The 54,311-nt window shown below is 61.7% G+C and carries 62 protein-coding genes and 4 tRNA genes (2 of these 66 running past the window's edge); 53 read left to right on the top strand and 13 right to left on the bottom strand.

The window, feature by feature from the left end; all coding sequences use genetic code 11:
- A protein-coding gene (gene yidD / locus AC0CMF_RS06520; RefSeq protein ID WP_374630952.1) for a membrane protein insertion efficiency factor YidD crosses the window boundary here: on the top strand, positions 1-134 show its 3' portion. Its footprint begins 265 nt before the window's first position; 134 of the gene's 399 nt are visible here — the last part of the coding sequence; its start codon lies off the left edge, out of view; it ends in the stop codon at positions 132-134.
- A gap of 23 nt (positions 135-157) precedes the next feature.
- Here the strand turns inward: yidD and AC0CMF_RS06515 are convergent, their stop codons facing one another.
- The gene (locus AC0CMF_RS06515; RefSeq protein ID WP_122519798.1) at positions 158-493 is read right to left on the bottom strand and encodes a hypothetical protein; all 336 of its coding nucleotides are present in this window, start codon (positions 491-493) and stop codon (positions 158-160) included.
- A 239-nt stretch (positions 494-732) separates the two neighbouring features.
- Between AC0CMF_RS06515 and thrS the strand changes: the two genes are divergently transcribed.
- On the top strand, positions 733-2,715 hold the full coding sequence (thrS, locus tag AC0CMF_RS06510; RefSeq protein ID WP_374630953.1) for a threonine--tRNA ligase: 1,983 nt from the start codon (positions 733-735) through the stop codon (positions 2,713-2,715).
- A gap of 87 nt (positions 2,716-2,802) precedes the next feature.
- On the opposite strand, the gene AC0CMF_RS06505 is transcribed toward thrS, so the two are convergent.
- On the bottom strand, positions 2,803-3,906 hold the full coding sequence (locus tag AC0CMF_RS06505) for a hypothetical protein (RefSeq protein WP_122519800.1): 1,104 nt from the start codon (positions 3,904-3,906) through the stop codon (positions 2,803-2,805).
- A 296-nt stretch (positions 3,907-4,202) separates the two neighbouring features.
- Between AC0CMF_RS06505 and AC0CMF_RS06500 the strand changes: the two genes are divergently transcribed.
- The 4 genes from AC0CMF_RS06500 (at position 4,203) to AC0CMF_RS06485 (ending at position 7,896) form a co-directional block, all read left to right on the top strand.
- Positions 4,203-4,796 (top strand): nitroreductase family protein, encoded by a 594-nt coding sequence (locus AC0CMF_RS06500; RefSeq protein WP_374630955.1) that lies wholly within the window; start codon positions 4,203-4,205, stop codon positions 4,794-4,796.
- 4 nt (positions 4,797-4,800) lie between these two features.
- Entirely contained in the window at positions 4,801-5,403 is a 603-nt protein-coding gene (locus tag AC0CMF_RS06495) for a flavin reductase family protein (protein WP_050471336.1), read from the top strand.
- Positions 5,404-5,607: 204 nt separating this feature from the next.
- The gene (locus AC0CMF_RS06490; protein ID WP_374630957.1) at positions 5,608-6,624 is read left to right on the top strand and encodes a transglycosylase SLT domain-containing protein; all 1,017 of its coding nucleotides are present in this window, start codon (positions 5,608-5,610) and stop codon (positions 6,622-6,624) included.
- A gap of 120 nt (positions 6,625-6,744) precedes the next feature.
- On the top strand, positions 6,745-7,896 hold the full coding sequence (locus tag AC0CMF_RS06485; RefSeq protein WP_374630959.1) for a DUF2336 domain-containing protein: 1,152 nt from the start codon (positions 6,745-6,747) through the stop codon (positions 7,894-7,896).
- Positions 7,897-7,917: 21 nt separating this feature from the next.
- On the opposite strand, the gene AC0CMF_RS06480 is transcribed toward AC0CMF_RS06485, so the two are convergent.
- The 3 genes from AC0CMF_RS06480 to AC0CMF_RS06470 all read right to left on the bottom strand — a co-directional run bounded on the left by AC0CMF_RS06480 (position 7,918) and on the right by AC0CMF_RS06470 (position 9,889).
- The gene (locus AC0CMF_RS06480; RefSeq protein WP_374630961.1) at positions 7,918-8,442 is read right to left on the bottom strand and encodes an Hpt domain-containing protein; all 525 of its coding nucleotides are present in this window, start codon (positions 8,440-8,442) and stop codon (positions 7,918-7,920) included.
- A 58-nt stretch (positions 8,443-8,500) separates the two neighbouring features.
- Entirely contained in the window at positions 8,501-9,283 is a 783-nt protein-coding gene (locus AC0CMF_RS06475) for an NAD kinase (RefSeq protein ID WP_050471342.1), read from the bottom strand.
- Positions 9,284-9,409: 126 nt separating this feature from the next.
- Positions 9,410-9,889, bottom strand: coding sequence for an Lrp/AsnC family transcriptional regulator (locus AC0CMF_RS06470; RefSeq protein ID WP_374630963.1), 480 nt, complete (start codon positions 9,887-9,889; stop codon positions 9,410-9,412).
- A gap of 139 nt (positions 9,890-10,028) precedes the next feature.
- On the opposite strand from AC0CMF_RS06470, the gene AC0CMF_RS06465 reads away from it, so the two are divergent.
- A complete protein-coding gene (locus tag AC0CMF_RS06465; RefSeq protein WP_019962500.1) occupies positions 10,029-11,048 on the top strand; it encodes a 1-aminocyclopropane-1-carboxylate deaminase in 1,020 nt (339 codons plus the stop codon).
- 439 nt (positions 11,049-11,487) lie between these two features.
- On the opposite strand, the gene AC0CMF_RS06460 is transcribed toward AC0CMF_RS06465, so the two are convergent.
- Positions 11,488-12,633 carry a PIN domain-containing protein gene (locus tag AC0CMF_RS06460; protein WP_374630965.1) on the bottom strand — a complete coding sequence of 382 codons (1,146 nt, stop codon included), beginning with the start codon at positions 12,631-12,633 and terminating at the stop codon, positions 11,488-11,490.
- 493 nt (positions 12,634-13,126) lie between these two features.
- On the opposite strand from AC0CMF_RS06460, the gene AC0CMF_RS06455 reads away from it, so the two are divergent.
- Positions 13,127-14,443, top strand: a complete 1,317-nt coding sequence (locus AC0CMF_RS06455; protein ID WP_472481262.1) for a tyrosine-type recombinase/integrase — start codon at positions 13,127-13,129, stop codon at positions 14,441-14,443.
- Between the two features lie 31 nt (positions 14,444-14,474).
- Here AC0CMF_RS06455 and AC0CMF_RS06450 read toward each other — a convergent pair whose 3' ends face one another.
- From AC0CMF_RS06450 to AC0CMF_RS06435, 4 genes are read right to left on the bottom strand one after another with little or no spacing between them, the layout of a single operon-like run.
- Entirely contained in the window at positions 14,475-14,756 is a 282-nt protein-coding gene (locus AC0CMF_RS06450) for a type II toxin-antitoxin system HicB family antitoxin (protein WP_082676073.1), read from the bottom strand.
- A 50-nt stretch (positions 14,757-14,806) separates the two neighbouring features.
- Positions 14,807-14,968 carry a hypothetical protein gene (locus AC0CMF_RS06445; RefSeq protein WP_157757185.1) on the bottom strand — a complete coding sequence of 54 codons (162 nt, stop codon included), beginning with the start codon at positions 14,966-14,968 and terminating at the stop codon, positions 14,807-14,809.
- A gap of 11 nt (positions 14,969-14,979) precedes the next feature.
- A complete protein-coding gene (locus AC0CMF_RS06440; protein ID WP_472481260.1) occupies positions 14,980-15,414 on the bottom strand; it encodes a hypothetical protein in 435 nt (144 codons plus the stop codon).
- A gap of 15 nt (positions 15,415-15,429) precedes the next feature.
- Positions 15,430-15,777 carry a hypothetical protein gene (locus AC0CMF_RS06435; RefSeq protein ID WP_472481258.1) on the bottom strand — a complete coding sequence of 116 codons (348 nt, stop codon included), beginning with the start codon at positions 15,775-15,777 and terminating at the stop codon, positions 15,430-15,432.
- 104 nt (positions 15,778-15,881) lie between these two features.
- Between AC0CMF_RS06435 and AC0CMF_RS06430 the strand changes: the two genes are divergently transcribed.
- The 7 genes from AC0CMF_RS06430 (at position 15,882) to AC0CMF_RS06400 (ending at position 22,071) form a co-directional block, all read left to right on the top strand.
- Complete coding sequence (locus tag AC0CMF_RS06430; RefSeq protein ID WP_472481256.1) at positions 15,882-16,139, top strand: helix-turn-helix domain-containing protein; 258 nt, start codon at positions 15,882-15,884, stop codon at positions 16,137-16,139.
- Positions 16,140-16,186: 47 nt separating this feature from the next.
- Positions 16,187-17,332: a hypothetical protein gene (locus AC0CMF_RS06425; protein ID WP_472481254.1), complete on the top strand. Its 1,146-nt coding sequence runs from the start codon at positions 16,187-16,189 to the stop codon at positions 17,330-17,332.
- A 126-nt stretch (positions 17,333-17,458) separates the two neighbouring features.
- The gene (locus tag AC0CMF_RS06420; RefSeq protein WP_472481252.1) at positions 17,459-17,701 is read left to right on the top strand and encodes a helix-turn-helix domain-containing protein; all 243 of its coding nucleotides are present in this window, start codon (positions 17,459-17,461) and stop codon (positions 17,699-17,701) included.
- On the top strand, positions 17,698-18,774 hold the full coding sequence (locus AC0CMF_RS06415) for a hypothetical protein (protein ID WP_472481250.1): 1,077 nt from the start codon (positions 17,698-17,700) through the stop codon (positions 18,772-18,774). Before AC0CMF_RS06420 ends, AC0CMF_RS06415 begins: the two co-directional genes overlap by 4 nt.
- A complete protein-coding gene (locus tag AC0CMF_RS06410; protein ID WP_472481248.1) occupies positions 18,771-19,082 on the top strand; it encodes a hypothetical protein in 312 nt (103 codons plus the stop codon). The genes AC0CMF_RS06415 and AC0CMF_RS06410 overlap by 4 nt, the downstream gene beginning before the upstream one ends.
- Complete coding sequence (locus tag AC0CMF_RS06405) at positions 19,072-21,321, top strand: DUF6371 domain-containing protein (protein WP_472481245.1); 2,250 nt, start codon at positions 19,072-19,074, stop codon at positions 21,319-21,321. The genes AC0CMF_RS06410 and AC0CMF_RS06405 overlap by 11 nt, the downstream gene beginning before the upstream one ends.
- A gap of 126 nt (positions 21,322-21,447) precedes the next feature.
- A complete protein-coding gene (locus AC0CMF_RS06400; protein ID WP_472481323.1) occupies positions 21,448-22,071 on the top strand; it encodes a recombinase family protein in 624 nt (207 codons plus the stop codon).
- Between the two features lie 548 nt (positions 22,072-22,619).
- Here AC0CMF_RS06400 and AC0CMF_RS06395 read toward each other — a convergent pair.
- Positions 22,620-22,695, bottom strand: a tRNA-Thr gene (locus AC0CMF_RS06395).
- Positions 22,696-22,826: 131 nt separating this feature from the next.
- Positions 22,827-24,032 carry a GTP-binding protein gene (locus tag AC0CMF_RS06390; RefSeq protein WP_374630967.1) on the bottom strand — a complete coding sequence of 402 codons (1,206 nt, stop codon included), beginning with the start codon at positions 24,030-24,032 and terminating at the stop codon, positions 22,827-22,829.
- A gap of 242 nt (positions 24,033-24,274) precedes the next feature.
- Between AC0CMF_RS06390 and hmuQ the strand changes: the two genes are divergently transcribed.
- Both hmuQ and AC0CMF_RS06380 read left to right on the top strand, forming a co-directional pair.
- Positions 24,275-24,589: a heme-degrading protein HmuQ gene (gene hmuQ / locus AC0CMF_RS06385; RefSeq protein WP_374630969.1), complete on the top strand. Its 315-nt coding sequence runs from the start codon at positions 24,275-24,277 to the stop codon at positions 24,587-24,589.
- A gap of 71 nt (positions 24,590-24,660) precedes the next feature.
- Entirely contained in the window at positions 24,661-25,155 is a 495-nt protein-coding gene (locus AC0CMF_RS06380) for a hypothetical protein (protein ID WP_058900189.1), read from the top strand.
- A gap of 47 nt (positions 25,156-25,202) precedes the next feature.
- On the opposite strand, the gene AC0CMF_RS06375 is transcribed toward AC0CMF_RS06380, so the two are convergent.
- Positions 25,203-26,027: a TrmH family RNA methyltransferase gene (locus AC0CMF_RS06375; protein ID WP_472481242.1), complete on the bottom strand. Its 825-nt coding sequence runs from the start codon at positions 26,025-26,027 to the stop codon at positions 25,203-25,205.
- A 404-nt stretch (positions 26,028-26,431) separates the two neighbouring features.
- Between AC0CMF_RS06375 and AC0CMF_RS06370 the strand changes: the two genes are divergently transcribed.
- The 36 genes from AC0CMF_RS06370 to rpsE all read left to right on the top strand — a co-directional run.
- A tRNA-Tyr gene (locus tag AC0CMF_RS06370) sits at positions 26,432-26,516 on the top strand.
- 22 nt (positions 26,517-26,538) lie between these two features.
- Positions 26,539-26,612 (top strand) — tRNA-Gly (locus tag AC0CMF_RS06365).
- 173 nt (positions 26,613-26,785) lie between these two features.
- Complete coding sequence (tuf, locus tag AC0CMF_RS06360; RefSeq protein WP_058900184.1) at positions 26,786-27,976, top strand: elongation factor Tu; 1,191 nt, start codon at positions 26,786-26,788, stop codon at positions 27,974-27,976.
- A gap of 117 nt (positions 27,977-28,093) precedes the next feature.
- Positions 28,094-28,169: transfer RNA gene (locus tag AC0CMF_RS06355), tRNA-Trp, on the top strand.
- A gap of 104 nt (positions 28,170-28,273) precedes the next feature.
- Complete coding sequence (secE, locus tag AC0CMF_RS06350; protein ID WP_019966700.1) at positions 28,274-28,471, top strand: preprotein translocase subunit SecE; 198 nt, start codon at positions 28,274-28,276, stop codon at positions 28,469-28,471.
- 41 nt (positions 28,472-28,512) lie between these two features.
- On the top strand, positions 28,513-29,043 hold the full coding sequence (gene nusG / locus AC0CMF_RS06345) for a transcription termination/antitermination protein NusG (protein WP_019966699.1): 531 nt from the start codon (positions 28,513-28,515) through the stop codon (positions 29,041-29,043).
- 159 nt (positions 29,044-29,202) lie between these two features.
- A complete protein-coding gene (gene rplK / locus AC0CMF_RS06340) occupies positions 29,203-29,631 on the top strand; it encodes a 50S ribosomal protein L11 (protein ID WP_019966698.1) in 429 nt (142 codons plus the stop codon).
- 4 nt (positions 29,632-29,635) lie between these two features.
- Positions 29,636-30,331 carry a 50S ribosomal protein L1 gene (rplA, locus tag AC0CMF_RS06335; RefSeq protein WP_019966697.1) on the top strand — a complete coding sequence of 232 codons (696 nt, stop codon included), beginning with the start codon at positions 29,636-29,638 and terminating at the stop codon, positions 30,329-30,331.
- A gap of 403 nt (positions 30,332-30,734) precedes the next feature.
- A complete protein-coding gene (gene rplJ, locus AC0CMF_RS06330) occupies positions 30,735-31,253 on the top strand; it encodes a 50S ribosomal protein L10 (RefSeq protein WP_050475500.1) in 519 nt (172 codons plus the stop codon).
- Between the two features lie 65 nt (positions 31,254-31,318).
- Positions 31,319-31,690, top strand: a complete 372-nt coding sequence (gene rplL, locus AC0CMF_RS06325; RefSeq protein WP_019966695.1) for a 50S ribosomal protein L7/L12 — start codon at positions 31,319-31,321, stop codon at positions 31,688-31,690.
- A gap of 190 nt (positions 31,691-31,880) precedes the next feature.
- Entirely contained in the window at positions 31,881-36,017 is a 4,137-nt protein-coding gene (gene rpoB, locus AC0CMF_RS06320) for a DNA-directed RNA polymerase subunit beta (protein ID WP_058900187.1), read from the top strand.
- Between the two features lie 97 nt (positions 36,018-36,114).
- The gene (rpoC, locus tag AC0CMF_RS06315) at positions 36,115-40,314 is read left to right on the top strand and encodes a DNA-directed RNA polymerase subunit beta' (RefSeq protein WP_374629331.1); all 4,200 of its coding nucleotides are present in this window, start codon (positions 36,115-36,117) and stop codon (positions 40,312-40,314) included.
- A 71-nt stretch (positions 40,315-40,385) separates the two neighbouring features.
- Positions 40,386-40,685: a hypothetical protein gene (locus AC0CMF_RS06310; protein WP_050475501.1), complete on the top strand. Its 300-nt coding sequence runs from the start codon at positions 40,386-40,388 to the stop codon at positions 40,683-40,685.
- 778 nt (positions 40,686-41,463) lie between these two features.
- Complete coding sequence (gene rpsL, locus AC0CMF_RS06305; protein WP_019966691.1) at positions 41,464-41,835, top strand: 30S ribosomal protein S12; 372 nt, start codon at positions 41,464-41,466, stop codon at positions 41,833-41,835.
- 12 nt (positions 41,836-41,847) lie between these two features.
- Entirely contained in the window at positions 41,848-42,318 is a 471-nt protein-coding gene (rpsG, locus tag AC0CMF_RS06300; RefSeq protein WP_374629330.1) for a 30S ribosomal protein S7, read from the top strand.
- A 21-nt stretch (positions 42,319-42,339) separates the two neighbouring features.
- On the top strand, positions 42,340-44,415 hold the full coding sequence (gene fusA, locus AC0CMF_RS06295) for an elongation factor G (protein WP_050475497.1): 2,076 nt from the start codon (positions 42,340-42,342) through the stop codon (positions 44,413-44,415).
- 44 nt (positions 44,416-44,459) lie between these two features.
- Positions 44,460-45,650, top strand: coding sequence for an elongation factor Tu (gene tuf / locus AC0CMF_RS06290; protein WP_058900184.1), 1,191 nt, complete (start codon positions 44,460-44,462; stop codon positions 45,648-45,650).
- Positions 45,651-45,715: 65 nt separating this feature from the next.
- The gene (gene rpsJ / locus AC0CMF_RS06285) at positions 45,716-46,024 is read left to right on the top strand and encodes a 30S ribosomal protein S10 (protein WP_013652482.1); all 309 of its coding nucleotides are present in this window, start codon (positions 45,716-45,718) and stop codon (positions 46,022-46,024) included.
- Positions 46,025-46,047: 23 nt separating this feature from the next.
- The gene (rplC, locus tag AC0CMF_RS06280) at positions 46,048-46,755 is read left to right on the top strand and encodes a 50S ribosomal protein L3 (protein ID WP_050474669.1); all 708 of its coding nucleotides are present in this window, start codon (positions 46,048-46,050) and stop codon (positions 46,753-46,755) included.
- Positions 46,755-47,375 (top strand): 50S ribosomal protein L4, encoded by a 621-nt coding sequence (gene rplD, locus AC0CMF_RS06275; RefSeq protein ID WP_019965870.1) that lies wholly within the window; start codon positions 46,755-46,757, stop codon positions 47,373-47,375. The genes rplC and rplD overlap by 1 nt, the downstream gene beginning before the upstream one ends.
- Entirely contained in the window at positions 47,372-47,665 is a 294-nt protein-coding gene (locus AC0CMF_RS06270) for a 50S ribosomal protein L23 (protein WP_019965869.1), read from the top strand. The genes rplD and AC0CMF_RS06270 overlap by 4 nt, the downstream gene beginning before the upstream one ends.
- Positions 47,666-47,681: 16 nt before the next feature.
- Positions 47,682-48,515 (top strand): 50S ribosomal protein L2, encoded by an 834-nt coding sequence (rplB, locus tag AC0CMF_RS06265; protein WP_019965868.1) that lies wholly within the window; start codon positions 47,682-47,684, stop codon positions 48,513-48,515.
- Positions 48,516-48,527: 12 nt separating this feature from the next.
- Positions 48,528-48,806: a 30S ribosomal protein S19 gene (gene rpsS / locus AC0CMF_RS06260; RefSeq protein WP_019965867.1), complete on the top strand. Its 279-nt coding sequence runs from the start codon at positions 48,528-48,530 to the stop codon at positions 48,804-48,806.
- Between the two features lie 2 nt (positions 48,807-48,808).
- Positions 48,809-49,189: a 50S ribosomal protein L22 gene (gene rplV / locus AC0CMF_RS06255; protein WP_019965866.1), complete on the top strand. Its 381-nt coding sequence runs from the start codon at positions 48,809-48,811 to the stop codon at positions 49,187-49,189.
- On the top strand, positions 49,189-49,917 hold the full coding sequence (gene rpsC / locus AC0CMF_RS06250) for a 30S ribosomal protein S3 (RefSeq protein ID WP_019965865.1): 729 nt from the start codon (positions 49,189-49,191) through the stop codon (positions 49,915-49,917). The genes rplV and rpsC overlap by 1 nt, the downstream gene beginning before the upstream one ends.
- Positions 49,918-49,957: 40 nt before the next feature.
- Positions 49,958-50,371, top strand: coding sequence for a 50S ribosomal protein L16 (rplP, locus tag AC0CMF_RS06245; RefSeq protein ID WP_019965864.1), 414 nt, complete (start codon positions 49,958-49,960; stop codon positions 50,369-50,371).
- A 22-nt stretch (positions 50,372-50,393) separates the two neighbouring features.
- A complete protein-coding gene (gene rpmC / locus AC0CMF_RS06240) occupies positions 50,394-50,594 on the top strand; it encodes a 50S ribosomal protein L29 (protein ID WP_019965863.1) in 201 nt (66 codons plus the stop codon).
- 10 nt (positions 50,595-50,604) lie between these two features.
- Positions 50,605-50,832, top strand: coding sequence for a 30S ribosomal protein S17 (gene rpsQ / locus AC0CMF_RS06235; protein ID WP_019965862.1), 228 nt, complete (start codon positions 50,605-50,607; stop codon positions 50,830-50,832).
- Positions 50,833-50,901: 69 nt separating this feature from the next.
- The gene (gene rplN, locus AC0CMF_RS06230; RefSeq protein ID WP_013652493.1) at positions 50,902-51,270 is read left to right on the top strand and encodes a 50S ribosomal protein L14; all 369 of its coding nucleotides are present in this window, start codon (positions 50,902-50,904) and stop codon (positions 51,268-51,270) included.
- On the top strand, positions 51,270-51,587 hold the full coding sequence (gene rplX, locus AC0CMF_RS06225; protein WP_019965861.1) for a 50S ribosomal protein L24: 318 nt from the start codon (positions 51,270-51,272) through the stop codon (positions 51,585-51,587). The genes rplN and rplX overlap by 1 nt, the downstream gene beginning before the upstream one ends.
- Positions 51,580-52,134 (top strand): 50S ribosomal protein L5, encoded by a 555-nt coding sequence (gene rplE, locus AC0CMF_RS06220; protein ID WP_050474670.1) that lies wholly within the window; start codon positions 51,580-51,582, stop codon positions 52,132-52,134. The genes rplX and rplE overlap by 8 nt, the downstream gene beginning before the upstream one ends.
- Before the next feature lie 33 nt (positions 52,135-52,167).
- A complete protein-coding gene (rpsN, locus tag AC0CMF_RS06215) occupies positions 52,168-52,473 on the top strand; it encodes a 30S ribosomal protein S14 (RefSeq protein WP_019965859.1) in 306 nt (101 codons plus the stop codon).
- A 12-nt stretch (positions 52,474-52,485) separates the two neighbouring features.
- Positions 52,486-52,884, top strand: a complete 399-nt coding sequence (gene rpsH, locus AC0CMF_RS06210; RefSeq protein WP_019965858.1) for a 30S ribosomal protein S8 — start codon at positions 52,486-52,488, stop codon at positions 52,882-52,884.
- A gap of 41 nt (positions 52,885-52,925) precedes the next feature.
- Positions 52,926-53,459: a 50S ribosomal protein L6 gene (rplF, locus tag AC0CMF_RS06205; protein ID WP_026355988.1), complete on the top strand. Its 534-nt coding sequence runs from the start codon at positions 52,926-52,928 to the stop codon at positions 53,457-53,459.
- 12 nt (positions 53,460-53,471) lie between these two features.
- Positions 53,472-53,834, top strand: coding sequence for a 50S ribosomal protein L18 (rplR, locus tag AC0CMF_RS06200; RefSeq protein WP_019965856.1), 363 nt, complete (start codon positions 53,472-53,474; stop codon positions 53,832-53,834).
- 38 nt (positions 53,835-53,872) lie between these two features.
- Positions 53,873-54,311, top strand: the 5' portion of a protein-coding gene (gene rpsE, locus AC0CMF_RS06195) for a 30S ribosomal protein S5 (RefSeq protein ID WP_019965855.1). 131 nt of this gene lie beyond the right edge of the window; 439 of the gene's 570 nt are visible here — the first part of the coding sequence; its start codon is at positions 53,873-53,875; its stop codon lies off the right edge, out of view.

Below are 54,311 nucleotides of genomic sequence, written 5' to 3'. Positions count from 1 at the left end.
TGGGATCCTCCGGCTATGATCCCGTGCCGGAAGCGCTGAACCCTTCCGCCCGCTGGTATCTGCCCTGGCGCTATGGCCGCTGGTCCGGCAAACATATTCCGCAGGACCAGCGGCTGGACAGTCAGGACCGGTGAGGGGCCTGGCTATCTGTTTCCCATCACAGACAGGTGGTGGGGAAGTACTGGTTCCGGTTCGTGGATGATTTCTTGAACACGTGGCACACCCTGACGCCATTGCTGACGGTCACATGCTGGTTGCTCGGGGTGCCCGCAGGGGCCATGCCGCCATTGTGCTGTCCCTTGAGGTAGACGCAGGTGCCGTTGGCATAGGCCGCGCGCAGCGTGGCGTCCGCCGAGTTCGCGACTCGCGCCGGCCATCCGCTCATGCCGCCTTCTGCCTCGTAGTTCCTGGAGTAGGTGCAGGCTGCGAAAGATGCATCGGTGAGGGCGAAAAGGCCGATACCGGCGAGCGCTGCGAGAGCTAGGATTTTCATGATTGCCTCCAATACTCGTTACTTGGGTGCTGCTCTTCGCCAGGATGAAGGATTGCGAAGGGCACTTCTGTCGACGTCATGGGATGGCCTCCGTGAGGCTCTGCCTGTGATCATGGTAAAGACGGATGGGAGGTTGCGCCGCAGAGGTTGTTCCTCACGCACAAATCCCTTATTCAGGCCCAGTCGAAAAACACAAAAGCTTACCTGCCTCGTCTGCAGGAGTGAGCAGGAGATGACTGATGATCAATCTGACTTTCCCCGACAATTCCGTGCGCTCCTATGAGGCTGGCACCACCGGTGCCGCCGTTGCCGAGGGCATTTCCAAGTCGCTGGCGAAGAAAGCCGTGGCGATGACCCTTGATGGCGAGCTGCGCGATCTTTCGGATGCCATCACCGCCGATGCGCGCATCGAGATCGTGACCCGCGAGGACCCGCGCGCCCTGGAACTGATCCGCCACGATGCGGCCCATGTGATGGCCGAGGCGGTGCAGGAAATCTGGCCGGGGACGCAGGTCACCATCGGCCCGGTGATCGAGAACGGCTTCTACTACGACTTCAAGCGCGTCCATCCGGACACCCGCGAGGACTGGCCCTTCACGCCCGAAGACCTGCCGGTCATCGAGAAGAAGATGCGCGAGATCATCGCGCGCGGGGCCGCCTTCACCAAGGAAATCTGGTCCCGCGAGGAAGCCAAGCGCTACTTTGCCGCCAAGGGCGAGACCTACAAGGTCGAGCTGGTGGATGCGATTCCCGAAGGTCAGGACCTGAAGATCTACAAGCAGGGCCAGTGGCTGGACCTCTGCCGTGGCCCGCACATGGCCTCCACCCGCCAGATCGGCGACGCCTTCAAGCTGATGAAGGTAGCCGGTGCCTACTGGCGCGGCGACAGCAACAACGAGATGCTGACCCGCATCTACGCCACCGCGTGGGCGAACGAGGCTGATCTGAAGGCCTATCTGCACATGCTGGAAGAGGCGGAGAAGCGCGACCACCGCAAGCTCGGCCGCGAGATGGACCTGTTCCACTTCCAGGAAGAAGGCCCGGGCGTCGTGTTCTGGCATGCCAAGGGCTGGAGCCTGTTCCAGAGCCTTGTCTCCTACATGCGCCGCCGCCTTTCGGGCGACTACGATGAGGTGAACGCGCCGCAGGTGCTCGACACCTCGCTGTGGGAGACCTCCGGCCACTGGGGCTGGTACAAGGAGAACATGTTCTCCGTGCAGTGTGCCGATCCGGAAGCCGAGGACGAGCGCATCTTCGCGCTGAAGCCGATGAACTGCCCCGGTCACGTGCAGATCTTCAAGCACGGGCTGAAGAGCTACCGCGATCTGCCGCTGCGCATGGCGGAATTCGGCGTGGTGCACCGCTACGAGCCTTCGGGCGCCATGCACGGGCTGATGCGCGTGCGCGGCTTCACGCAGGACGATGCCCACATCTTCTGCACCGAAGAACAGATGGCGGCCGAATGCCTCAAGATCAACGACCTGATCCTGTCGGTCTACGAGGACTTCGGCTTCAATGAGATCGTCGTCAAGCTCTCCACCCGCCCGGAAAAGCGCGTCGGTTCGGACGAGCTGTGGGATCACGCCGAAGAGGTGATGACCCGCGTTCTCAAGCAGATCGAGGAGCAGTCCGGCGGACGCATCAAGACCGGCATCCTGCCGGGCGAGGGCGCCTTCTACGGTCCGAAGTTCGAATACACGCTGAAGGATGCCATCGGCCGTGAGTGGCAGTGCGGCACCACGCAGGTGGACTTCAACCTGCCGGAACGCTTTGGTGCCTTCTACGTGGACAAGGACGGCGAGAAGAAGACGCCGGTGATGATCCACCGCGCCATCTGCGGCTCGATGGAACGCTTCCTCGGCATCCTCATCGAGAACTTCGCCGGTCACTTCCCGCTGTGGCTTGCGCCCAAGCAGGTGGTTGTCGCCACCATCACCTCGGAAGCGGATGACTACGCCCGCGAGGTGCATGCGGCGCTGGGCAAGGCAGGCATCCGGGCCGATCTCGACCTGCGCAACGAGAAGATCAACTACAAGGTCCGCGAGCACTCGCTGGCCAAGGTTCCGGTCATTCTCGTTTGCGGCAAGCGTGAGTCGGAAGAGCGCACGGTCAACGTCCGCCGCCTCGGTTCGCAGAACCAGACGCCGATGAGCCTTGATGAGGCGATTGCCGCCTTCATCGAGGAAGCAGTGGAGCCGGACCTGAAACGCGCCCGCGGCTGAGTGCTGCAGCATACGAACTGACATGAAAAAAAAGACCGCCGTGGCGCAAGCCGCGGCGGTCTTTTCATGTCTGCCGGGGTGTGCCTGTCAATTCTGCGGCAGCTGGCTGACGTTGGAGGTTTCCGTGCGGGCCAGCACCTCGACTTCCTCGTTCTCACCGGAGACGACCATGAAATTGCGGCTGTAGTTGACGCCATTGTTCCGGGCGACCACCTCATACTCGCCTGCCGCGAGGACGAAGGAGGGGAAGGCGCCGTTGCCTTCCACCACCGTGTCACCGCCGGGGGTGAGAATGGTCCAGGCCGTGTTGGCAATCGCCTCGCCGCCCGGATCGTTGACGAGCTTGAGCGTCACACTGGCCGCATTCTGGAAAAGTGTCGCCGACGTCAGCTTGCCCGCTTCCACGGAGATATCCGCCCGCACGATGGCGTTCACATCGCCATAGCGGCTGACCACATGATAGGTGCCCGCATTGAGGCGCACGATGGCCTCCGGCTTCACGCCGGAAACGATGACCTCGCGTTCGCCGATGGCGTTGAAATTCATGCCCAGAATGTCGAACCGCAGGTCATCTGGCGGCAGCGGATCATCCGGGCCAAGGGCTGCGTTCAGCTTTACGCCCCCCGCATTGAGCACCACGGTCTTGGAATAGACGCCGCGGCCGACGACAAGCCGGTTGGTGGAGCCTGCAAAGCCATAGGACGTGTGGATGAGATAGGCGCCCGGATCGAGCCGGAACTCCGCATCCCCGCCCATGGCCGTTGCCACCAGTTCCAGTTCGCCGCTGGCATTCGGGGTTTCGCCATAGACACGCCAGATAAGGCCATCGGAGATCTGCGCTGTTCCTTCCGTCAGCCGGGCAACCAGATAGACCGCGCCTTTTTCGAGGCCGGACTGGGTGCCATCCGTCAGCGTGTTCGACGGGGCATAGGGCACGAGCGCATCGTTGAAGCGGCTGGCGGGATCCTCAGGCGACAGGAGCGGGGGCGCCGCTGTGGCTCCCTGCACCTCGGACGGATCCGGCGAAGTGCCTTCCGCGGGGCCGAAACCATGCGGCTTGCCCAGAGGCGTGGGAGGGGAGAGCGGAGCCGAGAAAGCCGTGCCGGCATCCAGAGAGGGGGGCTGCTGGTCCGCAGGGGTGGCCGTGGCTTCCTGGGCCGCCGCCGCCGTCTGCATCACAAAAAGAGCCATAAGGGCTGCTGTCAGAGCACGCCTTGAAGCACGTGCCAGTCCTGCGCTGCGGTTGTTTCCCGTCATCATTTTTCCTGCGCCGGCCTTCTGCCACTCGCCGCGGATCTTCTGTCAGACCCGCCAAGGCCACTGGATATTCAACGGCAGCACCAGCCATGGGCTGCCGCATCCGTTTCCATTTCGTTAATGGCCCGGAAAATCGGGCGAATTCAAGTCGCATGCAAGCCCGGTTGACAAGTGAGGTTAAAAGCTTACCACTTTCGCCAGGATTTCACCCCACCGTTTCAGAGGCTCCGATGAGCGAATTTGCCAAGCCGCATCCGCATGTTACCGACTTTTTGCTGACCCGCCGGTCGCATCTGGCCATCACCCTGTCCGAGCCGGGCCCGGATGCGGAAACCTTGGAAAAGATCCTCACCATTGGTGCGCGCGTGCCGGATCACGGAAAGCTCGCGCCCTGGCGCTTTGTCGTCTACGCAGGGGAGGCGCGCAGCAGAATCGGTGAGCATCTGGCCGCGCTGGCCGAAAGCCGCAACGGGCCGCTCTCCGAAGCTCAGAGAACGCAGGAACTGAACCGCTTCATCCGCTCGGCAGTCGTGATCGGCGTTTTGAGCCGCGCTGCCGTTCATCCGAAGATCCCTGTGTGGGAGCAGGAACTGTCGGCCGGTGCCGCTTGCATGAACCTTCTCACAGCCGCCACGGCAGCCGGTTTCGGCGCGCAGTGGATCAGCGAGTGGTACAGTTTCGATGACGAGGCAGCGCGTTATCTGGGCGCAGCCGAGGGCGAGCGGTTTGCCGGCTTCATCCACATCGGCACGCCGACGCAGGCGCCGTTCGAGCGTCCGCGCCCGGAGCTTGCCAGCATCGTCAGCCACTGGGCCGGGGAGTAAGCCGTTGTTCTATGACACCGTTTCCAATGCTCATGGGCTGGCCTTCAACCCCTTCAAGGCCCTTGTCGCGCCGCGGCCCATCGGCTGGATCTCGTCGCTGAGTGCAGAGGGTACGGCGAATCTCGCCCCCTACAGCTTCTTCAACGCCGTGGCCGATGCGCCGCCGATCGTCATGTTCTCCTCCTCCGGCTGGAAGGACAGCGTGCGCAACATCGAGGCGACGGGCGAATTCGTCTGCAACATCGTCAGCCATGATCTGCGCGATGAGATGAATGCGTCTTCTGCGCCCGTTGGTCCCGATGTGTCCGAATTCGAGCTGGCCGGCCTCGAAATGGCGCCTTCCAATCTGGTCAAGGTGCCGCGTGTGAAGCGGGCCAAGGCGGCGCTTGAGTGCCGGATGCTGCAGATCCAGCAGTTGAAGGACCTCGATGGCAATGCGGTCCAGAGCTACATGGTTCTGGGGCAGGTGATCGGCGTTCATATCGATGACAGCGTCATCGAGAATGGCCGCGTCGTGCCCTCGCGGCTGGAGCTGCTTTCCCGCCTTGGTTACAAGGATTATGACGTCACCCGTGACGTTTTTGAGCTCACCCGCCCCAAAGGGTGAGTCGCTTTTGCCGGATCGCGGGAGCCTCAGGCTTTGCGATCCGGGTTCTTCCGGTAATTTATCGGTATATCTCTCAGGGATTTTGCCCGCTTTCCCGTTGAAAATGGCGCTCGTTAACCGGCTTTGGATGCTTGTTAACTTTTTGTTAACCATTTGGGCCAGATCTTAACCGCGTGGTAATCTTTACATCGGGGAGACGGGTTCATGCGTGTTGCAGACTCCACCTCGATCGCGTCGCGGATCGAGCAGGCCTTCCAGACCGCAAGCACAACGACGGGGACGTCCTTTGACTACCTGCTGAAGACGGCTGCGCGGGAATCCTCGTTCCAGCCCGCAGCGCAGTCGAAGACCTCCAGTGCGACCGGTCTGTTCCAGTTTGTCGAACAGACCTGGCTTGAAACCGTCAAGGACAGCGGCGGCAGGCACGGCTTGCAGTCCTATGCCGATCAGATCGAAAGAACCGCCACCGGAAAGTACCGGGTCAGCGATCCCGATATGCGTCAGGAGATTCTGGACCTGCGCAAGGATCCGGAGATTTCCTCCCGCATGGCTGGCGAATTCACCCGCAAGAATGCCGAGTTTCTCTCCAACCGCCTTGGCCGGGATCCGAACCAGGGTGAGCTTTACATCGCTCATTTCCTCGGCGCGCAGGGGGCTTCGCGGCTGATCAATTCCGCGCAGGTGAACCCGGAGAGTTCCGCCGCCCAGATGTTCCCGGCGCAGGCCAAGGCCAACCGGGCCATCTTCTATGATGGCGCCGGATCTCCGCGGACGCTGGCGCAGGTCTACGATGTCCTCGTCAGCAAGCACGATGGGGCCGCCGCGGTGATGGTGGCATCTGCCACCGGACAGGGAACGGATGACTTGCCGAAGAGCCGCATCCTCACCGGCTTTGCCGAAGAGGCGGGCTCGGGCGATCCTGTCGGGGCACGGGTGGACAGCGCCTTCCGGGCTGCGGAAACCAGCGCGCCCTTCGAGGCTCTGTTCCGCGATGATGCAGGCTCGCGCACGGCCACCATGTCCGGCAGCTATCTGGCCGCCTTTGCCGGGGTGAAGGATGATCACGTCTTCTCGCGCGCCGTTGGTGGCACCCGTGTGGTGGCCCAGCTTGCGGGCGGGGAAGGGGCGATTGCGCAGACGCAGGAAGGGCCTCTGGACCTCACCGGCTTCCTCAACTATGCGCCGCTTGGCGTGAAGCGCGATCTGCTGCCGCCTGCCTGAGCGGGCGGTATGAGCCACGGCAGGCCTCTGCCTCATTTATGGTGAACCGAACGTTAAGCCTTTGCGTGGCAGTGTGATTTGCACCTTGTTGAGGTGCATTGTGTGTTCGGGTCACGCGTCATGATCATTCGTCAGTTTCTGTCCTGGGCCGGTACGGCAGCGCCTGCTGAGCGCGCCGAGGCCACCGCTGCGCTTGCACGCGCCTTCCTGCATTCGCCGATGAGCGAGGCAGAGCGGGGCGATTGTCAGGCTGCATTGACTTATCTGCTGGATGATCCGGCGCCTGAAGTCCGCTTTGCCCTTGCGGATGTGTTCGCCCGCCGGGAGGATGCGCCGCGCCCTGTGGTGCTGGCGCTGGCCCGTGACACGGCGCTGGTTGCCGCCCCCATCCTCGAATTTTCGCCGCTGGTGCCCGATTGCGATCTGATCGATCTGGCCGCCGAAGGCTCTGACGCCGTGCAATGCGCCATTGCCCGCCGCCGGAACCTCTCTGCCCCCGTCGCTGCCGCGCTGGCGGAAGTCGCAGGGCCGGAAGCCTGCGCCGTGTTGCTCGACAATCCCGGCGCCGTGATCGTCTCCTTCAGCCTGTCCCGCCTTGCCGAACGCTTTGCCGATGACGCCGCCGTGCGCAGCCGTCTGCTGGCCCGGCCGGGCCTGCCTCTGACCATCCGCCACACCCTGCTGACGGCCTTGACCGATGGCCTCAAGGCGCAGGCGCTGGTGCTTGCGGGCGAAGCGCTTCCCGAAAGCGCAGAGACCTATCTTGAAGAGGCCCGCGAGCGCGCAACCGTCGTGCTGGCAGCCGGTGCCACGGATGCGGAACTGGGCGGTCTCGTCGAGCATCTGCGCGCGCGCGGCCAGCTCACGGCACGGCTGATGCTGCGGGCTGCCGGCATGGGCCGGCTGCGGGTTCTGTCCGCCTGCCTCTCCGCCCTCTGCGGCCAGCCGCAGGCGCGGGTGGCGGATCTGCTGGCCACCGGACGGGCCGGAGCCCTGCGCTCCCTGCTCATGGCCACCGGTCTGCCCCAGCGCACGGTCGCGGTGTTTCAGCTGATGGTGGAAGCCTACCGGGCGGCAGATTGCAGCTTCCTGCAGGATCAGCCCCCCGCCACGACCCGCGCGGTGATGGAAGAGGTCAGTGCCGGGCTTGAGGAGATGGCTGTCAGCGGCGGGGTGGAGGATGTCTTCGCCCTGATGCGGGTGCTGGTCCTGGAAGCGGCCCGTGAGGAAGCGCGGCTGCTGGTGAATACCGAGCTTCTGGCCGCCGCGTGAGGGCAGAGCCTGGGTGCAGGCTCAGTCCCTGACAGGCACCGTGCGTTCGATATAGTCCTGCGTCACCTCCTGCAATTTATGCAGAAGCGCTGCGCCGGTCGGGTTCGCCTCGTCGCGGGCTTCTTCGGCCACGATGGCGCGGATCGCGTCCACATGCTGGCGCAGAAGTGTCAGCGGCAGGTGCTCCGGTGTGCTCACGGCCTCAATGAGATGGCAGAGACTGGCGGCGACGGCTCCGGCCAGCGGATAGCCCAGCGTCTGCGCCTGTCCCTTCACATTGTGGGTGGTGTTGTAAAGCTGCGCGAGGGTCGTCCCGTTCAGCCCCTCCTCCTCGATGGCGCTCCAGTCGGCAAACAGCTGCTCGGTCTCCCGGTGCATCCAGCCGTCGAACTGGACGGAGAGCCGCTCCAGCGCCGCTTCCGCCGCCTTGATGGGATCGAACTTGGCCGCCTCGCGCGGGCTCATCACCCGCACCTTCTTGCGCAGGTCCGTTGGCGGCTTGACGAACTCCACGTCGCTGCCCTGAAGATCCTCGTCGCTGATCATGATCGGTGTCCTTGCCCTGCCGCCAATACCGGAAGATTCCGCTGATGCCCGCGTAAGGTCAATAGCGGAACATTTCACTTAAGATTCGCTCGTCCCAGCCATGGCCTGCGTCGGACATGATCAGACAGGCGGAGCTCTTGTCCTCGCGCACGCTCACCTTCGCCACATTGCGGATTTCCGTGTGATCGGCAGCGGCGCTGACCGGGCGCTTGGCGCTCTCCATCACCTCGATTTCCACCACCGCATGATTGGGCACCAGCGCGCCGCGCCAGCGGCGGGGGCGGAAGGCGCTGATCGGCGTCAGCGCCAGAAGCGGGGCTGAAATCGGCAGGATGGGGCCATGGGCGGACAGATTGTAGGCGGTGCTGCCCGCAGGGGTCGCCACAAGGCAGCCGTCACAGATCAGTTCTTCCAGCCGCTCACGTCCATCAACGGAAATGCGCAGCTTGGCCGCCTGATAGGTCTGGCGCAGCAGGGAGACTTCGTTGATGGCGCGGGCACTGTATTGCACGCCGGCCTGATCGATCGCCTGCATGTAGAGCGGGTGGATCGTCGTCACATCCGCGGCCGCCAGCCGCTCCAGCAGGCCATCCTCCTGGTACTCGTTCATCAGGAAACCGACGGACCCCCGGTTCATGCCATAGATCGGAATGCCGGAATTCATGAAGCGGTGTAGCGTCTGCAGCATCAGGCCATCGCCGCCGAGAGCGACGATCACATCCGCTTCGCCCGGTGTGGCATTGCCATAAAGCGCCGTCAGCGAAACGAGGGCCTGATGGGCTTCCTCCGTGTCGCTGGCAACCAGCGCGATGCGGCCGGGGCGGATTTCTCTCTGGGTCATTGGCTCTGGAACTCGGGTGCTGCATCTGCCGCGGCTCCGCGCCGCCCGCCATTCATCCGCCAGATTGCCCGCCGCTGCAAGGCGCGATTGCCGGAATGGGGAAGTCCCCCGGGCGTTGATCCGGTTTCAGAAATCAAGCCGGGCATTGTCGACCACTTCCTTGATGACGAAGAAGGTCCGCGTCTGCCGCACGCCGGGCAGAGCGATCAGCTGCTCCGCATGCAGGCGGTTGAAATCGGCCATGTCGCGGACGCGGATCTTCAGGAAGAAATCGAAGTCCCCCGCCACCAGATGGCAGTCGAGCACGACAGGCAGCTTGCGGATGGCCTCCTCGAAGGCGGCAAAACTCTCCGGCGTCGAGCGGTCCAGCTCCACCCCAACCATGACCAGCGCTCCCCGGCTGACCTTCTGCAGATCGATCACCGCCCGCACGTCCCGCACATATCCCTCGTCAAACAGCCTCCGGATGCGCCGGTGGCAGGTGGCGGGACTGACATTGACCGCTGCGGCAATATCCGCGTTCGACATGCGCCCGTCCTGCTGCAGCAGATGCAGGATCTTCCGGTCGATGCGGTCGAGGGATTCAGGGGTGAAAAACTCTTTCATTACAGAGATCAAATCCGGAATAATCGTTATCTGAAAGCTCTATATCTGCAATCAGACGATCATTGAAGGCCCAAGATTGCAAGCACCTTTCATAACCTTCCTGCTAGCGTTCCGCCACCTTTCAAGAGTGGAGCAGGCAATGCTGAAACTGGATAAATTCGAACGTTACCCCCTGACCTTCGGCCCGACCCCGATCGAAAAGCTGGACCGCCTGTCGGCGGAACTGGGCGGCGCCGTGGAGATCTACGCCAAGCGTGATGACTGCAACTCCGGCCTTGCCTTCGGGGGCAACAAGCTGCGCAAGCTGGAATATATCGTGCCGGACGTGCTGGCCTCGGGGGCCGATACGCTCGTGTCCATCGGCGGCGTTCAGTCGAATCACACCCGCATGGTCGCCGCGACTGCTGCCAAGCTCGGCCTCAAGTGCGTGGTGGTGCAGGAAAGCTGGGTGCCGCATGAAGATGCCGTCTATGACCGCGTCGGCAACATCCTGCTCACCCGCCTGATGGGTGCGGACAGCCGCATCGTTGACGATGGTTTCGACATCGGCATCCGCAAGAGCTGGGAAGACGCGCTGCAGTCGGTGAAGGACGCCGGCGGCAAGCCCTACGGCATTCCGGCAGGCGCCTCCGTCCATCCCTATGGCGGTCTTGGCTATGTGCGCTTTGCCGAAGAAGTGCGGGCGCAGGAAGCCGAAATGGGCATCCGCTTCGACTATATCATCGTCTGCGTCGTCACCGGCTCCACCCAGGCCGGCATGATTGTCGGCTTTGCCGCCGATGGCCGCGCCGACCGGGTGATCGGCATCGATGCCTCCGGCACACCGGAGCAGACCCGCTCCCAAGTGCGCGAGATCGTCGACCGTACCGCTGATCTGGTGGAGCTGGGCCGTCCGGTGCGCGAGGACGAGATTGTCATCGTCGAGGACTATGCCTATCCGGCCTATGGCGTGCCGAGTGCAGAGACCAACGAAGCCATCCGCATGGCCGCCCGCACCGAGGCGATGATCACCGACCCGGTCTATGAGGGCAAGTCCATGCAGGGCATGATCGATCTCATCCGCAAGGGCAAGATCCCGGCTGGTTCCAAGGTGCTCTACGCCCACCTCGGCGGCGCCCCGGCCATCAACGGCTACAGCTACACCTACCGCAACGGCTGAGTTCCCCATCGACCAGTCTGCGTGCGAAGCGGCAGCTCCCACTCCCCGGGAGCTGCCGTTTTCTTTTCCGGAAGCGTCTTTACGGAAGAATGGCCAGCAGCCCGCCGGCGCTTGCCGCACCGGAGATGGCCGTCAGATTTTATGGGAAGGTGGTGCCGACAACAGGGTTCGAACCCCCAGAAACATTCAGAATATAGCAATCGGCAAGGTTAGCGTGTCTTTTGAGTAAAACTAGAATTCGTTAGGCTCATCATGGCGTGGCCTCTGCAGTCGACACTTCCTGCAGGAGATTGCTGCAGTTGCCTAGGGCAATATCACCACAAGGCCACCTTGGATAGGAAGTCGGCCAACCGCATTTAGCATAGTGGATGCCGGACGCATTGGCTTTTTGAAATTTTTTGGATACTATTTCAAAAAATCAGATTTCTTCGATAGAATTTTAGTATTTCTCGAACATGGAATCTTCGTCAGTGAAGGGGTCAACATAGCCAAAATCTACATCGAAGCGCTTGCTTCCAACTACGACTTTGATGTTTTCCAAGTCATCTACGCCGTCTTCGTACTCAGCTGTGATTGTTGCTTCAATTTGGACCTGAGACTCTTTGCTTGTGCTTGAGCTGCCGATTATGACTTCGTCACCGTCGACGTGGTCGGTGACATAGAAGTTGAAGTCCGCGAAGAAATCCAAAGTGACCGATAGCCGTACCGTGAAGGTGATCTGTCTCCCTCCAAAGTTGACAATTATAGGGTCGCCGATTTCGTCAATAGTTCTGAACTGCACATCTTGGTAGTCAACATAGCTGGACGCCGGGCCATCTCCACTGGCTTCAAATTGAAGATCGGCGCACCAATACTCGATCTGAGTGGTGACTTCGGCTGCGAAGTTTGCGAGGGCCTCATCCCGCCATAGGCGAACTATCTCCGACACGAAATCTTCGCCCGCTTGATTGAACAGCGACAAAGCAACTGCCAAGTCATCTACGATCACCAGATGATTGGATTGTGCAGCGAACGATTTCCAACCTCCGTCGTTGCTAACGCAGATCAAAATGCCTTCGTTACCCTTGACATGAGCTTCAAGGCTCAAAAGCGCCAAAGCGTCAGGAAACTCGAACTTCTTGGATTCCTTAGACTCGAACGGCGGCATAGCTGCAAAATACCGCTTCACCAACTCCGGTGCGATTCCTACGTTATCCTCGATATCAACCGAGGTGCCGTTCACGTACTCAAGAAATTTCGCTAGTTCATCCTTGGCGTGGTCGGCCGGGGCGACTGACAAGGACAACAATTCGTCAAGTGGGGGAGTCTTGGTTAGATGCCAGCGCCGCAGATGAACCTTGAGAAATTTTCGAAGGTTTCGTTGGCTCTCCTCTGCTTTATCGATCAAATGTGAATTGATCTCAAGAACTACAACTTCGGATAGCAGAAGTTCAACGTTATTTTTTTTGAGCTGGGACAGGCCGAGCAAAACAGGATGCTCAAGATTACTTCCATACTTATCGAATATGTTGGTATCAACGGTAAGGGCTTGAATCTGTCCGCTGACGATCTTTTGCTTGATCTCCTCTAGTGTGAGCTCTGGCATTTCCGTCTCCTTCTTCTCAGAAACGAAATAGGCAAACCGATTAGCACGTCGCCGCGCCGTCACTTGCTTCAAAATCGTCCGATATCGAAAATGCAAAACCCCTGGCTTCCCAAGGGAAGGTGGTGCCGGCAACAGGGTTCGAACCCGTGACCCCCTGATTACAAATCTCATTTCTTATGTATCACCTGATGCGTTCAACTGCGATAAGTTACGTAAAATCAAATAGTTAGTATGTATGGCTTGCGATGCCCTGCGATGCAATTTGACACCTTCTGATTATATCCCGTTTATATGGAAAGCCCGCAGAGGGTGGGTGGTTCGACCTGGAGGCGGGGCCGGGTGCGACGTGTGAGCTTGCGTGTATGTAGTATATGGGAAAGGTCGTCATCGCCGTCATGGTCGTCATTATTGTTGTTTTACAATGGCTTAAGGTCGTCACTGTTTTTACAGGAGTTGTCATGGCCGTCATGGGGCGGGAAGGCCGGGAGCTGCGATGCCGAACCTAACGAAACGTGTCGTTGATGCGGCCAAGTCTCAGGAAAAGCTTCGCTTTTTATGGGATGACGCCCTGAAGGGCTTCGGCTTGCAGATCACTCCGGCGGGCGTGAAGAGCTATGTTATCGCCTATCGGACAGAGGCGGGACGGACGCGGCGCATGGTGATAGGCCGCCACGGTGAGCTTGCGCCCGATCAGGCGCGCAAGCTGGCGGCTGCAAAGCTGGGTGAGGTCCGGATGGGCCGTGATCCGGCAGCGGAGCGGCAGGCACTGCGGGCAGCTGAAACCGTTGCTGACCTGCTAGACAAGTATCTATCTGAGCATGTCGAGGTGCATAACGCTGCTACCACGCTCGTGCATGCGCAACGGATCGTGGAGAAGGTGCTTAAGCCCCGAGTCGGCAAGATCAAACTGGCAAGCTTTGGCCGTGCGGATGTGGTCAAGCTGCATCGGGCCTTGGCGGACACGCCGCGACAGGCGAACCTTGCCCTCGCGATCCTGTCCAAGGCATTCAATTTGGCGGAAACTTGGGGCATCCGTCCCGAAAACTCTAACCCGACACGGCTGGTCAAGCGCTACGCTGAAACCCAACGTGAGCGTTTTCTGAACATGGAAGAACTGGCCCGGCTGGGGGCGGCGCTGGACGAGGCGGAAGCCAAGGGTTTGCCCTGGAAGGTCAAAGCTGAAGGCGATGCGCTCAAGCATCTTGCAAAAGACACCGAAGCCCGGCGTGCCGCCGTGAGCGCTCCCGGCATCGCGGCTATCCGGTTACTCTTGCTGACCGGTGCGCGGCTTTCGGAAGTGTTGGAGCTGAAGTGGAACCACGTTGACGCAGAAGCCGGGACCGTTGCCTTTCCGGCTCGAAAGGGCGGCGGGCGGCGGGCGCATCCGGTTGGTGCGGGCGCGCTGGCCGTCCTGGCCGGGCTGCCCCGGCGCGGACCGTGGGTGCTGCCACGCGATGCAGACCCTAAGCGCCATGTTTCGAAAGAGGTGGTCGAGAACGCGTGGCAACGTATCAGAGCCCATGCGGGGCTTGATGACGTGCGGCTGCATGACCTGCGGCATACGGTCGGAACCTTCGCCGGACAGGCAGGGAGTAACGCCTTCATGATCTCCCATTTGTTGCGGCATTCTAACCTGACAATGACGAACAGGTACGTCAGCCCCGATGCGGACCCGATCCGCCTTTTGTCCGATGCGGTTGGGGCGCGGATCGAGGCGGGATTGAAGGGGGAAAAAGCGCCGGCTGAGGTGATTGACCTGGCTGCCGCAAAGAGGAACCGGCCCCCAAAACGGGAGCCGGAACAGGGATAGCAGCCCTTCAGGCGGGGCGGCTCAAGGCGCGTTACGCGCCCTTGTCCATGATGAGGAACACTTCGGTAAAGGTCGCGCCTTCGCGCCATTCGGCAAGGCTGTCGTCTGCCAGAATGGCGGCAAGGTCACGGGGAGCCGGGATCACTTCGCCATAATCGCGCATGACCTCGGCATGGAAGCCCAGCGCTTCGGTGCCCATTCGAATGGCCTCTTCAAGCGTATCGCCCGCGCTGATGCAGCCGGGAAAATCCGGGAATGAGATGCCGTAGCCGGGGCCCTCGTCCTGATGTAAAAAGGCGACGTAACGTATCATCTGAGTTCCCCGTTTGCCCTGGCACTACCCTTGGCGTCAGCTTCGACGTTTCAGAGGTCGCAGAAGATGCCGCTGTCCTCTGCCGGTTCGGCCTCAAAATCGCTGTCACCGTCGAGCCGGTCAAGCAGCGTGATGAGAATTTCAATCGTGTCTTCGATACCCGCACGATAAACGGCGACCAGTTCTGACAGCTGATCTGTGTGCTGTGTCATGGCGCGATCCTTTATTGCGAGACGAGAAGCTGCCGCAGCTCGTCGGGTCTCTGTGAGTGGCGCTTGATGTGCTCTTCGTCGCGGTCGAAAAAGGCGACTTCCGGCCCGGCATGGGGCCGGAGGAAGTCGAGCAAGTGGCGGATGTTTCGCTTCAGGCGGCGGTCAAGCTCCGCCCGCTCTGGGCCGGTTCTGTCCGGCCAGTTGGTCAGGTCGTTCAGGTCCGCGACGATCAGCAGAACCTTGAAATAGGCCCCCGCCGCGCTTTCCGGGATGCGGTGAGAGGCGAGGTGTTCGATTGCGGTCATCGCGTCGAGTAGCCCGGCTGCCCCGTCGCGGGCCTCGGGCTGGGCGAGCCGTCCGGCCTCGTCGAGTTGATCGTAAAGCGCGCTTAGGGTTCCTGCTTCAAGGCCAAGGGCCGTCACCGGGCAAGCGTTGTGCCTTTGCATGGGTTCGATCTCCGTTCAGTTGAGGGCTGCGAGTTGGGCGGTGAGGGCAGCGCGGCGGCTGGCGATCACCGCAAGAGGGGCGTCTGAAAAGGCGAGCCGGGCCAAGGCGTCATGCGCTGCGGCGGCAAGGCGGGCCCGCTCTGCGACTGGCAGTGCCGAAACGGCTGCCCGTGCCGCCTGCTTGGCCTTGGCCTTGGCGGCTGCGGCCTTGGCCGTCGCCCATGCCGCCCGCAGCGCCTTGCTGAAGCAGGACTGCAAGGATGGTGCAGGGCCGAAGACTCGGGCGTTCCGCGTGAAATTTGCGTGAACCTCGCGGGCGTCGGTCCATGCCTGGCGGAAGATGGTGGAACGGTTAAACAGCATCGCTTTGCGCCTCAAATTGATTATGATAGATATCATAATCATTCGTAACGAAGTGTCAACCTGATAGCTACGATGGTAGTTATCAAAGCTATTCGGAGTATGGAATGCTATCGACGGGAAACCAGCTGAAGGCAGCGCGGGCGCTTGTGGGCATGGAGCAGATCGCTCTTGCCACGGCAGCAGGCGTCAACGTTGGGACGATCCGGAAAATGGAAGCACGGGGCGGCAGCACCCTCAGCAGCGGGCTGGATACGATCCAAGCCGTGCAAGGTGCCCTTGAAGCCGCCGGGGTCGAGTTCCTAGCAGCCGATGCAGCCGGAGGTGTTGGGGTGCGGCTGAGGCGCGATGCGGCTGCGGGGTGATGGCTGGCTGATGCGCGGATCAGCTTTGACGCAATGAGGCATATTTCATGATGGACCTTACAAGCCGGTATTCAGATGAGACGGTGCGCAAAGTAATTGATAGCTTTGTTGTGGGCTACGAAAGCAAGATGGGTATGCCTGAACCAAATGGCGCACTAAGTCTGAATGAAAGTGATCTGGATCAATATTCGTTTCTTGTCCGCCAACGTGCTCTCTGGGGTCGAATGTTTGGGCAGGTGATCAGTGTTCAAGAATTTGACAAGTTTGCTTTGTTTCCCTTGCCGCCGGGTTGGGGTGCTTTCCGGAGGCCGTCGAAACCTTACCCGCAAAGCGATGCGCTCAGTGAATTGGATAAATGGGTCGGCCAGTTGCTTGACCGTATGAGCGGAAGAGCAGAGCAAGCCCGTCTTGAGCACCTGTGCCAGTGTCCATTTTTCTGGGTGCGCTGGGCTATCTATTACGCCTATGGTGCTCCTGGGTATGGTGTTGAGCAATTCTATAGGAATAAAACTTCAATTCCTTATAAAGAAATGCGGCGTGGTATCGCGGAAATACAGAAGCTTGCAACTGATACTGTAGATTTGCTCGAAAGCATTCATGGTATTATCTGCGAGAATGGCATAGGAGAGTATCTAGATGATGATGAAATATTTGGTGGGGGGGTTGTTGAGACGATTAAAGTTGAGCGTGGCGGATATGAAGACGGATTGAAGTTTGAATTTCTGCCTTTCAAGCGAAGCGAAGTCTTTCAGCTTGATGCAATTCGGGAGAAAATGGATTTCCTGCAAGGGCTGGCCTGCCATGCTGCGAAGTGGCGCGATGATCTCAGGGATTCCGGAGGTGCGCCTCCCGTCTGGCGGAGGCGTGCATTTGCGGCCCATATGGCGGCGGCATATTTTTTCCTGACTGATGAACTCCCAACAAGCACGCCGACTGGTGATTTCGCCGTCTTTCTGGATGCTGCGGAGCAGGTCTATTGGGATGACATGGACCCTTCAGCTCATTTGCCGGAACAAAGCCGTGGCCGCAATCAGCCGTTACCAACAAAAGACATTCTGGCCGACACGGTAAAGCTCTTCAAATCCATCGACTTCAAGAAAGAGCAAGAACTGCGGGGGAGCGGTTGGGATGTGAAATCCTATGAACGTGGCATTCTCCCGGTCACAATGGATGCTCTTTACAAAGCTCTTTAGGCTTTAATTTAATCCGGTCAACCCACGGCGTTTTGCCTATTGGCTGGCCGGATGACTCTAGGTCGATGCACGGACATCTTCATCGCACATCGCGCAAATCAGCGCGTTGGTTTCGATGAGGCATAGATGACCGAACAAAATCTTTCCCCCGATCCTTCCGCTCTGCTGACTGAAACTCAGGCAGCAGAGTTTCTTCATGTCTCGCGCCGCAGCCTGCAAGCCTGGCGGGTTCGGGGCGGCGGCCCGCGCTTCGTCAAGATTGGCAAGCTTGTTCGGTATCGGCGCGCTGATCTGCTGGCTTTTACTGCTGAAACTTTCGAGACGACGACTGAAGCAGACGCCCAGCGCGGCGCGGCAGGTGCGGCATGACTGACGGTGAAGGTTTCCAGCCTCTGGCGCGCTTTGTCGAGAGCGCCGGGCTTGACCTGGTGGCCGTGCCGGTTGGCAAGTCTCTGGTTGTCCAGCCTTGCCCAGCCTGCGGCGCGATCCATCGCCATGGTGGCCTTGAAGGCGGCTACTACGTGCCGCATTGCGCCGACGATCTGGCGCGGTCGATGCGGTTGACTAGCTACCGGCTGTGGACCGCGCCGGAGCAGATGGCGGACGAGCGGGCTGCCGTGCGCTCGTTCGGGCCGCTGGCGGATGCCCGGTTAATTGCACGGCTGCACGCGGCGGATCGGCAATTCGCGCCGCTGATGCGGGCTTTGCTTCTCACCGCGCTGCCGGGTGGACGGATCGTCAAGGCCGCATGGCGCGTGCCATCTTATGAGGTGGCGACGGTCTGGGGACGGCTTGAAGTTAGCCACCGGGGCGGTTGGGATGTTTATCCCGATAAGGGTGGGCTGCCGCGCTGCGGGGCAAATCTGCTTTCCCTGCTGCCGGTGGTAAGCGGATTTACGGCTGGTACCTACGCGGCACGTGTGTTGTCTGCTGCGACCGGCTGGCGGGTGTCTGGCCTGACGCGGCACGCCTTCCGCGATTTTTTCGACACATTGGCCGAAAAGGAACCGGCCACGGCGCGACATTTGACATTTGATCAAGGCGGATTAACTCGCCTGACGGCGAGCGGGCGTCCGCGCTCCGTCGCCCTGGGGCCGCTGATGGCGGCGCTTCTTGTGTCGGTTTTTCCCCGTGGTGAACTGCGGGACAGCGGCTTCGTCTATGTCCACGGCAAACGGGATGTACGCCTGTCGGTTCTGGCCGGTGGGCGCTGGGCGGGACGTTTCCGCGTGCATGGCGAGGCGGTTGCCGCCCATGGTCATGACCTTTTGTCCTTGCTCGCCCTGGTGTCGGGCATAGAAGGCGGCTGGTGGGCAGAACGCATCCTGACCACGGCGTTGGGCCTACCGCTCGACGGGATGGCGCGGGCCACGCTGGCGGATGGCGTTGGCGAGGCGATTCGTCCCGCGACGGTGGTGCCTGCTGCGGAGGCGGCAGAATGAAGCGGCGGCGTATCAATTTCGAACGGGTGGCGAGCGCTGCGCTGGCAGCCGCGCCGGGGATCGTCAGCCGGTGGCTGCCGGACGGACGGCGCGAAGGTGTCGAGTGGGTCGCGCGCAATCCGAAGCGGGGCGACCGGCGGCACGGTTCGCTCAAGATAAATCTTTCGACCGGTAAATGGGCCGATTTCGCCACGGGAGATGGCGGGCGCGATCTTGTCGCGCTGGCGGCGTTCCTTTTCGACCTGAAACAGCCGGAAGCGGCGGAAAAGGTGGCCGGTATGCTGGGGGTTATGGCCTATGACGATTGACCCCTTTGCCCCGATCTCCGGCAGCGCCAGCCCGGCCCCGGCCCCTGCCGCCCCGGCGGCGGTGCCTGCCTGGCTGCCGGTGCTGCCTGTGCCGCCCAGCGCACCGAAGCCGCCGAAGGAACACCCGACCAAAGGCAAGCCGTCCGCAGTTTGGACTTACCGGGATGCTGCGGGCGCTGTTCTCGCCCTTGTCGCCCGGTTCGAAAAGGCTGATGGCGGCAAGGACGTGATGCCGCTTACCTGGTGCCGGAATACCGCCGGGCGTGAGGGGTGGCGCTGGGCGGCAATCCCCGCAAACCGGCCCCTATACGGCCTCGACCGGCTCGCCCAGCGCCCGGACGCGCCGGTCATTGTGACGGAAGGCGAGAAGGCAGCAGACGCGGCGGCGGCGCTCTGTCCGGACCATGTAGCCACCACGTCCAGCGGCGGCGGCAAGGCGGCAGCGAAGTCTGACTGGTCGCCCTTGGCTGGGCGGGCGGTGGTCATCTGGCCGGACGCCGACGCGCCGGGCCAAGCCTACGCCGACGAAGTGGCACGGCTCGCCCTGGCGGCGGGGGCTATCTCGGTTCGTATGATCGTGCCGCCACAGGGCGTAACGAAGGGGTGGGACGCAGCAGACGCTAAAGAAGAAGGGTTGAACCCGGCTAAAGTTCTCGATCTCATCCGGGCCGCTAAAGAAGTAGCGCCCGCGCCATCGGGGAATGATTTTGCGCCAGTTGATGCAGCCATGCGCCCAGCGCCGGAGACGGCTCCCGAAACGGCCCCTGACAACCTTGCCGACACCGGGAAGCGAGGGGGGCGCGGAAAACGCCGGGAACGCAAGAACCCGCCGAAGCGGGATGCCTTCCTTGCGTCACTGGATGCGGCGGAGCTGTGGCACTCCCCGGAGAAGGTGGGTTTTGCAACGGTCCCGGTGAATGGGCATTTGGAACATTGGAGATTGGACAGCTCGGCCTTTGCGCGCTGGGCTGCCGGACAGTTCTACCGCGCCACCGGCAACGCGCCTGCGGGGCAGATGCTGGCCGATGCGCTGCGGGTGCTTCAGGTGCGGGCCATCGAGGAAGGCCCTTGTCATCGGACGTTCCTTCGGACGGCATGGGATGGTGAGGCGTGCTGGCTGGATCTCTGCGATAACGCTTGGCGTGCTGTCCGGATAACGGGCAATGGCTGGGAAGTGGTTGCCCGTCCTTCGGTCAAGTTCCTGCGGGGCGAAACCATGCACGCCCTACCCGAACCCGAAGCCGGGCATTTGATTGAGGAACTGCGTGGTTTCATCAACGCTGATGACGGTGACTTCAGGCTAATCGTTGCCTGGCTCGTCGCGGCCCTCTGGGGGCGCGGCAGTGCGTTTCCGGTGCTTGCCCTGGGTGGTGAACAGGGTTCCGGCAAATCGACAATGGCGCGTCTGCTGCGGGGCTTAGTAGACCCTTCGGCAGTCTCCGGGCTGGCACAGCCGAAAGACGAGCGCGATCTCTTCACGATGGCGATATCGTCGCACGTTTTGTCCTTTGACAACCTCTCCAAGGTCGAGAACTGGTTTTCGGATTCCGTCTGCCGTCTGTCCACTGGCAGTGGCTTTCTGACGCGTAAGCTGCACTCCGATGCTGAACCGTTCTGGTTTGCCGGATCGCGACCGGTACTCGTCAACGGTATACCCTCGCTTACCGGGCGGGCCGATATGGCGGACCGGTCGCTAACTGTGCGCCTTCTCAGGATTGATGAGACCGCCCGGCAGTCTGAAGATGATTTCTGGGCGGCGTGGGAGGCCGTGCGCCCTGGCATTATCGGGGCGTTGCTCGATGCGGTCGCGGCGGCTGTCCGGCGGTACGATGCAACCAAGCTGGAACGTGCGCCGCGCATGGCAGACTTCGCCCGGCTGATGGCGGCTGCGGAACCGGGCTTGGGCTGGATGGCTGGCGAGTTTATGGCCGCGTACGAAGCGAACAGGCGAGAAACGGCTGAAGCCGTTTTTGAAGGTGACCCTGTGGCCGTGGCGATTGAGCGCCTGATGCGGGAGGAACACCCGACCGGGCGTTGGGAGGGGACGGCAACGGCTTTGCTTGCTGCCCTGACGCGGCTGGGCGCGGAAGATGCCACGGGAGGAAAGTTCCTGCCGGTCAAGCCGAATACGCTGGGAGATGCCGTCGCCCGCGCCGCCCCGCTCCTGCGGGCAAAAGGCATTGCAGTCGAGAAGCGCCGGGCGGCTGGAAGCCGGACAATTGGAATATGGTGGCTCTGACGGCTCTGTTCAAAAAGGGTATACTATTTTTGCACCATGCAAAGCGCTGGTGCAAAAAGCTACTTGCGTAACCCTAAATAGACCGATACATATTGAACCATACAAAATAGACCGATGGGGGTTCTTATGTTGGTCCGGGCTTATCTTCGTGCATCCACCAAGGAACAGGACGCCACCCGCGCCCGCGCTGCCCTTGACGCCTTTGCAAAGGAACGCGGTCTGAAGATAGCCGCCCGCTACATCGAGAACGAAAGCGGTGCCAGCTTGGACCGTCCAGAGCTCTTCCGCTTGCTTGCGGACAGTGAGCGCGGCGATGTGTTGTTGATTGAACAGGTGGACCGTCTGTCTCGCCTGTCTGGTGAAGATTGGGAACGCCTCAAGGCAGAAATCGCGGCTCGCGGGGTGAAGGTCGTTGCCCTGGACCTGCCGACGAGTTGGACGCTAGCCAGCGCTACGGCAACCGATGAATTCTCCAGCCGCATGGCTGAGGCGATCAACGGGATGATGTTGGACATGCTTGCCGCAATTGCCCGGAAGGATTACGCAGACCGGCGGCGGCGGCAGGCGGATGGCATCGCCAAGGCCAAGGCTGGTGGCCGATACACGGGGCGTCCGGCCAATGACGCACGGAATGCCGCGATTGCGCGGATGTTAGAGCGTGGCGACAGCTGGTCAATGATCATGGCCGCGACCGGTGCCGCTAAAGGGACTGTCGCCAAGATCGCCAAGAACCTGAAGGCGGCAGATTGAGCCTAACACTCTTTCGCCTTCCTCATGGCCCGCGCCTCGCCAAGGCGTGGGCCTTCTGTTTTTTGGGCCTCCCTTCTCCCGCGCCCCCTTCCACTCATTGCAGCACGCTGCGGCAGGGGGAGGAGGCGCTAGTAAGGCCCCCCACCTTTAGGGACCGTACAAAGTTCTGAGGCTCCCACGGGCGGAAAGACCCCGAGCCGCCGCCAGCCTCACACTAAACACAAAGCCTAAACTTCTAAAGAAACCAACGGCTTATTCTGTCGTCGGCGCTAAAGTTGCAACCCATGAGCGAGGCGCTGGGCTGTTTTGTGCGCGGCGCGATGACGACCGAATGACGACCGATGACAACCCCTGTCAATTACTAAGCGTTTGAAATCAAACGGAAATGACGGCCATGACGACGATGACGGCCTTTCTTTATTGAAATAAAGAAAAGAGAGAATCAGCGTGAAGGGGGAGGGGAGAGGGAAAGGCCGCGCGGTGTTTATATACTGCTTATACTGGCTGTCGGGGTATGAGTTGGAATATCGCTAAGTCATTGAAAAATATGGTGCCGGCAACAGGGTTCGAACCCGTGACCCCCTGATTACAAATCAGGTGCTCTACCTGCTGAGCTATACCGGCATCTTTTGCGGCTTTTAGCATGGGTTTGGCGGATGTGCATCCGCCTTGATGCAATTTTTCCACTGATGAGGAATGGCCGGAAAGAAGAGGAATACCCGGCGGGGTGGAATGTGGCCCCGCCGGTGATGATGTCAGGCTGCGGCACGGCCCCAGGCGGGGAAGGGGTCCTTCAGATTGCGCCAGCTGGCCGGGGCAAAGGACGATGCGGGCACGAGGCAGGCGGAGAGGTCGCGGCGCAGCGCTTCCTCATCCATCGGGTCCGTGCCGATGAACACCAGTTCCTGCCGCCGGTCACCCCACACGGCATCCATGTAGGGCGCCATGGCGTTGTGCCAGTCCTGATGGTCCGGCCAGTGGGTCTTGGGCACGGCGGACCACCACAGGCCGCGCTTTTCGGTGCGCACCTGCGCGCCGGCCATGCTCAGTTCACCGACGAATTCCGGCCGGGTCGCCAGCCAGAAGAATCCCTTGGCGCGCACGACGCCGGGCCAGCTGCGGTTGATGAAGGCCTGCAGCTTTTCCGGATCAAAAGGCTGACGGGCGCGGTACACGAAGGAGCGGATGCCATATTCCTCCGTCTCCGGCACGTGATCGGAAAAGCCGTTCAGCTCCTTGTACCAGAGCGGGTGGGTGTGGGCGTGCTCGAAGTCGAAGCGTCCGGTGCCCAGCACATCGGACAGCAGCACCTGGCCATGGTCCACCTCGATCACGCGCGCCTCGCTGTTGAGCGAGCGGATGATCTTGCGGGCAGCCTCCAGCGCCTCCGGTGTAGCGCTCGACACCTTGTTGAGCACGATGACATCGGCAAATTCCATCTGGTCTACCAGCAGGTCGATCAGGGTGCGGGTGTCGTCCTCGCCAAGGGACTCGCCCAGATCATCCAGCAGGCTGACCGAGCCGAAATGGCTGAGCAGGCTCGCCGCATCCACCACCGTCACCATGGTGTCGAGCCGGGCGATGTCGGACAGGCTCTCGCCGTTCTCGTCGCGGAACTCGAAGGTGGAGGCAACGGGCAGCGGCTCGGCAATGCCGGTCGATTCAATCAGGAGATAGTCGAAGCGGCCAGCCTCTGCCAGGCGCCGCACTTCCACCAGAAGGTCGTCGCGCAGGGTGCAGCAGATGCAGCCGTTGGTCATCTCGACGAGGGTTTCCTCGGTGCGCGACAGGTTGGCCCCGCCATCGCGCACAAGGGCGGCGTCGATGTTCACCTCGCTCATGTCATTGACAATGACAGCAACGCGAAGGCCTTCGCGGTTGGAGAGGATGTGGTTGAGAAGCGTGGTCTTTCCGGCGCCCAGAAAACCGGACAGCACGGTGACGGGAAGGCGTTTGGTCATGGTTCGCTCGTGTGGGTCTGGAGTGGCGTTCTTATAATGTAATAACATTACATGCGATCTAGCATGGCCCGCCCGCCTTGCCAAGGGGCAGGCAGGTTCTCCACCGGCGAAACCGTCTTGCGCGGCGGCAGGCCGCAGGGCCGGGGCTTGACCTACGGCCTGCCTATAAATATGAATTATCTACTCAGGTATTTTGTGCCACCCGCAAAAGGCTGTCCGGGCGGCTGCGCAGGGAGAGATGCATGTTTGTGGCAATGAACCGCTTCAAGGTGAAGGCAGGTCAGGAAGAGGCATTCGAGACCGTGTGGAAGGGCCGGGATTCGCGCCTCGACGAGATGAAGGGCTTCAGGACCTTTCATCTGCTCAAAGGGCCTGCCGATGAGGACGAGGGCATCACGCTCTATGCGTCCCACACGGTCTGGGAAAGCCGTGAGGATTTTCTGGCTTGGACCAAGTCCGAGCAGTTCCGCGAGGCGCACCGCAACGCCGGCTCCAACAAGGACCTCTACGCCGGTCCGCCGCGCTTCGAGGGCTTCGAGGCCGTGACCGGCGCCTGAGGCCGGGTCATTTCACCGGAAACGAACGCCGCGTGCCGTGAAGGCTGACGCGTGACAAGGCAGAAAGCACCATGAGCACCGAGCCCCGCAAGACCGCAGACGCGCACCCGCAGGCCCCTTCCTGTCCGGGCGGGGCGGTCAGTGTGCTTTCGTCCGACGAGCAGACGGTGGTGCAGGTGCTGCGGCTGATCTGCCTGTCCTATGCCCGGCCGCAGAGCCAGGCCTGGGAGCAGGCGCTGCTGACAGCGCAGGCCGGGTTCGGGGCTGGGCTCGGCGGAGAGGTTGCGGTGGCGGTGATGCGGCTGATGCGGGCGATCCGCGCCGTGCGCCAGACCACGTTCCGCTTCCGCGATCCGGGCTGCCCCTGCTGCCGCACCAGCCTGTCCGATCAGGAGGGCAGGGTGCTGGCCATGGTGCGTGCCGCGCTGGCCGACCCGGTGCATCCGGCGCTGATCGATGCAATGATCCTGTGCGAGGGCGGCCCGGCAAACCGGGTGCTGCTGGAGGCGGACCGGCTGGCCGGTCTCCTGCACAGGCGCAGCGCGGCCCATCAGCAGGCTGCATAAGATAAGGTGCAGAGTGTTTGCGCGGGAGAACCTCCCGCGCACGACGATCAAAGCCCCATCTTGCTCCGGGCCAGATAGAGCGACAGGACGGCGGCATTCGACACGTTGAGCGAGCGGATCTCGCCCGGCATGTCGAGACGGGCCGTGGTGTCGCAGGCGGCGCGCACGCCGGGGCGCACGCCCTTGCCCTCAGAGCCCAGCACCAGCACGGTCTTGCTGCCGAAGGTGGTCTCTTCCAGCGTCGCCGGGCCATCGCTGTCGAGGGCAACGCAAAAAAAGCCCTGCTCGCCCATCTCTTCCAGAAACTTGGCGAGGTTCTTCACCCGCACGTGCCGGATCATGTCCAGCGCGCCGGACGCGGATTTGGCGAGCACGGAGCCTTCCTCCGGCGCGTGGCGCTCGGTGGTGACAACGGCATCGGCGGCAAGCGCCACGGCAGAGCGCAGGATCGCACCCACATTATGCGGATCGGTCACCTGGTCGAGCGCCAGCACCAGCCTTGCGCCCTTCAGTTCCTTCACCCCATAGGCGGGCAGGGGATCGGCTTCCAGAATCATGCCCTGATGCACGGCATCGCGGGTGACCATGCGGTCGAGCGCGCGGGGCATCTGGATATCAACGGGCACGTCAATCTTGACGCCGCGCTCCTCGAGCCGGTTCACCGCATTCTCCGTTGCATAGAGACGGATGCGGCGGCGGTCCCGGTTGCGGAAGGCGGCTTCCACGGTGTGCAGGCCGTAAAGCAGCACGGGGCCCTCCGGCGGCAGGCCGGGGCGGCGCGGGGCTGGCTTGATGAAGCCCTGTCCCTTGCCGGGACGGGCCTTGCTGGTGAAGGGGCGCCCGCGCTGCGGGCCGGAAGAATGTTCGCTCATGCCGCTCTCCTACTCTCTATATGCGGGAGGGGGAAGAGGGAGGCGGCTGACACGATAGAATGCGGTTGCAGATTCTCGGGCAGTGACAGCCGGAAGGCTTCATCCACAGGCGCCCGGGAGACTGGCGCCGCAATGCAGCAAAGACGGCGCATATCCGGCCAAGCCTGTGCAAAACTTCATGAAACCGCCGGAAGCGCAGGGAAACCCTAGGGCGGCGGGAGCCGTCCCGCAGAGCCGGCAAAGCGGAAAAACGGCTGGCGGCGAATTTTCTTGAAAGAAATCCAAATCGGCGTTGACAGCAGGGAACCCTATCTGCATAACACGCGCCACAGGACACCCCGGCCGGTTGGACGGGGCGGTCTGTGAAGCCATCCTGACTGCTTCGGACAGAGGCTCGACGGAATGGAGGAGTGCCCGAGTGGCTAAAGGGGACGGACTGTAAATCCGTTGGCTAAGCCTACGTTGGTTCGAATCCAACCTCCTCCACCATCGTCTCCCGAAGTCCGGGTCAGCGGGTGTAGCTCAATGGTAGAGCAGCAGCCTTCCAAGCTGATGACGAGGGTTCGATTCCCTTCACCCGCTCCATCACTGGGTGCCGATCAGATTGACCGGTGCGGGCTTCGCTCGCTCAGGGTCCTGGAAAGAACGGGAAGCAATTCGTATTGGCCGCGGCGCCTGGAATGGCTGCCGGTGCCGCCGGAAAGCGTCCCGCCTCGAACCTGACGACTGAACTGCGTAACAGATAGAGAGCGACGCCGATGGCGAAGGAAAAGTTTGAGCGCACGAAGCCGCACGTGAACATTGGCACGATCGGCCACGTTGACCACGGCAAGACGACGCTGACCGCGGCGATCACGATGACGCTGGCTGAGACTGGCGGCGCGGTTGCCAAGGCCTATGACCAGATCGACGCAGCGCCGGAAGAAAAGGCGCGCGGCATCACGATCTCGACGGCCCACGTTGAGTATGAGACGGCAAACCGTCACTACGCTCACGTTGACTGCCCGGGTCACGCCGACTACGTCAAGAACATGATCACCGGTGCTGCCCAGATGGACGGCGCGATCCTGGTGTGCTCGGCCGCTGACGGCCCGATGCCGCAGACCCGCGAGCACATCCTGCTCGCCCGTCAGGTCGGCGTGCCGGCTCTGGTGGTGTTTATGAACAAGGTCGACCAGGTCGACGACGAAGAGCTTCTGGATCTCGTCGAGATGGAGCTGCGCGAGCTGCTCTCCTCTTACGACTTCCCGGGCGACGACATTCCGATCGTCAAGGGCTCGGCTCTGGCTGCGGTTGAAAACCGCGACGCCAACATTGGCCGTGACGCCATCCGCGCTCTGATGGACGCCGTTGACGCGTACATCCCGACGCCGGACCGTCCGATCGACATGCCGTTCCTGATGCCGATCGAAGACGTGTTCTCGATCTCCGGCCGTGGCACCGTGGTGACCGGCCGTGTCGAGCGCGGCATCGTGAAGGTGGGTGAGGAAGTCGAGATCGTCGGCATCCGCGACACCAAGAAGACGACCGTGACCGGCGTTGAGATGTTCCGCAAGCTTCTGGACCAGGGCCAGGCAGGCGACAACATCGGCGCGCTGATCCGTGGCGTTGGCCGTGAGGACGTTGAGCGTGGTCAGGTTCTGTGCAAGCCGGGTTCGGTCAAGCCGCACAAGAAGTTCAAGGCCGAAGCCTACATCCTGACGAAGGAAGAAGGCGGCCGTCATACGCCGTTCTTCACGAACTACCGTCCGCAGTTCTACTTCCGCACGACGGACGTGACGGGCATCGTTGAACTGCCGGAAGGCACGGAAATGGTGATGCCGGGCGACAACATCTCGGTCGTCGTGACGCTGATCGTTCCGATCGCCATGGAAGACGGCCTGCGCTTCGCTATCCGCGAAGGCGGCCGTACCGTCGGCGCCGGCGTGGTGGCATCGATCATCGAGTGATGATGGCGGGCGCCGGCTCATCCGGCGCCTTCCTCTCCGGACTTGAACAACCCCTTGCGGGTTGCCTGAACCGGAGATAAGAACAGGTTTGGACGGAACTTCAGGTCCCGTCCGTGCAGGGGTATAGCTCAGTTGGTAGAGCGGCGGTCTCCAAAACCGCAGGTCGCGGGTTCGAGCCCTGCTGCCCCTGCCATTTTGTTCTTGAATATTGGCCGCCGAGGCCTTATTGAGGACCACTCGGGCGGGGCGCGCGGATGATTCTGCGCGCCCGCTCGTCGTGACAAGACCGGAACCGGAATGGCCAAGAGCAATCCCTTTACGTTTATCCAGCAGGTTCGCTCCGAAGCTGCCAAGGTGACCTGGCCGACCCGCAAGGAAACGGCCGTGACGACTGTCATGGTCTTTGTGATGGTGGTGCTTGCCTCCATCTTCTTTCTTCTGGCGGATCAGCTGATGAGCTGGGGCATTGGCTTGCTCCTCGGCGTGGGCGGTTGACGCCTGCAAGGTTTCACGAGACAGGAAACGGAACTGAGGTCATGGCCAAGCGCTGGTACATTGTGCATGCCTACTCCAATTTCGAGAAGAAGGTAGCCGAGTCCATCCGCGAGAAAGCTGCCCAGAAGGGGCTTTCTGACCTGTTCGAGGAAATCCTCGTTCCGATGGAAAAGGTCGTCGAAGTGCGCCGCGGGCGCAAGGTCGATGCCGAACGCAAATTCTTCCCGGGCTACGTTCTGGTGAAGATGGACATGACCGATGAGGCGTTCCATCTGATCAAGAACACCCCCAAGGTCAGTGGCTTCCTCGGTTCCGAGCAGAAGCCCGTTCCGATTTCGGAAGCCGAGGCGCGCCGCATCCTGAGCCAGGTTCAGGAAGGTGTCGACCGGCCGAAGCCGTCGGTCAGTTTTGAGGTTGGCGAGCAGGTCCGCGTATCTGACGGCCCGTTTGCCTCCTTCTCCGGCCTCGTCGAGGAAGTGGACGAAGAGCGCGCGCGCCTCAAGGTTGCCGTGTCGATCTTTGGCCGCCCGACGCCGGTCGAGCTGGAATTTGGTCAGGTCGACAAGGTCTGATCAAGCTGGCCGCCCACGGGCGGCCAAAGCTGCATGGAGGCCATCATGGCGTCCGCGCAGAAGAGGGTGGCAGGTAAGGCGCGCCTACGCCGGGCGTGTCAAGCCAGACCACCCGCTCCTGAATGCCGGTTTATCTGGCTTACTCGCTAGGAGAGTATAATGGCGAAGAAAATCGAAGGTTACATCAAGCTGCAGGTGGCAGCCGGCTCCGCAACGCCGTCGCCCCCGATCGGTCCCGCGCTGGGTCAGCGCGGCCTCAACATCATGGAATTCTGCAAGGCGTTCAACGCGCAGACCCAGGATATCGAGAAGGGCGCTCCGTGCCCGGTCGTGATCACCTATTTCTCCGACAAGTCCTTCACCTTCCAGATCAAGACCGCTCCGGTCAGCTTCTTCCTGAAGAAGGCTGCTGGTCTGAAGTCCGGTTCCAAGACCCCGGGCCGCGGCACGGTTGGCAAGGTGAACAAGGCGCAGGTGCGTGAAATCGCCACCGCCAAGATGAAGGACCTCAACGCGAACGACGTGGAAGCGGCGATGCGCATGGTTGAGGGTTCTGCCCGTTCGATGGGCCTCGAGGTCACGGAGTAAGATCATGGCGAAGATTGGCAAGCGTATCCGTGCTGCTCGTGAAGGCATCGACAGCAACAAGACCTACGCCCTCGGCGAAGCCCTGACCCTGCTCAAGGACCGCGCCAAGGTGAAGTTCGACGAAACCATCGAAGTTGCGATCAACCTCGGCGTTGACCCGCGTCACGCTGACCAGATGGTTCGCGGCGTCTGCGTGCTGCCGAACGGCACGGGCAAGACCGTTCGCGTCGCCGTGTTTGCCCGTGGCGACAAGGCTGAAGAAGCCAAGGCTGCCGGCGCAGACATCGTTGGCGCCGAAGAGCTGGTCAACGAAGTGCAGGGCGGCAAGATCGACTTCGACCGCTGCATTGCAACCCCGGACATGATGCCGCTGGTCGGCCGTCTTGGTAAGGTGCTTGGCCCGCGCGGCCTGATGCCGAACCCCAAGGTCGGCACCGTGACCCCGGACGTGGCTTCGGCCGTGCGTGACGCCAAGGGCGGCGCCGTGCAGTTCCGCGTCGAGAAGGCTGGTATCATCCACGCCGGCGTTGGCAAGGTCTCCTTCACCCAGGACGCCCTGGTCGAAAACATCCGCGCTCTCGTGGATGCCGTCCAGAAGGCCAAGCCGAGCGGTTCCAAGGGCCAGTACATGCGCCGTGTTGCCCTGTCGTCCACGATGGGCCCGGGCGTCAAGGTCGACCTGGCTTCGATCAACGGCTGATGCTGCAGACCCGGCAGGGCATACTGCCGGGTTTCGCGCTGGCCGCAGCGGCGTGACCGGCCTGGAGTTGACGCTCCGGCCCGCGCCGCATCCAAGAGGTTCCTCCCGGTTCTGCCGGGAGGCACTGGTCTGGTCCCGTACCGGATCATCCCTGTCCGAGACTGCAGGTGCCGGGAAACCGGTCTAAGCCGAATGGGCCTGCATAGATGGGTGAGAACCAGTTTGTTTCCGGCTTGCCGGGTTCTGCAACGGTTCGAACCAGATGCCTTGCCGCGCTCCAAGCGAGGTGAGGGGACAGGAAACCCTGAGCGTCGCCTGTGACGCAGTACGGGGCTTCCCCGCACTGCCAAGCTGGCGGCAAAGGCAAACCGGTGGCGGAAACGCCATCAAATGGAGTAGGCAAGTGGAAAGAGCGGAAAAGCACGAGTTCGTGACCGCCCTCAACGAAGAGCTGGGTAGCACTTCGGTTGTGGTCGTCGCGCACTATGCGGGTCTCTCGGTTGCACAGATGACCGCGCTGCGGTTGAAAGTGCGTGACGCCGGCGGCACCGTAAAGGTTGCAAAGAACCGCCTTGTAAAGCTTGCCCTTCAAGGCACTGACCTTGAGCACATCAATGGCCTCTTCACGGGCCCGACCCTGATCGCCTATTCGGAAGATCCGGTCGCGGCTCCCAAGGCCATGGTGGAATTCGCCAAGACGACGGACAAGTTCGTCATCCTCGGCGGTGCTCTCGGCAAGACCAACCTGAATGCGGAAGGCGTCAAGTCTCTCGCCACGATGCCGTCGCTCGATGAGCTGCGCGCAAAGCTGGTGGGCATGATCCAGACCCCGGCATCCCGCATCGCCCAGGTTGTCAACGCACCGGCCGGGCAGCTCGCCCGCGTTTTCGGCGCGTATGCCAAGAAGGACGAGGCCGCATAAGGCGCCCCCTAAGCAATACACTGTCTGTAACCAAGCATTTGGTTCGAACGTAAGGTACATAAGAAATGGCTAACCTCGAAAAGCTCGTTGAAGATCTGTCCGCCCTGACCGTCATGGAAGCTGCTGAGCTGTCCAAGATGCTCGAAGAGAAGTGGGGCGTGTCCGCCGCAGCTCCGGTGGCTGTTGCTGCCGTTGCTGCTGCTCCGGCTGCTGCTGTTGAAGAGCAGACCGAATTCGACGTCGTTCTCGCTGACGCTGGCGACAAGAAGATCAACGTGATCAAGGAAGTCCGCGCCATCACCGGCCTCGGCCTGAAGGAAGCCAAGGAGCTCGTCGAAGGCGCTCCGAAGGTTGTCAAGGAGCAGGTCTCCAAGGCTGAAGCCGAAGACCTCAAGAAGAAGCTCGAAGAGGCTGGCGCCAAGGTCGAGCTCAAGTAATAGGATCGAAAGATCCAAGGCGGTCCCGGGCAACCGGGACCGTTTCCTGGCCCCGGCGGGTATAACCCGTTTCCGGGGCATTAGTCCCGAATAGGGGACGGTTATCCGAAGCGCCCGGGCGAAGCTGCCCGATTGGACAAGGGGCGTTGCGGACAGCCGTCACCCAAGGCGATACGAACGAGGAGCGACAATGACCCTAACGTTCAACGGTCGCAAGCGTGTCCGGAAATTCTTCGGATCGATCCGCGATGTAACGGAAATGCCCAACCTCATCGAGGTTCAGAAGGCATCCTACGACCAGTTCCTGCAGGTTGAGGAGCCCAAGGGCGGCCGTCCCGATGAAGGCCTCCAGGCGGTCTTCAACTCTGTTTTCCCGATTTCCGATTTTGCCGGAACGGCCCTGCTTGAATTCGTCAAGTTCGAATTCGAACAGCCCAAGTACGACGTCGAGGAGTGCCGTCAGCGCAGCATGACCTTTGCTGCCCCGCTGAAGGTGACCCTGCGCCTGATCGTGTTCGATGTCGATGAAGACACCGGCGCCAAGTCCGTCAAGGACATCAAGGAGCAGGACGTCTACATGGGGGACATCCCCTTCATGACCGAGAACGGTACGTTCGTCGTGAACGGCACCGAGCGCGTCATCGTGTCCCAGATGCACCGTTCCCCGGGCGTGTTCTTCGATCATGACAAGGGCAAGACCCATTCCAGCGGCAAGCTGCTGTTTGCTGCCCGCGTGATCCCGTACCGCGGTTCCTGGCTCGACATCGAGTTCGACGCCAAGGACATCGTCTATGCGCGTATCGACCGCCGCCGCAAGATTCCGGTCACCTCCCTGCTGATGGCCCTCGGCCTCGACGGCGAAGAGATCCTGAACACCTTCTACCAGCGCATCGAATATTCGCGCGCGGGCAAGGGTTCCTGGCGCATGCCGTTCGACGGCGACCGCCTGAAGGGCAACAAGGCTTCCTACGATCTGATCGACGCCGACACCGGCGAAGTCGTGATCGAAGCCGGCCGCAAGGTCACCGCACGCACGATCAAGCAGCTCACCGAAAAGGGCGTCAAGGCCCTGAAGGTGACCGACGAAGACCTGCACGGCCAGTATCTGGCCGAGGACGTCGTCGACTTCGTGACCGGCGAGATCTACGCTGAAGCCGGTGACGAGATCAGCGCCAAGCTGCTCGACGAACTGATCCAGCGCGGCTACGAGGACCTGACCGTTCTCGATATCGACCACATCAACACCGGCGCTTATGTCCGCAACACGCTTGCTGCGGACAAGAACGAGAGCCGTGAAGATGCGCTGTTCGACATCTACCGCGTGATGCGCCCGGGCGAGCCGCCCACTCTGGACTCCGCTGAAGCGATGTTCCAGTCGCTGTTCTTTGACGCCGAGCGTTACGACCTGTCTGCGGTCGGCCGCGTCAAGATGAACATGCGCCTTGACCTGACCTGCCCGGACACCGTGCGCACCCTGCGCAAGGAAGACATCCTGGCCGTGATCCGGCTGCTGCTCGACCTGCGCGACGGTAAGGGCGAGATCGACGACATCGACAACCTCGGCAACCGCCGTGTGCGTTCGGTCGGCGAACTCATGGAGAACCAGTACCGCGTCGGCCTGCTGCGCATGGAACGTGCGATCAAGGAGCGCATGAGCTCTGTCGACATCGACACGGTCATGCCGCAGGACCTGATCAACGCCAAGCCGGCAGCCGCTGCCGTGCGCGAGTTCTTCGGCTCCTCGCAGCTCAGCCAGTTCATGGACCAGACCAACCCGCTGTCCGAAGTGACGCACAAGCGCCGCCTGTCGGCTCTTGGACCGGGCGGTCTGACGCGTGAGCGCGCCGGCTTCGAAGTCCGCGACGTGCATCCGACCCACTATGGCCGTATCTGCCCGATCGAGACGCCGGAAGGCCCGAACATCGGTCTGATCAACTCGCTGGCGACCTTCGCCCGCGTGAACAAGTACGGCTTTATCGAGAGCCCGTACCGCAAGGTGCGCGATGGCATCGTCTCCGACGAGGTCGTCTATCTCTCGGCCATGGAAGAAGCCAAGCACTACGTCGCCCAGTCCAACGCTGTCCTCGACGAGGGCAACCGTCTGGTGGAAGAGCTGGTCACCTGCCGTCATGCCGGTGAAAACATGCTCGTTCCGTCCGACCGCGTGGACCTGATGGACGTGTCGCCGAAGCAGCTGGTTTCGGTCGCTGCCGCGCTCATTCCGTTCCTGGAAAACGACGACGCCAACCGCGCTCTCATGGGCTCGAACATGCAGCGTCAGGCCGTGCCGCTGGTGCGCGCCGAAGCGCCGTTCGTCGGCACCGGCATGGAGCCGATCGTGGCCCGTGACTCCGGCGCTGCCATCGGTGCCCGCCGCGGCGGTGTGGTCGACCAGGTGGACGCGACCCGTATCGTTATCCGCGCCACGGAAGATCTCGATCCGTCCAAGTCGGGCGTCGACATCTACCGCCTGATGAAGTTCCAGCGTTCCAACCAGAACACCTGTATCAACCAGCGTCCGCTGGTCCGCGTCGGTGACGTCATCTCCAAGGGTGACATCATCGCTGACGGCCCGTCGACGGATCTGGGCGATCTGGCCCTCGGCCGCAACGTGCTCGTCGCGTTCATGCCTTGGAACGGCTACAACTTCGAGGATTCCATCCTCCTGTCCGAACGCATCGTGTCCGATGACGTCTTCACCTCGATCCATCTGGAAGAGTTTGAAGTCGCCGCCCGTGACACCAAGCTCGGACCGGAAGAAATCACGCGCGACATTCCGAACGTCTCGGAAGAAGCGCTGAAGAACCTCGACGAAGCTGGCATCGTCTACATCGGCGCCGAAGTGAAGCCGGGCGACATCCTCGTCGGCAAGATCACGCCGAAGGGCGAAAGCCCGATGACGCCGGAAGAAAAGCTTCTGCGCGCCATCTTCGGTGAAAAGGCTTCGGACGTCCGCGACACCTCCCTGCGTCTGCCGCCCGGCGTTGCCGGCACGGTCGTGGAAGTGCGCGTGTTCAACCGTCACGGCGTCGAGAAGGACGAGCGTGCGATGGCCATCGAGCGCGAGGAAATCGAGCGCCTGGCCAAGGACCGCGACGACGAGCAGGCAATCCTTGACCGCAACGTCTATGGCCGTCTGGCCGAGATGCTGCTGGGCAAGACCGCCATTGCCGGCCCGAAGGGCTTCAAGAAGGACACCAACCTGACCGGTGACGTCCTTGGCGAATACCCGCGTTCGCAGTGGTGGCAGTTTGCCATGGACGATGAAAAGTTCATGAGCGAAGTGGAAGCCCTGCGCGGCCAGTATGACGAAAGCCGCAAGCGCCTCGAGCAGCGTTTCATCGACAAGGTGGAGAAGCTGCAGCGCGGTGACGAGCTGCCCCCGGGCGTCATGAAGATGGTCAAGGTCTTCGTCGCCGTGAAGCGCAAGATCCAGCCGGGCGACAAGATGGCCGGCCGTCACGGCAACAAGGGCGTGGTCTCCAAGATCAACCCGAACGAGGACATGCCGTTCCTGGCGGACGGCACGCATGTCGACATCGTGCTCAACCCGCTGGGCGTGCCTTCGCGCATGAACGTGGGCCAGATCCTCGAGACCCACCTTGGCTGGGCCTGCGCAGGCATGGGCCGCAAGATCGGCGAGCTCTATGATGAGTACCGCAAGACGGGTGAGATCCAGGCTCTGAAGGGCGAGATCCACGAACTCTACGGCGACAACATCAAGGGCGATGCGGTCAAGCGTTACGATGACGAGAGCGTCCTGCGTCTTGCCGAACAGCTGAAGAAGGGCGTTTCGATTGCAACGCCGGTCTTCGACGGCGCGCATGAGCCGGACATCGTTGAGATGCTCGACGCAGCTGGCCTTGATGCCAGCGGCCAGTCGACCCTCTACGACGGGCGGACGGGTGAAACCTTCGACCGCAAGGTCACCGTGGGTTACATCTACATGCTCAAGCTGCACCACCTCGTGGACGACAAGATCCACGCCCGTTCGATTGGACCTTACTCGCTCGTGACCCAGCAGCCGCTGGGTGGCAAGGCGCAGTTCGGCGGCCAGCGCTTCGGTGAAATGGAGGTGTGGGCCCTTGAAGCATATGGCGCTGCCTACACGCTGCAGGAAATGCTGACCGTGAAGTCGGACGACGTCGCGGGCCGCACGAAGGTCTACGAGGCAATTGTCCGTGGTGATGACACGTTCGAGGCCGGCATTCCGGAGAGCTTCAACGTTCTCGTGAAGGAAATGCGGTCGCTGGGTCTCAACGTGGAACTTCAGCAGTCTGACCTTACCGCAATTACCGACGAGCCCGCGGCAGACGCGGCAGAGTGATCTGCGGGCATGAAAAAGACTGAAACAGGACGTACAGTGCAGGAAAAGGGGAGTGGGCACGGCCCGCTCCCCATCCGTGCATCGAAGGAGAGAGCCCATGAATCATGAGGTCATGAACCTGTTCAACCAGCAGGCTCCTGCGCAGACCTTCGACCAGATCCGGATTTCTCTCGCCAGCCCCGAGCGGATCATGTCTTGGTCCTATGGTGAGATCAAGAAGCCGGAGACGATCAACTACCGCACGTTCAAGCCTGAGCGTGATGGTCTGTTCTGCGCCCGTATCTTTGGCCCGATCAAGGACTACGAGTGCTTGTGCGGCAAGTACAAGCGCATGAAGTACAAGGGCGTCATCTGTGAGAAGTGCGGCGTCGAAGTGACGCTGAGCCGCGTGCGCCGTGAGCGCATGGGCCACATCGAGCTGGCCGCCCCGGTTGCGCATATCTGGTTCCTGAAGTCGCTGCCCTCCCGCATCGGCCTTCTGCTGGACATGACGCTGAAGGATCTGGAGCGCGTGCTCTATTTCGAGAACTATGTTGTTCTCGAGCCGGGCCTGACCCCGCTGAAGCAGAACCAGCTGCTGAGCGAGGAAGAATATATCAGCGCCCAGGACGAGTACGGCGAGGACGCCTTCACGGCGATGATCGGCGCGGAAGCCATCCGCGAGATGCTGATGTCGCTGGATCTGGTGCGCGAAAGCGAGAAGCTGCGCGTCGAGATCGCCGAAGCGACCACCGAGCTGAAGCCGAAGAAGCTGGCCAAGCGCCTCAAGGTCATCGAAGCCTTCACCGAGTCGGGCAACCGTCCGGAATGGATGATCATGACCGTGATTCCGGTGATCCCGCCGGATCTGCGCCCGCTGGTTCCGCTGGACGGCGGCCGTTTCGCGACGTCGGATCTGAACGATCTGTACCGCCGCGTGATCAACCGCAACAACCGCCTGAAGCGCCTGATCGAGCTGCGTGCACCGGATATCATCATCCGCAACGAAAAGCGCATGCTGCAGGAGTCCGTTGACGCCCTGTTCGACAACGGCCGCCGCGGCCGCGTCATCACCGGTGCCAACAAGCGTCCGCTGAAGTCGCTGTCCGACATGCTCAAGGGCAAGCAGGGCCGCTTCCGTCAGAACCTGCTCGGCAAGCGCGTCGACTATTCCGGCCGTTCGGTGATCACCGTGGGTCCGGAGCTGAAGCTGCACCAGTGCGGCCTGCCGAAGAAGATGGCTCTCGAGCTGTTCAAGCCCTTCATCTATTCGCGCCTCGACGCGAAGGGCTTCTCCTCGACCGTCAAGCAGGCCAAGAAGCTGGTGGAGAAGGAGCGTCCGGAAGTCTGGGATATCCTCGACGAGGTCATCCGTGAGCACCCGGTTCTTCTGAACCGTGCGCCGACGCTGCACCGTCTCGGCATCCAGGCGTTCGAACCGACACTGATCGAAGGCAAGGCCATCCAGCTGCACCCGCTCGTCTGCTCGGCTTTCAACGCCGACTTCGACGGTGACCAGATGGCCGTGCACGTGCCGCTTTCGCTGGAAGCCCAGCTGGAAGCCCGCACGCTGATGATGTCGACCAACAACATCCTGCATCCGGCCAACGGCGGCCCGATCATCGTTCCGTCTCAGGATATCGTTCTGGGTCTCTATTATCTGTCGATCATGGCAGAGAAGGAGCCGGGCGAAGGCATGGCCTTCGGCAACATGGGCGAGATCCAGCACGCGCTGGCCAACAAGGTCATCACGCTGCACACGAAGATCCGCGGACGCTTCCGCTCGATCGACGCTGACGGCAACCCGACCTCCGGCATCTTCGAGACGACGCCGGGCCGCATGATGATTGCCGAACTGCTGCCGAAGCATCACGAGGTTCCCTTCGACACCTGCAACAGGCTGATGACGAAGAAGGAAGTCTCGCGCATGATCGACACCGTCTACCGCGCCTGCGGTCAGAAGGAGACGGTCATTTTCTGCGACCGCATCATGCAGCTCGGGTTCCGCAATGCGTGCAGCGCCGGCATCTCGTTCGGCAAGGACGACATGGTGATCCCGGACACCAAGCAGAAGCTGGTGGGCGAGACGGCCGCAATGGTTGCCGAATACGAGCAGCAGTACAACGACGGCCTGATCACTCAGGGCGAGAAGTACAACAAGGTGGTTGACGCCTGGGCCAAGTGCACCGACCGCATCGCTGACGAGATGATGAAGCGCATTCAGGCGGTTCAGATCGATCAGGAGACGGGCCGTCAGAAGCCGATGAACTCGGTTTACATGATGTCCCACTCGGGTGCCCGTGGTTCTCCGGCCCAGATGAAGCAGCTTGCCGGCATGCGCGGCCTCATGGCCAAGCCGTCGGGCGAGATCATCGAAAACCCGATCATCTCGAACTTCAAGGAAGGCCTGTCGGTTCTGGAGTACTTCAACTCCACCCACGGCGCCCGTAAGGGTCTGGCTGACACCGCGCTCAAGACGGCGAACTCGGGTTACCTGACCCGCCGCCTCGTGGACGTGGCTCAGGACTCGATCATCCTTGAGGTCGACTGCGGCTCCGAGAACGGCATCACCGTTCAGGCGATCGTGGACGCCGGTCAGGTCATCGCAAGCCTTGGCCAGCGAGTTCTCGGCCGTACGGCGGCAGAAGACGTCTACAACCACGCAACCGGCGAGATCATCGTGCCGAAGGGCCGCATGATCGACGAGAAGGACGTGGAGCTGATCGAGGCTGCCAAGGTTCAGCAGATCAAGATCCGTTCGGTTCTGACCTGTCAGACCATCACGGGCGTCTGCGGCACCTGCTATGGCCGTGACCTTGCCCGTGGTACGCCGGTCAACATCGGTGAAGCTGTCGGCGTCATCGCCGCTCAGTCGATCGGTGAGCCGGGCACCCAGCTGACCATGCGCACGTTCCACATCGGTGGCACGGCACAGGTGGTGGACAGCTCGTTCATCGAATCCAACGTCGATGGCACGATCAAGATCCGCAACCGCGCCGCCACCCGCGACAGCGATGGCAACCTGATTGCCATGGTGCGCAACATGTCGCTCATCGTCGTTGACAGTGACGGCAACGAGCGCGCTGTCCATCGCGTCACCTACGGCGCCAAGCTGCTGGTGGACGATGGTGATGCGGTCAAGCGCGGCCAGCGTATCGCCGAGTGGGACCCCTACACCCGTCCGATGCTGTCGGAAGTGGATGGTGTGGTCGACTTCGAAGACCTGGTGGACGGCGCTTCGGTGCAGGAAACCACCGACGAGGCGACCGGTATCACCAAGCGTGTCGTCATTGACTGGCGCACGTCGCATCGCGGCCAGGATCTCAAGCCGGCGGTTGTCGTCAAGGACGCCAATGGCTCGATCTGCAAGCTGGCCCGTGGTGGTGACGCCCGCCTGCTGCTTTCGGTGGACGCCATTCTGTCGGTGCAGCCGGGCAACCGGGTGAAGGCTGGTGACGTGCTCGCACGTATCCCGCTGGAAAGCGCCAAGACGAAGGACATCACCGGTGGTCTGCCCCGCGTGGCGGAACTGTTCGAGGCGCGCCGTCCGAAGGACCACGCCATCATCGCGGAAATCAGCGGTACCATCCGCTTCGGCCGCGATTACAAGAACAAGCGCCGCATCATCGTGGAGCCGCATGACGAGGCACTGGAGCCGGTCGAGTACCTGATCCCGAAGGGCAAGCACTTCCATCTGCAGGAAGGCGATGTCATCGAGAAGGGTGAGTACATCCTCGACGGCAACCCGGCGCCGCACGACATTCTGGCGGTCAAGGGCGTGGAAGCGCTCGCGGCCTATCTCGTCAACGAGATCCAGGAAGTCTACCGTCTGCAGGGCGTGGTGATCAACGACAAGCACATCGAGGTGATCGTTCGCCAGATGCTGCAGAAGGTCGAGGTCACCGATCCGGGCGACACCGAGTTCTTCTCGGGCGAGCAGGTCGACCAGCTCGACTTCGACGAGGCGAACGAGCGTGCCATCGACGACGCCAAGACCCCGGCCAAGGGCGTGCCGGTTCTCCTGGGTATCACCAAGGCGAGCCTGCAGACCCGGTCGTTCTTCTCGGCAGCCTCCTTCCAGGAGACGACGCGCGTCCTCACCGACGCCGCCGTCAACGGCAAGATCGACCCGCTGGTCGGCCTGAAGGAGAACGTCATCGTCGGCCGTCTGATCCCGGCCGGTACCGGCGGCGTGATGAAGCGCATCCGTCAGATCGCGACCCACCGCGACGACCTGATCCTCGACGAGCGCCGCAAGCGCTCGGGCGACAGCGCCGCAGAAGGCCTGCTGGAGGATCTGTCCGGCGCCGCCGAGTAAGCGGCCCCGGACCCATGAACCAGAAAGGCCGCCACCCGTGCGGCCTTTCGTTTATCAAGAAGGAGGCCGTGATGGCTGGCAATGACGATGATGCTCCGCTGGAGCCGACGGTCTTCCTGGTGATTGGCCGGGTCTGGGACAGCGAGGACGGCGGGCCGGAAGATGCGGTGCCGATCCATGTGATGCTGACCGCCCCCGATGACGATAGCGCCGTGCGCAAGACGCTGGAAGCGCTGGCAGGGGAGGGCTTTGCCGAGGCCGAGCTCGACCAGATCGGCGTGCTGGAAGGCGAGCCGGATGACCCGACCTATGAAGGCGCCTATCAGGACGCTCTGTCGGGCAACGTGGCGGTGATCACCTTCCGCGATTGACGCAGCAATCGCAGTCAGAAGACCGGGGACGGCAGAGGGCAACAGGCCAGCTGCCGTCCCTGTGCATTTGAGGGAACGGGTTTGCACCGTGTTTACCGTTCCCGCAGGAAGGGTTGGCAGCCCTGCCAGGCTGCAGTGGCCTGATTGGTCCCGCAAGCGGCACGGGGGCAGGGCAGAGTGGTTTGATTCCCTTGTTCTGATTCCTTAACGGGCAAACAACCGGCTCACCGTGCAGTGAGTCCCGGTTTTCGGGAAATCCGCCGGGGATTCGGGGCTTCTGCGGCTCAGCAGGCTGCAGGACAGCCCTGCAGGATTCGCAAGGCACGGTTAACCGGCATAGGACCAGGCCTTGCAGGATGCCAGGGCTGTATAATTTAATTACAATTCTGCGCGCATTGGCGTTACAAAAGATGCGGAAATGCGCGGATTCAGGCCTTGCCGCGGCCAAGGCGCAGCAGGGCAGGGCAATCCCGCAGAAATCCGAGATTTCCCTTGACGGCAGGGGGCGCCGTGAGTAGTGTCCGCCCATCCCAAGGGCAGGCGGTAAGTCCTGATGTGTTCCAGCGGTCTACGCAAGGAACCTGAATACTTAAACGCTGCCGGGTTCAAAAAGGCGAATAAGCGTCGATTGCACGACCGCGATTAACCTCGTGGTCCTCTGGTTTTCGCAGCGCCTCCCATGTGCGAACATGGCTGAGGCGCGATTACGTTTGTCACGTAGTCAGTGAAAAGCAGGGTAGCGTACGAATTTTTGGATGGCAGAGGTAAAGGGCACAGAATGCCGACCATCAACCAGCTGATCCGCAAGCCGCGGAAAGACCCGCCGAAGCGGAACAAGGTGCCGGCCATGGAGGCCTGCCCGCAGAAGCGTGGTGTTTGCACCCGCGTATACACCACGACGCCGAAGAAGCCGAACTCGGCACTTCGTAAGGTTGCCAAGGTGCGCCTGACGAATGGCTTCGAAGTCATCGGTTACATCCCGGGTGAAGGCCACAACCTTCAGGAACACTCCGTGGTGATGATCCGCGGCGGCCGCGTCAAGGATTTGCCGGGCGTTCGCTACCACATCATCCGTGGCGTGCTCGACACCCAGGGCGTCAAGAACCGTAAGCAGCGCCGGTCGAAGTACGGCGCCAAGCGGCCGAAGTAAGGAGCGCGCGGCATGTCCCGTCGTCACAGCGCAGAAAAGCGCGAGATCATTCCGGATCCCAAGTTCGGTGATGTCGTCGTTACCAAGTTCATGAACTCGATCATGTATCACGGCAAGAAGTCCGTGGCCGAGCGCATCGTTTACGGTGCCTTCGACATCATCGAGAAGAAGACCCGTGAGAACCCCATCGAGGTGTTCCATGCGGCTCTCGAAAACGTCATGCCGCAGGTGGAAGTCCGCTCCCGCCGCGTCGGTGGTGCGACCTACCAGGTTCCGGTGGAAGTCCGCACGGACCGCCGTCAGGCACTGGCGATCCGCTGGCTGATCACTGCAGCCCGCAACCGCAACGAAACCACCATGGTGGACCGCCTGTCGGGTGAAATGCTCGACGCCGCGAACAACCGTGGTTCCGCAGTGAAGAAGCGCGAAGACACGCACCGCATGGCGGACGCGAACCGCGCCTTCTCTCACTATCGCTGGTAATCCTGGAAAAGGGCTGACGTCATGTCTCGCACGCACAAAATCGAGGACTACCGCAACTTCGGCATCATGGCTCACATCGATGCCGGCAAGACCACGACCACCGAGCGCATCCTGTACTACACAGGCAAGAGCCACAAGATCGGTGAAGTCCATGATGGCGCTGCCACCATGGACTGGATGGAGCAGGAACAGGAACGCGGCATCACGATCACGTCCGCCGCGACCACCGCTTTCTGGAATGAAAAGCGCCTGAACATCATCGACACCCCGGGTCACGTGGACTTCACCATCGAGGTGGAGCGTTCCCTGCGCGTGCTCGACGGTGCCGTTGCCCTTCTCGACGCCAACGCTGGCGTTGAGCCCCAGACTGAAACCGTGTGGCGTCAGGCGGACAAGTACCGTGTGCCGCGCATGATCTTCGTCAACAAGATGGACAAGCTCGGTGCGGACTTCTACCGCTGCGTCGAGATGGTCAAGACCCGTCTGGGTGCCAAGGCTCTGTGCGTACAGATCCCGGTTGGCGCCGAGAGCGAGTTCGCCGGCGTTGTCGATCTGATCAAGATGAAGGCGCTGATCTGGCGCGACGAAAGCCTGGGCGCTGCCTGGGACGAAGTCGAGATCCCGGCTGACCTGGCTGACAAGGCACAGGAATTCCGTGATGCCATGATCGAGACGGCTGTCGAAGTCGATGAAGCTGCCATGGAAGCGTATCTGGAAGGCAACGAGCCGGACAACGACACGCTGAAGGCACTCATCCGCAAGGGCACCATCAGCGGCGAGTTCATTCCGATCTTCGCTGGCTCGGCCTTCAAGAACAAGGGCGTTCAGCCGCTGCTCGACGGCGTGGTGGACTACCTGCCGTGCCCGCTCGACGTCCCGGCCATCAAGGGCATCGATCCGAAGACCGAGGGGGAAATCCTCCGCAAGTCGAGCGACGAAGAGCCCCTGTCCATGCTGGCGTTCAAGATCATGAACGACCCGTTCGTCGGTTCGCTCACCTTCTGCCGCATCTACTCGGGCGTTCTGAACAAGGGCACGTCCCTGCAGAACACCGTGAAGGACAAGAAGGAACGCGTCGGCCGCATGATGCAGATGCATGCCAACAGCCGTGAAGACATCGACGTTGCCTATGCAGGCGACATCGTTGCCATCGCCGGTCTGAAGGACACCACCACGGGTGACACGCTCTGCGATCCTGCCAAGCCGGTCATTCTGGAGCGCATGGAATTCCCCGAGCCGGTGATCGAGATCGCCGTCGAGCCGAAGACCAAGGGCGACCAGGAAAAGATGGGCCTCGCGCTCAACCGCCTGGCAGCCGAAGATCCGTCCTTCCGCGTCAAGACCGACGAGGAAAGCGGCCAGACGATCATCGCCGGCATGGGTGAACTTCACCTCGACATCATCGTCGACCGCATGCGCCGCGAGTTCAAGGTGGAAGCCAATATCGGTGCTCCGCAGGTGGCCTATCGCGAGACGATCACCCGCCGCGCCGAAGTGGACTACACCCACAAGAAGCAGACCGGTGGTACCGGCCAGTTCGCCCGCATCAAGCTCGTCATCGAGCCGAACGAAGTGGGTGCAGGCTATGCCTTCGAGAGCCAGATCGTCGGTGGTGCTGTTCCGAAGGAATACATCCCGGGCGTGACCAAGGGTATCGAGAGCGTGATGTCTTCGGGCCCGCTCGCCGGCTTCCCGATGGTCGACATCAAGGCGAGCCTGACCGACGGTGCCTACCACGACGTGGACTCCTCGGTTCTGGCCTTCGAAATCGCTGCCCGCGCCGGCTTCCGTGAAGCCATCGCAAAGGCCGGTCCGAAGCTGCTCGAGCCCATCATGAAGGTCGAGGTCGTGACCCCGGCTGACTACATGGGCGACGTGATCGGCGACCTGAACTCCCGCCGCGGCCAGATCAACGGCACGGAAGACCGTGGTGTTGTGACCGCGATCACCGCGATGGTCCCGCTTGCCAACATGTTTGGCTACGTGAACAACCTGCGGTCCATGTCGCAGGGGCGTGCGCAGTACTCGATGGTGTTCGACCATTACGAGCAGGTGCCGCAGGCCGTTGCTGACCAGGTTCAGGCGAAGTACGCCTGAACCACCGACCGACATTAAAGAACTAGAGAAAGCGGAGTAATCCGATGGCGAAGGAAAAGTTTGAGCGCACGAAGCCGCACGTGAACATTGGCACGATCGGCCACGTTGACCACGGCAAGACGACGCTGACCGCGGCGATCACGATGACGCTGGCTGAGACCGGCGGCGCGGTTGCCAAGGCCTATGACCAGATCGACGCAGCGCCGGAAGAAAAGGCGCGCGGCATCACGATCTCGACGGCACACGTTGAGTATGAGACGGCAAACCGTCACTACGCACACGTTGACTGCCCGGGTCACGCCGACTACGTCAAGAACATGATCACCGGTGCCGCCCAGATGGACGGCGCGATCCTGGTGTGCTCGGCCGCTGACGGCCCGATGCCGCAGACCCGCGAGCACATCCTGCTCGCCCGTCAGGTCGGCGTGCCGGCTCTGGTGGTGTTCATGAACAAGGTCGACCAGGTCGACGACGAAGAGCTTCTGGATCTCGTCGAGATGGAGCTGCGCGAGCTGCTCTCCTCTTACGACTTCCCGGGCGACGACATTCCGATCGTCAAGGGCTCGGCTCTGGCTGCGGTTGAAAACCGCGACGCCAACATTGGCCGTGACGCCATCCGCGCTCTGATGGACGCCGTTGACGCGTACATCCCGACGCCGGACCGTCCGATCGACATGCCGTTCCTGATGCCGATCGAAGACGTGTTCTCGATCTCCGGCCGTGGCACCGTGGTGACCGGCCGTGTCGAGCGCGGCATCGTGAAGGTGGGTGAGGAAGTCGAGATCGTCGGCATCCGCGACACCAAGAAGACGACCGTGACCGGCGTTGAGATGTTCCGCAAGCTTCTGGACCAGGGCCAGGCAGGCGACAACATCGGCGCGCTGATCCGTGGCGTTGGCCGTGAGGACGTTGAGCGTGGTCAGGTTCTGTGCAAGCCGGGTTCGGTCAAGCCGCACAAGAAGTTCAAGGCCGAAGCCTACATCCTGACGAAGGAAGAAGGCGGCCGTCATACGCCGTTCTTCACGAACTACCGTCCGCAGTTCTACTTCCGCACGACGGACGTGACGGGCATCGTTGAACTGCCGGAAGGCACGGAAATGGTGATGCCGGGCGACAACATCTCGGTCGTCGTGACGCTGATCGTTCCGATCGCCATGGAAGACGGCCTGCGCTTCGCTATCCGCGAAGGCGGCCGTACCGTCGGCGCCGGCGTTGTCGCTTCCATCATTGAGTAATCGGCGGGTGCCCCCGCCGCCGCTTCAGGCGGACGGCGGGGCCCAGTCTTATCGGGAAATCTGAAATGAACGGTCAGAATATCCGGATCCGCCTCAAGGCATTCGATCACCGTATTCTCGATGCTTCCACCCGGGAGATCGTGAACACGGCGAAGCGGACCGGTGCGCAGGTACGGGGTCCCGTGCCGCTGCCGACGCGGATTGAGAAGTACACCGTGCTTCGTGGTCCGCACATCGACAAGAAAAGCCGCGATCAGTTTGAGATGCGCACTCACAAGCGCCTCCTCGACATCGTCGATCCGACGCCGCAGACCGTCGACGCTCTTATGAAGCTCGACCTGGCAGCTGGCGTGGACGTCGAGATCAAGCTCTGAGTCGGATCGAAAGGTTTACGCCAATGCGTTCTGGAGTGATCGCTCAGAAGGTGGGCATGACCCGCATTTACAACCAGGCTGGCGAGCATGTGCCGGTCACTGTACTGCGGCTCGAAAACTGCCAGGTTGTTGCTCACCGCACTGAAGAAAAGAACGGCTACACCGCACTGCAGCTTGGCTCCGGTGTTGCCAAAGTCAAGAACACGCCCAAGGCGATGCGCGGACATTTCGCGGTTGCCAAGGTTGAACCGAAGCGCACGCTGGCTGAGTTCCGCGTGAGCCCGGACAACCTGATCGAAGTCGGGTCCGAGATCACTGCCGACCACTATGTGGAAGGTCAGTTTGTCGACGTCACCGGCACCTCGATCGGTAAGGGCTTTGCCGGTTCCATGAAGCGCCACAACTTCGGTGGTGGCCGCGCTTCTCACGGTAACTCGGTGTCCCACCGCGCGCACGGTTCGACCGGCCAGCGTCAGGACCCGGGCAAGGTGTTCAAGGGCAAGAAGATGGCTGGCCACATGGGTGATGCCCGTGTGACCACGCAGAACCTCAAGGTTGTCCGCACGGACGTCGAGCGCGGCCTGATCATGGTCGAAGGCTCTGTTCCCGGTGCCAAGGGCGGCTGGATCCTGGTTCGCGATGCCGTCAAGAAGGCGCTGCCGGAAGGCGTGCCGGTCCCGGGTGCTTTCCGGGCCGTTGCCGAGGCAGCCACGGGCAAGGAGAGTGAGTGATGGAACTTGAGGTCAAAACCCTCGAAGGTTCGGCCGCCGGTTCGATCACGGTGTCGGACGAGATCTTCGGTCTCGAGCCGCGCACGGATCTGATCCACCGAGTTGTGCGCTGGCAGCTTGCCAAGCGCCAGGCTGGTACCCACAAGGCCAAGGGCCGTGCCGAAGTCTCCGGCACGACCAAGAAGTTCGTCCGTCAGAAGGGCTCCGGTGGCGCCCGTCACGGCAACCGCAAGGCTCCGCAGTTCCGCGGCGGCGGCAAGGCGTTTGGTCCGGTTGTCCGTGACCATGGCCACGACCTGCCGAAGAAGGTTCGCGCCCTGGGCCTCGCCCATGCGCTGTCTTCCAAGGTGAAGGCCGGTTCGCTGATCGTTGTCGAGGACGCCAAGGCCGCTGAAGCCAAGACCAAGCTGCTGAAGGAAAAGTTCAGCAAGCTGGGCCTCGCCAACGTGCTGGTCATCGATGGTGCAGAGGTGGATGCGAACTTCGCACTCGCCGCCCGCAACATTCCGGCTGTTGACGTGCTCCCGGTTCAGGGCATCAACGTCTACGACATCCTGCGCCGCAACACCCTGGTTCTGACCAAGGCTGCTGTGTCGGCTATCGAGGAGCGGTTCAAATGAGCAAGATCGCTCACTACGACAAGATCGTCAGCCCGGTGATCACCGAGAAGGCGACCATGGCCTCGGAAGAGAACAAGGTGGTCTTCAAGGTTGCCAACTCGGCAACCAAGCCGGAAATCAAGGCAGCGATTGAAGCCCTGTTCGGCGTCAAGGTCACTGCGGTGAACACTCTGGTCCGCAAGGGCAAGGTGAAGCGTTTCCGCGGCCGCATCGGACAGCAGTCCGACTACAAGAAGGCCATTGTGACGCTCGCCGAGGGTCACTCGATCGACGTGACGACCGGACTCTAAGGCTGGGACGACAATTATGGCACTCAAGACCTTCAACCCCACGTCCCCCGGCCGGCGCCAGCTGGTTCAGGTGGACCGTGCCGATCTCTGGAAGGGCAAGCCGGTCAAGACCTTGACCGAAGGCCTGAGCAAGACCGGCGGCCGCAACAACCGCGGCCGTCTGACGGCACCGAACCGCGGTGGTGGCCACAAGCGCTCCTACCGTCTGGTGGACTTCAAGCGTCGCAAGTTCGACGTTCCGGCGACTGTTGAGCGCTTGGAATACGATCCGAACCGCACCGCTTTCATCGCGCTGATCCGTTACGAGGATGGCGAGCTGGCCTACATCCTGGCCCCGCAGCGTCTTGCTGCCGGCGACATGGTTGTGGCTGGTGAGTCCGTCGACGTGAAGCCGGGCAACGCAATGCCGCTGGCTTCCATTCCGGTCGGCACCATTGTCCACAACGTTGAGCTGAAGCCGGGCAAGGGCGGTCAGATCGCCCGTTCCGCCGGTGCTTTCGTTCAGATCGTCGGCCGTGACCAGGGTTACACGATCCTGCGTCTCATGTCCGGTGAACAGCGCCGCGTTCTGGGCACCTGCATGGCGTCCATCGGCGCCGTGTCCAACCCGGACCATGGCAACATCAACCTGGGCAAGGCCGGACGTTCGCGCTGGCTCGGCATCCGCCCGCACACCCGCGGTGTGGCCATGAACCCGATCGACCATCCGCACGGCGGTGGTGAAGGCCGCACCTCGGGTGGCCGTCATCCGGTGACCCCCTGGGGCAAGCCGACGAAGGGCAAGCGCACGCGCAGCAACAAGGCAACGGACAAGTTCATTGTTCGCAGCCGCCATGCTCGCAAGAAGTAAGAGGTACGGATCGTGACACGTTCGATCTGGAAAGGTCCGTTTGTCGACGGGTATCTGCTGAAGAAGGCGGACAAGGTTCGCGAAACCGGCCGGAACGAGGTCATCAAGACCTGGAGCCGCCGCTCGACGATCCTGCCGCAGTTCGTTGGCCTGACCTTCGGCGTCTACAACGGACAGAAGCACGTTCCGGTGCTGGTGTCTGAAGAAATGATTGGTCACAAGCTCGGCGAGTTCTCGCCGACCCGGACCTACTATGGGCACGGCGCCGACAAGAAGGCGAAGAGGAAGTAACGATGGGCAAGCCGAAGCGTGAGCGGACGCTCGCCGACAACGAGGCCAAGGCGGTCACGCGCATGCTGCGCGTTTCCCCGCAGAAGCTGAACCTCGTGGCGGCTGCAATCCGCGGCAAGAAGGTAAGTTCCGCTCTGGCGGATCTGACGTTCTCCCGCAAGCGCATCGCTGGTGACGTCAAGAAGACCCTGATGTCCGCGATTGCGAATGCCGAGAACAACCACGACCTGGACGTGGACAGCCTGGTGGTTGCCGAAGCCCATGTGGGCAAGGCTTTTGTCATCAAGCGGTTCCATGCCCGTGCACGTGGCCGCGCTGGCCGGATCGAGAAGCCGTTCTCGAACCTGACCATCGTTGTTCGTCAAGTCGAGGAGACTGCCTGATGGGACACAAAGTTAACCCGATCGGCATGCGCCTCGGGATCAACCGCACCTGGGACTCCCGCTGGTTCGCCAACAAGGGCGAATACGGCAAGCTGCTTCATGAAGATTTCCGCATCCGCGAATATCTGATGAACGAGCTGAAGCAGGCTGCGGTTTCCAAGATCGTGATCGAACGCCCGCACAAGAAGTGCCGTGTGACCATCCACTCCGGCCGTCCGGGTGTGGTCATCGGCAAGAAGGGTGCGGACATCGACAAGCTGCGCAAGAAGCTTGCCGCGATCACCGACGCCGAAGTGCACATCAACATCGTTGAAGTGCGCAAGCCGGAAATCGACGCGACCCTGGTTGCCGCTTCGATCGCCCAGCAGCTGGAACGCCGTGTTGCATTCCGCCGCGCCATGAAGCGTGCCGTTCAGTCGGCCATGCGTCTGGGCGCCCTTGGCATCCGCATCAACTGCGGCGGCCGTCTGGGTGGTGCGGAAATCGCACGCGTCGAGTGGTATCGTGAAGGCCGTGTGCCGCTGCACACCTTGCGCGCCGACATCGATTATGGCACAGCGACCGCTCACACCGCCTATGGCGCCTGCGGCGTCAAGGTCTGGATCTTCAAGGGCGAGATCCTCGAGCACGATCCGATGGCGTCTGAACGCCGCGCGACCGAAAGCTCGGATGCGAATCAGGGTGATCGCGGCCAGCGCCGTGATCGTGGTCGCGAGCGCGCTGCCTGAAAAGGCAGCGCCCGTGTAACGCAAGAACGAGAGAAGAACGATGCTGCAACCGAAGCGAACTAAGTTCCGCAAGCAGCACAAGGGCCGCATCCACGGCATGGCGAAGGGCGGTACTGACCTGAACTTCGGCGAATTCGGTCTGAAGGCCGTGGAGCCGGAGCGTGTCACCGCCCGCCAGATCGAGGCAGCCCGTCGTGCAATGACCCGTCACATGAAGCGTGCGGGCCGTGTTTGGATCCGGATTTTCCCGGATGTGCCGGTGTCTTCCAAGCCTGCGGAAGTCCGCATGGGTAAGGGTAAAGGTGCCCCGGACTACTGGGCTTGCCGTGTCAAGCCGGGCCGTATCATGTTCGAGATTGACGGCGTGCCGGAAGACGTTGCCCGCGAAGCAATGCGCCTGGCTGCTGCCAAGCTGCCGATCAAGTGCCGGTTCGTACAGCGGATCGCCGAGTAAGGCAGTCGAGGAGAGTTGAGCCATGAAGGCAAATGATGTAAGGGCAAAGACCCTCGACGAGCTCCGTACGGAACTCGAGGCACTGAAGAAGGAGCAGTTCAACCTGCGCTTTCAGAAGGCCACCGGTCAGCTCGAAAACACTGGTCGTTTCCGGCAGATCCGCCGGGATATCGCCCGGATCCAGACGATCATGCGCGATAAGCGCATGACCGCAACCGCGTAAGGAGGCCTCAATGCCGAAACGCATTTTGCAGGGCACCGTGGTCAGCAACGCGAATGACAAGACGGTGACGGTGAAGGTGGAGCGTCGCTTCACTCACCCGCTGCTCAAGAAGACGGTGCGCCGGTCCAAGAAGTACCGGGCGCATGACGAAGCGAACAAGTACCAGGTCGGCGACACGGTTCAGATCGAAGAGTGCGCGCCGATCTCCAAGACCAAACGTTGGACCGTGGTCTCCTGAGACCACGGCTCTGTTGAGCATCCGGCGCCCGTGGCAGGTGCGCCGTAGAGAGAACAAGGCGGCCAAGTCATGATTCAGATGCAAACAAACCTCGACGTGGCGGATAATTCCGGCGCCCGTCGTGTCATGTGCATCAAGGTGCTCGGCGGCTCGAAGCGGAAGTATGCCCGCGTTGGCGACATCATCGTCGTCAGCATCAAGGAAGCTATCCCGCGCGGCCGCGTCAAGAAGGGCGACGTGATGAAGGCGGTCGTCGTGCGTACGGCGAAGGACATTCGCCGTCCCGACGGCAGCGTGATCCGGTTCGACCGCAATGCGGCGGTCCTGGTCAACAACAACAAGGAGCCGATCGGCACCCGTATCTTTGGGCCGGTGCCGCGCGAGCTCCGTGCAAAGAACCACATGAAGATCATTTCGCTCGCGCCGGAGGTGCTCTGATGGCTGCGAAAATTAAAAAAGGCGACACGGTTGTCGTGCTCGCCGGTCGTGACAAGGGCAAGACCGGCGAAGTGCTGCAGATGCTGCCGACGGACAACAAGGCTCTCGTGCGCGGCATCAACGTCGTTCGCCGCCACCAGCGCCAGACGCAGACCCAGGAAGCAGGCATCGTGGCAAAGGAAGCCCCGATCCACGTTTCCAACCTGGCTGTAGCCGATCCGAAGGATGGCAAGCCGACTCGCGTCGGGTTCAAGGTGCAGGAAGACGGCCGCAAGGTCCGTGTGGCCAAGCGTTCGGGAGACCTGATCGATGGCTGAGACCTACGTGCCGCGGTTCAAGACGCACTACGATGAAGTGGTGCGCAAGCAGCTGCAGGAAAAGTTCAACTACACCAACCCGATGCAGATCCCCAAGCTTGAGAAGGTTGTTCTCAACATGGGCGTCGGTGAGGCAGTTGCAGACAGCAAGAAGGTGCGCATCGCTGCGGACGACCTGGCGCTCATCGCCGGTCAGAAGCCGGTGATCACCAAGGCTGCGAACTCCATCGCCACCTTCAAGGTGCGTGAGGGCATGCCCCTCGGCGCCAAGGTGACGCTGCGCCGCGAACAGATGTTCGAGTTTCTCGACCGTCTGATCACCATCGCGCTTCCGCGCGTTCGTGACTTCCGCGGTCTGAACCCGAAGAGCTTCGATGGCCGTGGCAACTACGCCATGGGCATTAAGGAACACATCGTTTTCCCCGAAATCGAGTACGACAAGGTCGACCAGATTTGGGGTATGGACGTGGTCGTGTGCACCACGGCCAACACCGATGAAGAGGCGCGCGAACTGCTGCGCGCGTTCAACTTCCCGTTCCGCAAGTAACGCGGATATACGGGAAAGGAACGAGGAAAAACGATGGCGAAGAAGAGCGCGATCGAGAAGAACAAGCGGCGCGAGCGCCTTGTGCTGAAGTACGCTGCAAAGCGTGCTGCTCTCAAGGCCGCAGCCAAGGATGAAACGCTGTCTCTGGAAGAGCGTTTCGCCGCCCGTCTGAAGCTCGCGGCCCTGCCGCGCAATTCGGCACCGAACCGCGTGCGCAACCGGTGTGAAGTCACCGGCCGTCCGCGCGGCTTCTACCGCAAGCTGAAGATGTCGCGCGTTGCGCTGCGTGAGCTGGGCTCCCTGGGTAAGATCCCGGGCCTGGTCAAGTCGAGCTGGTAAGGAGAGGCTGCGATGGCAATTTCCGATCCGTTGGGTGATATGCTCACCCGCATCCGGAACGCGCAGCTGCGCCGCAAGAACAAGGTGTCCTCACCTCATTCGAAGCTGCGTGCGCATGTGCTTGATGTTTTGGCCAAGGAAGGTTACATCCGTGGCTACACGACGGTCGAATTCGAGGACGGCAAGTCCGAGCTTGAGATCGAACTGAAGTATTTCGATGGTGTACCGGTGATTCGTGAGATCGAACGTATCTCCAAGCCGGGCCGCCGCGTGTACTCGTCGGTAAAGAACATTCCGCATGTCGCGAATGGCCTTGGTGTGTCGATCCTGTCGACGCCCCGTGGTGTCATGAGCGACCATCAGGCGCGGGATGAGAATGTTGGTGGTGAAGTGCTCTGCCGCGTCTTCTGACGCGGCAGTGACCTTCCTATTTATGTGACAAGGTTGATCAGATGTCTCGTATTGGCAAAAAGCCAGTCCCCGTGCCGAGCGGGGTAACGGCAACGATCAACGGCCGCACCATCGAGGTCAAGGGACCGAAGGGCCAGCTGTCCTTCGTGCTCAACGATCTGGTGCTCGCCGAAATGACGGATGCCGGGATCCAGGTTGATCCCCGTAATGACAGCAAGCCGGCACGCTCCATGTGGGGCATGACCCGGACCATGATCCAGAACCTGATCACCGGCGTGAGCCAGGGCTTCGAACGCAAGCTCGAGATCACCGGTGTGGGTTACCGTGCTCAGATGCAGGGCCGCAATGTCCAGCTCGCCCTTGGCTTCTCCCACGACGTCGTTTACGAGGTCCCGGAGGGAATTGAAGTCAAGTGCCCGAAGCCGACCGAGATTCTTATCTCCGGCATCGACAAGCAGGTCGTCGGTCAGGTCGCGGCTAACATCCGCGAATACCGTGGCCCCGAGCCGTACAAGGGCAAGGGCATTCGCTATGCGGGCGAGTTCATCGTTCGCAAAGAAGGCAAGAAGAAGTAACGGACCCGGATCATGGCGAACAGCAAAACTGCTTTCGAGCGTCGTCGCGACCGCGTGCGCCGTTCGATCAAGAAGGTGGCGAACGGTCGTCCGCGCCTTTCCGTATTCCGCTCGTCGAAGCAGATCTATGCCCAGATCATCGACGACGCCAAGGGGCATACCATTGCCTCTGCCTCCACGCTTGAAAAGGACGTGCGGGGCGCATTGAAGACGGGCGCCGATGTGGCTGCGGCTGCAGCTGTCGGCAAGCTTGTCGCCGAGCGCGCTGTGGCCGCTGGCGTCAAGCAGGTCGTGTTCGACCGTGGCGGGTACATGTATCACGGGCGCATCAAGGCGCTTGCAGATGCAGCCCGCGAGGGCGGACTTGAATTCTGACCAGCGCTTGGCGCTCTGAAGAACGGAAGACGAATAATATGGCGAGACAGGACACACGGGAGCGCGATCGCGAAGAGCGCGACAGCGAGTTCGTCGACAAGCTCGTACACATCAACCGCGTCGCGAAGGTGGTCAAGGGTGGCCGTCGTTTCGGCTTTGCCGCGCTCGTCGTCGTGGGTGACCAGAAGGGCCGCGTCGGCTTCGGCCACGGCAAGGCTCGCGAAGTGCCGGAAGCGATCCGCAAGGCAACGGAAGCTGCCAAGCGTGCTATGGTTCGCGTGCCGCTGCGCGAGGGCCGTACGCTGCATCACGATGTCGAGGGCCGTCATGGCGCCGGCAAGGTGATTCTGCGTGCAGCTCCGGCTGGTACCGGTATCATCGCGGGTGGCCCGATGCGCGCCGTGTTCGAGACGCTCGGCGTCCAGGACGTGGTTGCCAAGTCGCTTGGCTCCTCGAACCCGTACAACATGGTGCGCG

Source organism: Pannonibacter sp. CBAS1226, assembly GCF_055685825.1.
The sequence above is the reverse complement of the archived record's forward strand: the minus strand, read 5'-3'. Positions and strand labels throughout refer to the sequence as shown.

Coding starts and splice junctions, on each gene's coding strand:
- rplF (WP_026355988.1), top strand. CDS start 52,926: ATGTCTCGTATTGGCAAAAAGCCAGTCCCCGTGCCGAGCGGGGTAACG.
- AC0CMF_RS06445 (WP_157757185.1), bottom strand. CDS start 14,968: ATGACACAGCACACAGATCAGCTGTCAGAACTGGTCGCCGTTTATCGT.
- AC0CMF_RS06455 (WP_472481262.1), top strand. CDS start 13,127: ATGCCGAACCTAACGAAACGTGTCGTTGATGCGGCCAAGTCTCAGGAA.
- rplE (WP_050474670.1), top strand. CDS start 51,580: ATGGCTGAGACCTACGTGCCGCGGTTCAAGACGCACTACGATGAAGTG.
- fusA (WP_050475497.1), top strand. CDS start 42,340: ATGTCTCGCACGCACAAAATCGAGGACTACCGCAACTTCGGCATCATG.
- AC0CMF_RS06400 (WP_472481323.1), top strand. CDS start 21,448: ATGTTGGTCCGGGCTTATCTTCGTGCATCCACCAAGGAACAGGACGCC.
- AC0CMF_RS06415 (WP_472481250.1), top strand. CDS start 17,698: ATGACTGACGGTGAAGGTTTCCAGCCTCTGGCGCGCTTTGTCGAGAGC.
- AC0CMF_RS06505 (WP_122519800.1), bottom strand. CDS start 3,906: ATGGCTCTTTTTGTGATGCAGACGGCGGCGGCGGCCCAGGAAGCCACG.
- AC0CMF_RS06440 (WP_472481260.1), bottom strand. CDS start 15,414: ATGCAAAGGCACAACGCTTGCCCGGTGACGGCCCTTGGCCTTGAAGCA.
- hmuQ (WP_374630969.1), top strand. CDS start 24,275: ATGTTTGTGGCAATGAACCGCTTCAAGGTGAAGGCAGGTCAGGAAGAG.
- AC0CMF_RS06425 (WP_472481254.1), top strand. CDS start 16,187: ATGATGGACCTTACAAGCCGGTATTCAGATGAGACGGTGCGCAAAGTA.
- AC0CMF_RS06490 (WP_374630957.1), top strand. CDS start 5,608: ATGCGTGTTGCAGACTCCACCTCGATCGCGTCGCGGATCGAGCAGGCC.
- AC0CMF_RS06435 (WP_472481258.1), bottom strand. CDS start 15,777: ATGCTGTTTAACCGTTCCACCATCTTCCGCCAGGCATGGACCGACGCC.
- AC0CMF_RS06460 (WP_374630965.1), bottom strand. CDS start 12,633: ATGCCAGAGCTCACACTAGAGGAGATCAAGCAAAAGATCGTCAGCGGA.
- rpoB (WP_058900187.1), top strand. CDS start 31,881: ATGACCCTAACGTTCAACGGTCGCAAGCGTGTCCGGAAATTCTTCGGA.
- rpsC (WP_019965865.1), top strand. CDS start 49,189: ATGGGACACAAAGTTAACCCGATCGGCATGCGCCTCGGGATCAACCGC.
- rplD (WP_019965870.1), top strand. CDS start 46,755: ATGGAACTTGAGGTCAAAACCCTCGAAGGTTCGGCCGCCGGTTCGATC.
- rplP (WP_019965864.1), top strand. CDS start 49,958: ATGCTGCAACCGAAGCGAACTAAGTTCCGCAAGCAGCACAAGGGCCGC.
- AC0CMF_RS06420 (WP_472481252.1), top strand. CDS start 17,459: ATGACCGAACAAAATCTTTCCCCCGATCCTTCCGCTCTGCTGACTGAA.
- rplB (WP_019965868.1), top strand. CDS start 47,682: ATGGCACTCAAGACCTTCAACCCCACGTCCCCCGGCCGGCGCCAGCTG.
- AC0CMF_RS06475 (WP_050471342.1), bottom strand. CDS start 9,283: ATGACCCAGAGAGAAATCCGCCCCGGCCGCATCGCGCTGGTTGCCAGC.
- AC0CMF_RS06310 (WP_050475501.1), top strand. CDS start 40,386: ATGGCTGGCAATGACGATGATGCTCCGCTGGAGCCGACGGTCTTCCTG.
- tuf (WP_058900184.1), top strand. CDS start 26,786: ATGGCGAAGGAAAAGTTTGAGCGCACGAAGCCGCACGTGAACATTGGC.
- AC0CMF_RS06405 (WP_472481245.1), top strand. CDS start 19,072: ATGACGATTGACCCCTTTGCCCCGATCTCCGGCAGCGCCAGCCCGGCC.
- rpmC (WP_019965863.1), top strand. CDS start 50,394: ATGAAGGCAAATGATGTAAGGGCAAAGACCCTCGACGAGCTCCGTACG.
- thrS (WP_374630953.1), top strand. CDS start 733: ATGATCAATCTGACTTTCCCCGACAATTCCGTGCGCTCCTATGAGGCT.
- rpsG (WP_374629330.1), top strand. CDS start 41,848: ATGTCCCGTCGTCACAGCGCAGAAAAGCGCGAGATCATTCCGGATCCC.
- AC0CMF_RS06270 (WP_019965869.1), top strand. CDS start 47,372: ATGAGCAAGATCGCTCACTACGACAAGATCGTCAGCCCGGTGATCACC.
- AC0CMF_RS06515 (WP_122519798.1), bottom strand. CDS start 493: ATGAAAATCCTAGCTCTCGCAGCGCTCGCCGGTATCGGCCTTTTCGCC.
- AC0CMF_RS06410 (WP_472481248.1), top strand. CDS start 18,771: ATGAAGCGGCGGCGTATCAATTTCGAACGGGTGGCGAGCGCTGCGCTG.
- rplL (WP_019966695.1), top strand. CDS start 31,319: ATGGCTAACCTCGAAAAGCTCGTTGAAGATCTGTCCGCCCTGACCGTC.
- AC0CMF_RS06380 (WP_058900189.1), top strand. CDS start 24,661: ATGAGCACCGAGCCCCGCAAGACCGCAGACGCGCACCCGCAGGCCCCT.
- AC0CMF_RS06450 (WP_082676073.1), bottom strand. CDS start 14,756: ATGATACGTTACGTCGCCTTTTTACATCAGGACGAGGGCCCCGGCTAC.
- rpsQ (WP_019965862.1), top strand. CDS start 50,605: ATGCCGAAACGCATTTTGCAGGGCACCGTGGTCAGCAACGCGAATGAC.
- rpsH (WP_019965858.1), top strand. CDS start 52,486: ATGGCAATTTCCGATCCGTTGGGTGATATGCTCACCCGCATCCGGAAC.
- rplR (WP_019965856.1), top strand. CDS start 53,472: ATGGCGAACAGCAAAACTGCTTTCGAGCGTCGTCGCGACCGCGTGCGC.
- nusG (WP_019966699.1), top strand. CDS start 28,513: ATGGCCAAGCGCTGGTACATTGTGCATGCCTACTCCAATTTCGAGAAG.
- AC0CMF_RS06430 (WP_472481256.1), top strand. CDS start 15,882: ATGCTATCGACGGGAAACCAGCTGAAGGCAGCGCGGGCGCTTGTGGGC.
- AC0CMF_RS06390 (WP_374630967.1), bottom strand. CDS start 24,032: ATGACCAAACGCCTTCCCGTCACCGTGCTGTCCGGTTTTCTGGGCGCC.
- rplK (WP_019966698.1), top strand. CDS start 29,203: ATGGCGAAGAAAATCGAAGGTTACATCAAGCTGCAGGTGGCAGCCGGC.
- rpsJ (WP_013652482.1), top strand. CDS start 45,716: ATGAACGGTCAGAATATCCGGATCCGCCTCAAGGCATTCGATCACCGT.
- AC0CMF_RS06465 (WP_019962500.1), top strand. CDS start 10,029: ATGCTGAAACTGGATAAATTCGAACGTTACCCCCTGACCTTCGGCCCG.
- secE (WP_019966700.1), top strand. CDS start 28,274: ATGGCCAAGAGCAATCCCTTTACGTTTATCCAGCAGGTTCGCTCCGAA.
- rpsL (WP_019966691.1), top strand. CDS start 41,464: ATGCCGACCATCAACCAGCTGATCCGCAAGCCGCGGAAAGACCCGCCG.
- rplC (WP_050474669.1), top strand. CDS start 46,048: ATGCGTTCTGGAGTGATCGCTCAGAAGGTGGGCATGACCCGCATTTAC.
- AC0CMF_RS06480 (WP_374630961.1), bottom strand. CDS start 8,442: ATGATCAGCGACGAGGATCTTCAGGGCAGCGACGTGGAGTTCGTCAAG.
- AC0CMF_RS06375 (WP_472481242.1), bottom strand. CDS start 26,027: ATGAGCGAACATTCTTCCGGCCCGCAGCGCGGGCGCCCCTTCACCAGC.
- rplA (WP_019966697.1), top strand. CDS start 29,636: ATGGCGAAGATTGGCAAGCGTATCCGTGCTGCTCGTGAAGGCATCGAC.
- tuf (WP_058900184.1), top strand. CDS start 44,460: ATGGCGAAGGAAAAGTTTGAGCGCACGAAGCCGCACGTGAACATTGGC.
- rpoC (WP_374629331.1), top strand. CDS start 36,115: ATGAATCATGAGGTCATGAACCTGTTCAACCAGCAGGCTCCTGCGCAG.
- AC0CMF_RS06500 (WP_374630955.1), top strand. CDS start 4,203: ATGAGCGAATTTGCCAAGCCGCATCCGCATGTTACCGACTTTTTGCTG.
- rplX (WP_019965861.1), top strand. CDS start 51,270: ATGGCTGCGAAAATTAAAAAAGGCGACACGGTTGTCGTGCTCGCCGGT.
- rpsN (WP_019965859.1), top strand. CDS start 52,168: ATGGCGAAGAAGAGCGCGATCGAGAAGAACAAGCGGCGCGAGCGCCTT.
- rplN (WP_013652493.1), top strand. CDS start 50,902: ATGATTCAGATGCAAACAAACCTCGACGTGGCGGATAATTCCGGCGCC.
- AC0CMF_RS06485 (WP_374630959.1), top strand. CDS start 6,745: ATGATCATTCGTCAGTTTCTGTCCTGGGCCGGTACGGCAGCGCCTGCT.
- rplV (WP_019965866.1), top strand. CDS start 48,809: ATGGGCAAGCCGAAGCGTGAGCGGACGCTCGCCGACAACGAGGCCAAG.
- AC0CMF_RS06470 (WP_374630963.1), bottom strand. CDS start 9,889: ATGAAAGAGTTTTTCACCCCTGAATCCCTCGACCGCATCGACCGGAAG.